This is a genomic window from Pseudomonas sp. 1L-E-NC-VB-C3, assembly GCF_057291535.1.
Genome location: NZ_JBXAWD010000024.1, coordinates 1 through 49,172, shown reverse-complemented (window position 1 = coordinate 49,172; position 49,172 = coordinate 1). Strand labels below are relative to the sequence as shown.

Sequence of the window (49,172 nt, the reverse complement as noted above, 5' to 3'; positions counted from 1 at the left end):
TATTGCAGAGGTTCACCGACTTGAACGATTTGTATTGAATCCATAATCAACTCGGTCTTTCAGGTCGATGTATCCCGCAAGACAACTCGGTCGGCTCCCTCTCCCGCCGGGAGAGGGCTGGGGTGAGGGTGTGCTTTTATTCGTGATGCGGCTCGCTAACGAATGTCAGCGAACTGAACAACCCACGACTGTCCACATCCACACTGTCCTTCACCGGCACTTCAACCTGCGCCGCAATCACATTCAACCCTTCATTACGCACCAGCACCTGCGCACGCCCTTCCTTGTCGGTCTCGGTGCTCAGGGTGTTGGGCGCGCTGCGATAGTCGCCAATCAACTTCACCCCTGCCGCCGGTTTGCCATCGAGCAGCACCCGCACCGGTAACGATTTGCCCGGCCCGACCGTCAGCGGATCGACCTCCGGCAGGATCAGCAGTTTGATCTGGTCCAGTTTCGGCAATTTCGCCCCCGGCTGATAGATCGCCAGGCTGTACTTGAACGTCTGCGTAGCCTCGGTGGCGCCGGGCACTTTGCTGCGTCCTTCGTTGATCCACTTCTTGTCCGCCGTCTGCGACCACATGCCATTATTCAGCGCCACGGCCATCACCGCCGGCGGCTTCAATGGTTTCAAACGGGCATGATCGGCCAGGCGCTCGACGCTGACCGGGATCATTTTGCCGCTTGCGTCATAAGCCCAGGCACCGCTGACTTTTTGTGCCTTGAAGGCGTTGTCTTCGGCGCCGTGACCGTAGACCACCTCGATGTTGCCGCGTCGTTCCTCTGTCCACAGGCCGTGGGCCGACACTTGGCCGGTGAATAGCGCAGCGATGAGCAGAAGGGATTTGCCGTAGTGCATGGTGACGTCCTTTTACAGGTTGAGTGTCAGGCTTACGGTGAAATTGCGCGGCTCGCCGGGGTTGACCCAGTAGTTGCTGTAGGAGCGCTCGTAGTATTTTTCGTCGAAGATGTTGTTCAGATTCAGGCCGACCGTGACGGTGTCGCTGGCCTTGTAATGTGCGAGCAAATCCACGGTCTGGTAGGCCGGCAATTCGAAGTCGCTGCCGGATTCGCCCGAGCGATCGCCGACGTAGGTGAACGCTGCGCCGACGTCTGAACCGCGCAGACGGCCATCCTGAAATGCATACACACCCAGCAGACTGCCGCTGCGTTTGGCCACGCCGAGGATGCGGCTGCCTGTGGCAATGGTCGCGTCGCCCTTGGTCACCTCGGCGTCGATGTAGGCGAAGGCGCCGATGACCCGTATCGCGTCGGTCACCTGGCCGCTCACTTGCCAATCGAAACCCTGACTGCGCGCCTTGCCCATCGCGCGGCTGGTGTCAGTGCCCGGATCAAGGGCGAGGACGTTTTCCTTGTCGATGTGGAAGAGGGCGAGGGTGCTGCTCACCCGCTCATCGAAGAGTTCGTTTTTGATCCCCACTTCGTAACCGACACCTTCTTCCGGGTCGAAGGATTTGCCCGATGCATCCAGGCCGTTGTTCGGTTTGAACGAAGTCGAGGCGTTGGCGAACAGGCCGGTATTAGGCGTGAGCTGATAGAGCAGGCCGGCGCGTTGAGTCAGCGCGTCGTGGCGTTGCTGACTTTTGGCGTTGCGGCTGTGATCGTCGATGCGCTGATCGAAGTGCTCGAAGCGCGCGCCGACCATGCCGCGCAGCTTGTCGGTGAAGATGATCTGGTCCTGCAGATTCAGCGCATGACTTTCAACGTGTTCGAAGAAGTCGGTGCCCGAGCGTGCGCCGTTGGGTTTCGGCTGGCCGTAGACCGGCTTATAGATGTCGATGGCGTAGGGGCCGCCAGCAATGGTGGTGACGCGTTCGTCCTTGCGGTAATTCTCGTACTCGGTGCCGATCAGCAATTCATGCTGCCACGGCCCGAGGTCGAACAGACCGCGCAGTTCCAGTTGGGTGATGCTGTCGTGCCAATTCGTATCGCGTTCGCGCAAGCGGCGGTTGACCGTATGGCCGTCGGCGTTCAGCGCCCTCTGTTCCGAGGCGTCGCCCCAGAGCTTGCCTTCCTTGTAGTGGCTGGCCAGACGCAGTTTCCAGCTGTCGTTCAGATGGTGTTCAAGAGTGGCCTGGAGCAGGTTGTTGTGGTTGTCGATGTTGCCGTCGTTGGGCTCGCCCAAGAACGTCGAGCGCGATACGCCGCTCCATTTGTTGTTCGGCGCCACAACGCCACGATCGAACGTCGAGTTGTGACGGACGATTTCGCTCTCCACCAGCAGCGATGTGTCCGGGCTCAACTGCCAACTGATCGAGGGCGCAACGAATACCCTCTGGCTGTCGACGTGGTCGCGAAAGCTGTTGTTGTCTTCTACGGCGAGATTGATGCGCGAGAGCACATCGCCCTGATCATCGAGGGGCGTGTTGACGTCCAGCGCGGTGCGATAGCGGTCCCAACTGCCAGCGCTGGTTTGCAGAGTGGTGAACGCTTCCGGCTGCGGTTTCTTGGTGACGATGTTCACCGTACCGCCGGGATCGCCCCGGCCGTACAGGCTGGCGGCCGGGCCTTTGAGCACTTCGATGCGCTCGATGTTGGCCGCATCTGGCGTGCTCGGGTAGCCGCGATTGGCGCTGAAACCGTCCTTGTAGAACTCGGACGTGGTGAAGCCGCGCACGCTGTATTCGTACAGGGTCAGGCCGCCGAAGTTGTTCTGCTTCGATACGCCGCCAGCAAAATCCAGCGCACGTTCGACGCTGCTGCTGCCCAGATCCGAGAGCACGCTGGCCGGGACCACGCTGATGGCTTGTGGGATATCGCGTATCGCCGTGTCGGTTTTGGTCGCACTGGCCGAGCGAGTCGCGCGATAACCGCTGACCGGGCCGGTGGGTGATTCGTAGTCGGAGGTGACGCTGATGGCTTCCAGCTCAACGGGCTGCGGCTCATCGGCGAAGGCGGGATCGCAGAGCAAACCCAGAGTCAGGCCCAACAGTGAGGCCTTTTTGCGAGACGACATGTTATGTTGTTCCAATTGCGAGAATTGAAACAATATAACATGCCCGTTGAGAATGTCTGTTATTCGCGCCGTTGGCGCGAAAACATTTTTACTCTTCTTTTTCTTTCACCGGTGCCGGTGGTGGACGCAGGCCGATTTCAGCCGTCAGCTTCAGCTCCTTGCCGTTACGCATCACTTGAATCGTCACCTTGTCGGTCGGCTTGATCCGCGCCACCTGGTTCATCGAGCGGCGGCCATCGCCGGCCGGTTCGCCGTCGATACTCAGGATCACATCGCCCAGTTGCAGGCCGGCTTTCTGCGCCGGGCCGTCACGGAAGATCCCCGCGACGACAATCCCCGGACGCCCGGACAAGCCAAACGACTCCGCCAGTTCCTGAGTCAGCGGTTGCACTTCGATGCCCAGCCAGCCACGAATCACTTGGCCGTGCTCGATGATCGACTTCATCACTTCCATCGCCAGTTTCACCGGGATGGCAAATCCGATGCCTTGCGAGCCGCCGGACTTGGAAAAGATCGCCGTGTTGATGCCGGTGAGGTTGCCGTTGGCGTCGACCAGCGCACCGCCGGAGTTGCCCGGGTTGATCGCCGCATCGGTCTGGATGAAGTCTTCGTAGTTGTTCAGGCCCAACTGATTGCGGCCGGTGGCGCTGATGATGCCCATGGTTACGGTCTGACCGACGCCGAACGGGTTGCCGATAGCGAGCGCGACGTCACCGATGCGAATGCTGTCGGAGCGGCCGACGGTGATTGCCGGGAGGTTTTTCAGGTCGATCTTCAGGACAGCCAGGTCAGTCTCAGGATCGCTGCCAATCACCCGTGCGAGTGTTTCGCGACCGTCCTTCAATGCCACGACAATCTGGTCGGCGCCGCTGGTGACGTGGTTGTTGGTGAGGATGTAGCCTTCCGGGCTCATGATTACCCCGGAACCGAGGCTCGATTCCATGCGCTTCTGTTTCGGCGAATTGTCACCGAAGAAGCGGCGGAACTGCGGATCCTCGAACAAGGGATGCGCCGGTTTGTTGATGACCTTGGTGGTGTACAGGTTGACCACCGACGGCGCGGCGATGCCCACCGCATCCGCATAGGACACCGGTCCCTGTTGCACGATCGTGGTCTGTGGCGCCTGTTGCAGATTGACGTCGAGGCTCGGCAGCCCGACCCACTCGGGGTAACGCTGAATAATCAACAGAGCGATAAGCACACCGGCCAACAGCGGCCAGCCAAAAAAACGCAGCGCCTTGAGCATTAAGCACGTTCCTGGAAAGGTTGCAGGCGAGGTCAGACCGCCCATAATGTCGCGCATTATACGAGGCCGCGCGCGCCTCTGAACGGGATATTTAGGAGTCTTTCATGGCCGTTGCCCTCAGCACCCTCGTCGAAGAAGCCGACCGTTACCTGGGCAGTGCGAAAATTGCCGATTATTGCCCCAACGGATTACAGGTCGAAGGCCGCCCGCAGGTGATGCGCATCGTCAGTGGCGTCACCGCCAGCCAGGCGTTGCTCGATGCCGCCGTCGAGGCCGAGGCCGACCTGATCCTGGTCCACCACGGGTATTTCTGGAAAGGCGAAAACCCCTGCGTCACCGGCATGAAACAGCGCCGCTTGAAAACCTTGCTCAAGCACGACATCAGTCTGCTCGCTTATCACCTGCCGCTGGATCTGCACCCGGACGTTGGCAACAACGTGCAACTGGCGCGTCAGCTCGACATCACTGTTGAAGGGCCGTTGGACCCGAGCAACCCGAAAGTCGTCGGGCTGGTCGGTTCGCTGAATGAGCCGATGACCGCACGGGATTTCGCGCGCAAGGTGCAAGAAGTCATGGGCCGCGAGCCGCTGCTGATCGAAGGCAGCGGCATGATCCGCCGCGTCGGTTGGTGCACCGGCGGCGGCCAGGGTTATATCGATCAGGGCGTGGCGGCGGGGGTCGATCTGTTCATCAGTGGCGAGGCCTCCGAGCAGACTTTCCACAGTGCGCGGGAAAACGACATCAGCTTCATCGCCGCCGGCCATCACGCCACCGAACGCTATGGCGTGCAGGCGTTGGGCGAGTATCTGGCGAAGCGCTTTGCCCTTGAGCACATCTTTATCGATTGCCCCAACCCGATCTGAGCTCACCGCAAACTCCTGTGGCAGCGAGCCTGCTCGCGAAGGCGTCAGACCTTCAATACAAAGGTGCCTGACACTCCGCCTTCGCGAGCAGGCTCGCTCCCACGTTCGGCCCTGACGGCCGAACTGGTGGGCATATTCATATACCCTTTCGATCTAGTTGGCGTCCTGATTAGAAGAGGTCGCTGTGCTAGGATTCCTCGCTCGAACACGGCCCGCTGGCCGTTCATAAGAAAGCTTTCGTGAGTAGCCATGGTCGACAAACTGACGCATCTGAAACAGCTGGAGGCGGAAAGCATCCACATCATCCGCGAGGTGGCCGCCGAGTTCGATAACCCGGTGATGCTGTACTCCATCGGTAAAGACTCCGCCGTGATGCTGCACCTGGCACGCAAGGCGTTCTTCCCGGGCAAACTGCCGTTTCCGGTGATGCACGTCGACACCCGCTGGAAATTCCAGGAAATGTACAAGTTCCGCGACAAGATGGTCGAAGACTTGGGCCTGGACCTGATTACCCACATCAACCCCGATGGCGTGGCGCAGAACATCAACCCGTTCACCCACGGCAGTGCCAAGCACACCGACATCATGAAAACCGAAGGCCTGAAACAGGCACTCGACAAGCATGGTTTCGACGCAGCGTTCGGCGGCGCCCGTCGCGATGAAGAGAAATCCCGCGCCAAAGAGCGCGTGTACTCGTTCCGCGACAGCAAACACCGCTGGGACCCGAAAAACCAGCGTCCCGAGCTGTGGAACGTCTACAACGGCAAGGTCAACAAGGGCGAATCCATCCGTGTGTTCCCGTTGTCGAACTGGACCGAACTGGATATCTGGCAGTACATCTACCTCGAAGGCATCCCGATCGTGCCGCTGTACTTTGCCGCCGAACGCGAAGTGATCGAGAAGAACGGCACGCTGATCATGATCGACGACGAGCGCATCCTCGAGCACCTGTCCGATGAAGACAAAGCGCGCATCGTGAAAAAGAAAGTGCGGTTCCGCACCCTTGGCTGCTACCCGTTGACGGGCGCGGTGGAGTCCGAGGCCGAAAGCCTGACGGACATCATTCAGGAAATGCTCCTGACGCGAACTTCCGAGCGCCAGGGCCGGGTCATCGACCACGATGGCGCAGGCTCGATGGAAGACAAAAAACGTCAAGGCTATTTCTAAGGGGCTGTCATGTCGCATGTTTCTGATTTGATCAGCGAGGACATCCTCGCCTACCTGGGCCAGCACGAACGTAAAGAGCTGCTGCGCTTTTTGACCTGCGGTAACGTCGATGACGGCAAGAGCACCCTGATCGGGCGCCTGCTGCACGACTCGAAGATGATCTACGAAGATCACCTCGAAGCGATCACCCGCGATTCGAAGAAAGTCGGCACCACCGGTGACGACATCGACCTGGCATTGCTGGTCGACGGTCTGCAGGCCGAGCGTGAGCAGGGCATCACCATTGATGTCGCTTACCGCTATTTCTCCACCGCCAAGCGCAAATTCATCATTGCCGACACCCCCGGCCATGAGCAGTACACCCGCAACATGGCCACCGGTGCGTCCACCTGTGACCTGGCGATCATTCTGGTCGACGCCCGTTACGGCGTGCAGACCCAGACCCGTCGCCACAGCTTCATCGCTTCGTTGCTGGGCATCAAACACATCGTCGTTGCCATCAACAAGATGGACTTGAAGGACTTCGACGAAGGCGTGTTCGAGTCGATCAAGGCCGACTACCTGAAGTTCGCCGAAGGCTTGAAGATGAAGCCGACCAGCATGCACTTCGTGCCGATGTCTGCCCTTAAAGGCGACAACGTGGTGAACAAGTCCGAGCGCTCGCCGTGGTACACCGGCCAGTCGCTGATGGAAATTCTCGAGACAGTGGAAGTGGCGGGCGATCGCAACTTCACCGATCTGCGTTTCCCGGTGCAGTACGTCAACCGTCCGAACCTGAATTTCCGTGGTTTCGCCGGCACCCTGGCCAGCGGCATCGTGCACAAGGGCGACGAAGTCGTGGTGCTGCCGTCGGGCAAGAGCAGCCGGGTGAAATCCATCGTCACCTTCGAAGGTGAACTGGAGCACGCAGGTCCAGGTCAGGCGGTAACCCTGACCATGGAAGACGAAATCGACATCTCCCGTGGCGACCTGTTGGTGCATGCCGACAACGTGCCACCGGTCACCGACAGCTTCGAAGCGATGCTGGTGTGGATGGCTGAAGAGCCGATGCTGCCGGGCAAGAAATACGACATCAAACGCGCCACCAGTTACGTGCCGGGCTCCATCGCCAGCATCGTCAACAAGGTCGACGTGAACACATTGGAAGAAGGCCCGGCGAGCGCGTTGCAGCTCAACGAAATCGGCAAGGTGAAGATCGCGCTCGACGCGCCGATCGCCCTCGACGGTTACGAAAGCAACCGCACCACCGGCGCGTTCATCGTCATCGATCGCCTGACCAACGGCACCGTTGGCGCCGGCATGATCGTCGCTCAGCCAGTGGCCCATGGCACCGCCACCCACCACGGCAAACTGGCCCACGTGGCGACCGAAGAACGTGCCCAGCGCTTCGGCCAGCAACCGGCCACCGTGCTGTTCAGCGGCCTGTCCGGCGCGGGTAAAAGCACCCTGGCGTATGCGGTCGAACGCAAGCTGTTCGACATGGGCCGCGCGGTGTTTGTACTCGATGGCCAGAACCTGCGTCATGACTTGAACAAAGGTCTGCCACAGGATCGCGCCGGGCGTACCGAGAACTGGCGTCGTGCCGCGCACGTGGCGCGTCAGTTCAACGAAGCGGGCCTGCTGACATTGGCCGCGTTCGTCGCGCCAAGTGCCGAAGGTCGCGAGCAGGCCAAGGAACTGATCGGCAAGGATCGCTTGCTGACGGTCTACGTGCAGGCCTCGCCGACCGTGTGCGCCGAGCGTGATCCGCAAGGGCTGTACGCTGCTGGCGGCGACAATATCCCGGGCGAATCCTTCCCGTACGACGTGCCGCTCAATGCCGATCTGGTGATCGACACGCAGTCCCTGAGTCTGGAAGAAAGCGTCAAGCAAGTGCTGGAGCTGTTGCGTCAGCGTGGCGCGATATAAGCGTTAGGCACTAATGAAAAGCCCGCCGATGAGTGATCATCGGCGGGCTTTTTTAGTGTCGGGTGATCGTTCCCACGCTCCGCGTGGGAATGCCTCATTGGACGCTCCGCGTCCGCTTCGGCAGGGACGCGGAGCGTCCTGGGCTGCATTCCCACGCGGAGCGTGGGAACGATCAACTGTGGGAGCGAGCCTGCTCGCGAAAGCTTTATCTCATTCAACATCTTTGCAAGCTGATCCACCGCTTTCGCGAGCAGGCTCGCTCCCACAGGGGGTTATTGGTGATGTGGATATTCGCGGTGCATCTGCTCCAGCAACGCATCCTTGTCCAGCCACAGCTGATTGATCCAGCCCTGAAACTGCAATCGATACTCGCCGTCCTGGTCGTAGTTCTTGCCGATGAAGGCCGGCGGGATTTTGATTTCTTCAAAATGCACCACCACATCGCGCACATTGCCGCAGAGCAAATCCCAGAACCCTGGACGCCCCGCTGGATAATGAATCGTCACGTTGACGATCGACTCCAGCTGTTCGCCCATCGCATCCAGCACAAAGGCGATCCCGCCGGCCTTGGGCTTGAGCAGGTACTTGAACGGTGACTGCTGCTGCGCATGCTTGCCTTCGGTGAAGCGTGTGCCTTCGACGAAGTTGAAAATCCCCACCGGGTTATGGCGGAATTTCGCGCAGGTCTTGCGCGTGGTTTCCAGGTCCTTGCCTTTCTTCTCCGGGTGTTTTTCCAGGTACGCCTTGGAGTAGCGCTTCATGAACGGAAAGCCCAGCGCCCACCAGGCCAGACCAATCACCGGCACCCAGATCAGCTCCTGCTTGAGGAAAAACTTCAGCGGTTGGATCTTGCGGTTGAGCACGTATTGCAGCACCAGAATATCCACCCAGCTCTGGTGGTTGCTGGTGATCAGGTACGAGTGCTGATAGTCGAGACCTTGCAGGCCGCTGACGTGCCAGCGGGTGCGCCGTACCAGATTCATCCAGCCCTTGTTGTTGCTGATCCACGCCTCGTGGGTGTGGCTCATCAGCCAACCGGCAATGCGCTGGGTAAAGGCAAACGGCAGGGCCTTGACCAGCGCCACACAGAACAGGAACGAGCACAGCAGAATCGTGTTGAGCGCCAACAGCAGCGAGGCGATCACGCCGCGCACGGGGGCGGGTAGAAAATCCAGCATTTACACATCCATAGGTCGGTTGGCGGCTTGAATCGCGGTGAGCGCGATGGTGTAGACGATGTCATCGACTTGCGCGCCGCGCGGCAGGTCGTTCACCGGTTTACGCAGGCCTTGCAGCATCGGCCCGAGGCTGACGCAATCGGCGCTGCGTTGTACGGCTTTGTGCGTGGTGTTGCCGGTGTTCAGATCGGGGAACACAAACACCGTGGCGCGCCCGGCGACCTGACTGTTCGGCGCCAGTTGCCGCGCGACGTCGGCGTTGGCGGCGGCGTCGTACTGCAACGGGCCGTCGATCAGCAGCGAATTCTGTTGCTCATGAGCCAGCAGAGTCGCCTCGCGGACTTTCTCGACTTCTTCACCACGAGCCGATTCACCGCTGGAGTAGCTGATCATCGCCACCCGTGGAGTGATACCGAATGCGGCTGCCGAGTCGGCGCTTTGCAGGGCGATCTCGGCCAGTTCTGCGGCGCTCGGGTGCGGGTTCATCACGCAGTCGCCGTAGACCAGCACTTCTTCGGGGAACAGCATGAAGAATACCGACGACACCAGCGTGCAGCCCGGTGCGGTCTTGATCAGTTGCAGGGCGGGGCGGATGGTGTTGGCGGTGGTGTTGATCACACCCGAAACCAGGCCGTCGACCTCATCCAGCGCAAGCATCATGGTGCCGATCACCACGGTGTCTTCCAGTTGTTGCTCGGCCATCGGTGCGTTGAGGCTTTTGCTCTTGCGCAGGGCGACCATCGGCTCGACGTAACGCTCGCGGATGTGGTCCGGGTCAAGGATTTCCAGACCCGGCGGCAGCACGATACCTTGCGCGCGGGCGACCGCTTCGACGTCTTCGGGCTTGGCCAACAGCACGCAGCGGGCGATCCCGCGTTCCTGACAGATCGCCGCCGCTTGCACGGTGAACGGCTCGCTGCCTTCGGGCAAGACGATGCGCTTGTTCGCCGCTTGCGCGCGCTGGATCAATTGATAGCGGAACACTGCCGGCGACAGGCGCATCTCCCGAGGCGTACCGCAGCGCTGATGCAGCCAGTTGGCGTCGAGGTGGCTGGCGACGAAATCGGTGATGATCTCCGCGCGCTCGCGGTCATCGATCGGGATTTCCTTGTTCAGGCCATTGAGCAGATTGGCGGTGTCGTACGAGCCGGTGCTCACCGACAACACCGGCAGACCGGCCTGCAACGCGCCCCGGCACAGATCCATGATGCGCGGGTCGGGCAGGGTGTCGCTGGTCAGCAGCAGGCCGGCCAGCGGCACGCCGTTGATCGCTGCGAGGCTGACGGCGAGGATGATGTCGTCGCGATCGCCCGGCGTCACCACCAGCACGCCGGGCTTGAGCAGCTCGACGGTGTTGCGCATGGTTCGTGCGCAAATGATGATTTTGCTCATGCGCCGGGTTTCGTAGTCGCCCGCGTTGAGCACTTGCGCGCCCATCAGGTCGGCGACGTCGCGGGTGCGTGGCGCATTGAGTTCCGGCTGAAACGGGATGCAGCCGAGCAAGCGGAAATCACCGCTGCGCAGCAACGGCGAATGCTCCTTCAGACGCGTGGCGAAGGCGTCCATGCTCTCGTCGGTCTTGACCTTGTTGAGGATCACCCCGAGGACTTTCGGATCTTTCGGGCCACCGAACAATTGAGCCTGAAGCTCGACACGGCCAGAAAGCTCGGCGAGCACTTCGTTTTCCGGCGCCGAGACCAGAATCACCTCGGCATCCAGACTTTTGGCCAGGTGCAGATTGACCCGTGCGGCGTAACTGGCGCTGCGGGTCGGCACCATACCTTCGACCACCAGCACGTCTTTGCCGACCGCCGCTTGCTGATACAGGGCGATGATTTCTTCGAGCAGTTCGTCGAGCTGACCGTCGCCGAGCATGCGTTCAACGTGCGCAAGACCCAACGGTTGTGGCGGTTTCAGGCCATGGGTGCGCGCCACCAGTTCGGTGGAACGTTCAGGGCCGGTGTCGCCCGGATGTGGCTGGGCGATCGGTTTGAAGAAGCCGACTTTCAGCCCGGCGCGTTCAAGCGTGCGCACCAGCCCGAGGCTGATGGAGGTCAGACCCACGCCAAAATCGGTGGGGGCGATAAAAAAAGTTTGCATGGGAATTCTCTATGCAAGGGTGTCAGCCTATGTCTGGCCGACTACCGAAATTCAGTCGCCAAGGTTATCGCTAACCGAGCCTTGTGCACACCAACCGCAGGCAAAGGGATGACCTGTTTTTTCAATACGTTGCGCCGGATCCAGGACCCAGGCGCGGGTTTGCCACGGCGGCTGGTGGCGCAGGTGCTGGGTGTGGCCACAGGAAAGCTCGACCACCCAATGGCCTTCTTCGTCCTGATGGAAGCCGGTGATGGTCGAAACCCGTTTGTCCGGGTTGTGGTCGCTTTCACGCGATTGCTTCGCTAAACTTGGCCTTTCTATATTCTTATGCAAAAGGTCTCGCCCCATGCTGATCGCCGCCAATAAGGCTGTCTCCATCGACTATACCCTGACCAACGACGCTGGTGAGGTCATCGACAGCTCCGCCGGCGGCGCTCCGCTGGTTTATCTGCAAGGTGCAGGCAACATCATCCCGGGCCTGGAAAAAGCCCTGGAAGGCAAAGCTGTCGGCGACGAGCTGGAAGTGGCCGTTGAGCCGGAAGATGCTTACGGCGAATACGCCGCCGAGCTGGTCAGCACCCTGAGCCGCAGCATGTTCGAAGGCGTTGACGAGCTGGAAGTCGGCATGCAGTTCCACGCTTCGGCGCCGGACGGCCAGATGCAGATCGTCACCATTCGTGACCTGGACGGCGACGACGTCACCGTTGATGGCAACCACCCTCTGGCCGGTCAGCGCCTGAACTTCAAGGTTAAGATCGTTGATATCCGTGACGCCAGCCAGGAAGAAATCGCTCATGGTCACGTCCATGGCGAAGGTGGCCATCACCACTGATTTTCTGCGCTAAGCTTCGAGTACTGGAGAGGCGCCTGTGGGCGCCTTTTTAGTCCGCGGCTGTCCTTGGTGGCCTCGCCAAGTGGCTGTTTCGAGTAGAACACGAGAATCCTGGAGTTCGGCATGAGTGCTTTTCACGACCTTAAGTTGACCGGCCTGGATGGTCAGGAGCTACCGCTGGCGCCGTTCAAGGGCCAAGTCGTGCTGGTGGTCAACGTGGCCTCCAAATGCGGCTTGACCCCCCAGTACGCGGCACTGGAAAACCTCTACCAGCAATACAAGGCCAAAGGCTTCACTGTGCTGGGCCTGCCGTGCAACCAGTTTGCCGGTCAAGAGCCAGGCTCGGAAAAGGAAATCCAGGAATTCTGCAGCCTCAACTATGGCGTGACGTTCCCGTTGGCGAGCAAACTCGAAGTCAACGGCCACGAACGGCATCAGTTGTATCGCCTGCTGGCGGGCGAGGGCGCCGAGTTTCCCGGCGACATCACCTGGAATTTCGAGAAGTTTCTGCTCGGCAAGGACGGCCGGGTGCTGGCGCGGTTTTCGCCGCGCACGGCGCCGGATGATCCGACGATCGTGCATGCGATTGAAAAAGCGCTGAGCTGAAAAGTAGCATCAAAAGATCGCAGCCTTCGGCAGCTCCTACAGGGAGAACACCAATCTCGTGTAGGAGCTGCCGAAGGCTGCGATCTTTTGCTTTTCAATCTTTTGATCCTTAATCACCAAAATCAATAATGCTGTTCAGAGCTCTCGACTCTCAATATTATCGGCGTCATATCGATTCATGCCTGTCGCCAATGTTTTCGTGGAGCCTCTCGATGCCCGTTAAAGCCCTGTTCAAACCGTTCCACCTCGGCGCCCTCGAACTGCCGACCCGCGTCGTCATGGCGCCAATGACCCGCTCGTTCTCCCCGGGCGGCGTGCCGAATTCCAAAGTCATCGAGTACTACCGTCGTCGTGCGGCCGCTGGGGTTGGCTTGATCATCACCGAAGGCACCACGGTCGGCCACATCGCGTCCAATGGCTATCCAAACGTGCCGCAATTTTTCGGTGACGCGCCGCTGGCCGGCTGGAAAAAAGTTGTCGACGCCGTGCACGCCGAGGGCGGCAAGATCGTTCCGCAACTGTGGCATGTCGGCAGCGTACGTCGCCTTGGCACCGAGCCGGACGCCAGCGTGCCGGGCTACGGTCCGTCGGAAAAACTCAAGGACGGTCAGGTCGTGGTTCACGGCATGACCAAACAGGACATCCAGGACGTGATCGCCGCGTTTGCCCAGGCGGCCAAAGATGCGCAAAGCATCGGTATGGACGGTGTGGAAATCCATGGCGCCCACGGTTATCTGATCGACCAGTTCTTCTGGGAAGGCAGCAATCAGCGCAGCGACGAATACGGTGGCAGCCTGGCCAACCGTTCGCGTTTTGCCATCGAATTGATTCAAGCAGTGCGCGCAGCTGTCGGTGAGGGTTTCCCGATCATCTTCCGCTTCTCGCAGTGGAAGCAGCAGGATTACACCGCGCGTCTGGTACAAACCCCCGAAGCGCTGGGCGAATTTCTCAAGCCGCTGTCCGACGCTGGCGTGGACATTTTCCACTGCTCGACCCGACGCTTCTGGGAGCCGGAGTTCGACGGCTCGGATCTGAACCTCGCTGGCTGGACCCGCAAGCTGACCGGCAAACCGACCATCACCGTGGGCAGCGTCGGCCTGGACGGCGAGTTCCTGCAGTTCATGGTCAACACCGACAAGGTCGCGCAACCGGCCAGCCTGGAAAATCTGCTGGAGCGTCTGAACAAAGAAGAGTTCGACCTGGTAGCAGTGGGCCGCGCGCTGCTGGTCGATCCGGACTGGGCGCAGAAAGTACGTGAAGGACGTGAGCAGGATATTCTGCCGTTCAGTCGTGAGGCGTTGATGACCCTGGTTTAAGCGGCGCCAGTTCGACCTTTTCGCGAGCAGGCTCGCTCCCACCCTCTACTGCATTTCATATGAAGGAATGCGGTGCCCATGTGGGAGCGAGCCTGCTCGCGAACGCTGTTTCTATGTCGACGCAAATCTATGGTTGTGTCTGAGCCCCAGGCACCACCAACTCCCCCACACAAGCCCCCCGCAAATACCCCTCGAATTGCTCGATAATCGCCGCCCAGCCTTGGCGACTGCCATGCTGCCGCGCATTCAGCCGCACACAACGCAACCGTTCATCTTCCTCCAGCAACCACGCCGCCGCTTCGCAAAACGCCTGCTCATCGCCGGGCATTGCCGAAACGCCGTTGTAGCCATGGCGAATATGCTGCGCCGCCGCTGCCTGGTCATAGGCAACAACGCCGAGTCCCGAAGCCAGGGCTTCCAGCACCACATTGCCGAAGGTCTCGGTCAGGCTGGGAAATACAAACAGATCTCCTGAGGCGTAGTGCGCCGCCAGGGCTTCTCCCCGCTGCGCGCCGCAGAAGATCGCTTCCGGCAATTCTTTTTCCAGCGCCGAACGCTGCGGGCCGTCACCGACCACGATCAGCTTCAGATGGCGCTGTGGATAAGTCTCACACAGGGTTTCAAAGCAGCGTTTGAGCAGGCCCAGATTTTTCTCCGGGGCGAGCCTTCCTACGTGGATGACCGCGATATCCGTGTCAGAGAGCCCCCATTGCTCACGCAACGCGCTCTGACGTTTGCTCGGATGAAACAACTGGCTGTCCACACCCCGCGACAACAACGCCAGCCGCTCGAAATGCCGCCGCTCCAACTCCAGGCGCTGACTGGCGCTCGGCACTAAAGTCATTGCCGAACGATTGTGAAACCAGCGCAGGTAGTGGGTAAGCATCCGCGTCAGCAGACCGAGGCCGTACTGGCTGGTGTATTGCTGGAAGTTGGTGTGAAAGCCGCTCACCACCGCAATCCCCAGGCGCCGTGCGGCACGCAGTGCCGACAATCCCAGCGGGCCTTCCGTGGCGATGTACAGCACATCGGGGCGCTGGCGTTTCCAGCGCCGCAGCAGTTTATGCATCGACGACTGGCCCCATTGCAGCCCCGGATAGCCCGGCAGCGGCCATCCGCGACACAGCAACAGTGCATCGTCTTCGCTGCGTTGTGGATCACCGGCCTGGCGCGGGCGCACCAGCTCCACCTGATGCCCTCGTGCGCGCAAACCCTCGCACAAGCGGCCAAGGGTATTGGCCACGCCGTTGATTTCCGGTGGGAAGGTTTCGCTGATGAGGGTGATATGTAGAGCTGTCGTCATGACCTCAGTGTCGGCTGAGGCCATGTCGAGCTTGTTACGATCGGATGATGGATTTGTGACGCGGTCAGTGCTGTATCACCAGGTTTTCGGCGCCACGTTCGCGCACCCAGAACAATGTCGCTCCGGCCACCGCCGCTGGCATCATCAGGATGTTCACCACGGGAATCAGCAACACCAGATAAACGATCCCGCCAAAACTCATGCTCTGCCAGCGCTTCTGCCGCAGCCAGGCGAGCATCTCGTTCCAGCCGAGTTTGTGGTTATCCGCCGGGTAGTCGATGTACTGGATGGCCATCATCCACACACCGAACAGCAGCCATAACGGCGCGGCGACGATATTTACCACCGGGATAAACGAAAGAATAAACAGACCTATCGCACGCGGCAGGAAGTAGCCGAGCTTGCGCATTTCCCGGGCGAGGGTGCGTGGGACCATCGCGATCAGTTCGCCCCAACTGAACGCCGGGAAATCATCGGTACCGCGCACCACCACTTCGACTTTTTCCGCAAGGAAGCCGTTGAACGGTGCGGCAATGATGTTGGCGAGCATGGTGAAGGTGAAAAACACCATCAAGGCCACCAGGACCACGAACAATGGCCAGAGGATATAGCTGAGGAAACTCAGCCATTCAGGCAACGAGGGCATCAGCGTGTCGACCCACAGGCTGAACTGGTGGCCGGCCAGATAGATCAATCCGACGAACAGCACCAGGTTGATAGCCAGCGGCAACAACACGAACAGGCGCAGGCCAGGGCTCAGGACCAGTTTGAGGCCTTCGCGCAGGTATTGCGGGCCTGACAGAACAGGGGCGGGCATAAGGTGCTCCGAAGCAAGGGAAATCGCGCCGACGTTACCGACTTTGCCCCAGCGGCGAAAGCGCGGCAGAGCAATCGACATTCACTGTAACAAAGAGGTCTATCTCGTCACCGTCTCGGCATAGAGACCACCTATGAGCTGGATTGTTAAACCGTATTTCCTTAATCTTGCCCCCCTCGATACGCTGCACCCAACTTTTTACAGGACTGTCGAGTTCAAGCCTTCCCCAAGGTGTCCACGGTCCTTTTTTATTCCGCCGGCCGTCCGGCGTCCGCGCCAGATTTTTTCATGGCCGGCCAACAGGAGCAGATTCATGTCTGAAGTCCGTCATTCGCGAGTGATCATTCTCGGTTCCGGCCCCGCCGGTTACAGCGCTGCGGTCTACGCGGCCCGCGCCAACCTCAAGCCACTGCTGATTACCGGCATGCAGGCCGGCGGTCAACTGACCACCACCACCGAAGTCGACAACTGGCCGGGTGATGTTCATGGCCTGACCGGTCCGGTGTTGATGGAGCGCATGCGCGAGCACGCCGAGCGTTTCGAGACCGAGATCGTTTTCGATCACATCAACGCCGTGGACTTCGCTGCCAAGCCGTACACCCTGACCGGCGACAGCGCCGTCTATACCTGCGATGCGCTGATCATCGCCACGGGTGCCAGCGCCCGTTACCTGGGCCTGCCGTCGGAAGAAGCGTTCATGGGCAAAGGCGTGTCGGCCTGCGCGACCTGCGACGGTTTCTTCTACCGCAACAAGCCGGTCGCCGTGGTTGGCGGTGGCAACACCGCTGTCGAAGAAGCGCTGTACCTGGCCAACATCGCCAGCACCGTGACCCTGATCCACCGTCGCGAAACCTTCCGCGCCGAGAAGATCCTGATCGACAAGCTCAACGCTCGTGTGGCTGAAGGCAAGATCATTCTCAAGTTGAACGCCAACCTGGACGAAGTCCTCGGCGACAACATGGGCGTGACCGGTGCGCGCCTGCGCAACAATGATGGGAGCTTCGACGAGATCAAAGTCGACGGCGTGTTCATCGCCATCGGCCACACCCCGAACACTTCGCTGTTCGAAGGCCAGTTGACGCTGAAAGACGGTTACCTGGTTGTGCAGGGCGGCCGTGAAGGCAATGCGACTGCCACCAGCGTCGAAGGCATCTTCGCTGCCGGTGACGTGGCTGACCACGTTTACCGTCAGGCCATCACCTCGGCCGGCGCCGGTTGCATGGCGGCACTGGACACCGAGCGTTACCTGGACGGCTTGCAGAACGCCACGTTCTAAGACCGCAGGGCATAAAAAAAACCGGCCAGATTGGCCGGTTTTTTTGTGCCCGAGATTCGCAGTCGCCACGCATCCAGTGTGGGAGCGAGCCTGCTCGCGAAGCGGTGTATCAGTCGACATCTTCGATGAATGTCAGTCCGTCTTCGCGAGCAGGCTCGCTCCCACAGGGGGCATGTGTGGCTGTTGGGATCAGCGGCGGTTCAGGGGTTGGGCGCTGAATTTCACCCCGGCCAGGCCGTGCTTGATCAACGCGCGGATATTGCCGTGATCGCTGCCCTCGGGCGTCGCCAGGACCGAACGGTAATGCTCGCCGAACGCCAGCAGCGCTTCTTCATCGTTCAAGCCTTCCAGCAGTGCCAGACCCAGGGTCTTGCACGAGCCTTCGTTCTGCCCGGCAGCGTTTTCCACGCCGCCGTTGTTGAATGCTTGCGGCTGGTAGTCGTAACCGGCGGCGATGAACGCCAGGGTGTCGGCGAAAGCATGCTCGCCACTCTTGAGGCTGGCGCGCAGGGTGTTCAGATCAGTCATTGGGTTTTCCTTTGGCAAACGCTGCTTGCTGCTCGGCGCTGGCTTCTTGCTGGTATTGGGCTTTCCACTCGGCGTAGGGCATGCCGTACACCACTTCGCGGGCGTCATCGAGGCTGACCTCGATCTGACGTTGGTCGGCTTCGGCCTTGTACCATTTCGACAGGCAGTTGCGGCAGAACCCGGCGAGGTTCATCAGGTCGATGTTCTGCACGTCCTTGCGGCTGTCGAGGTGGGCGACCAGTCGGCGAAAGGCGGCGGCTTCGAGTTCCAGGCGTTGTTGATCAGTCATGGGGGGTCTCTTCGAGACAGCTTCAAGCGGCAAGCTTCAAGCTGCAAGATGGGTGTCTGTGAGCAAAGTTTACAGCTTGCGGCTTGAGGCTTGAAGCTAGCGGCTCGCTGCGAGCGTAATCGATACCGATTCGGCGAAGCGCAGCGCGTGCGGTTTGTCGACTTCGACTTCGGCGTACAGCACCGATGCATTGGTCATCACCAGGTCGAGCAATTCCTGGGTCAGGCGTTCGAGCAGCGCGAAGCGGTTGCCTTCGACGTGGGCGATGATTGCCTTGGTGATGGTGCGGTAATTCAGCGCGTGGTCGATGTCGTTGTCACGCACCGCTTCCTGAGCTGCGTACAGAATGGTCAGGTTGATCAGCACATCCTGCTTGTTGAGGATTTCGTCCTCGTTGATGCCGATAAAGGTGCGCAGGCGCAGATCCTTGACCCGGATGCGCGCCATCCCCGGTTGAAGTTGTGGCATTGATTTGCTCCGTCCAGTCTATTGCAGGCGTTCAGGTGGATCTTACTCGACTCGCGGCCGAAGCGGGACGGCCTATTTGACGTGCCGGCCGCCGTTGACGGTCAGGGTCGTGCCAGTGACATAGGGATTGTCGAGCAGATAGCGCAGGCTCTGGTAGATCACCTCGCAGCCGGGCTCGATACCCAACGCGGACTTGGCCAGCGCCTTGCTGCGGTAGACGGCGTCATCGTCGGGGTTGAACAATAGCAGCGCCGGAGCGATGCCGTTGACCTTGATGGCGGGCGCAAAGCGCGCGGCAAACGACAGGGTCAGACTGTCGAGCCCGGCCTTGCTGGCGCAATAGCCGATGTGCTTGCTGCTGCCTTTGCGGGTGACATCGTCGCTGATGTGGATGATGTCGGCAGGCGTCGAGCGCTGCAGCAACTCGGCGCAGTGCAGGTTGATCAGGTAAGGCGCGAGCATGTGAATGTTGAACATGCGATTGAAGGCTTGTGCTTCGCTGCCCTGGGTTTCCGCCAGCCATTCGGAGGCGTTGTGCACGACGGCGCGCAAGCTGTCGGTGTGGGCTTTCAGCGCATCGATGAAGGCAAGAATCCCGGCCTCACTGGAAAAATCCGCGAACAGCGCTGTCGCGCCAAGATCGCGAAGGGCCTGTACGCCCGGTCGCTCGGTGCGGTAAGTGAAAATCAGCGGGTGGCCATCCTCGATCAAGCGCTGCGCGCAGTGCAAACCGACACGCTGGCCGGCGCCGGTGATGAGGATCGGGGCTGCGGAATCTGGCATGGGCGGCTCGCATCGCGGTTGAAGCGAAAACTATAACAGGCTCGCCGCCCGCTGCGGATCAGCGATTCTGCGCCGACGGTGCGCCAGCCAATGGCCTCGTCGGCGTGCTGTTCAACCAGTTCGCCAGCAGACGCGTCGACAACGGGATGAAGAAATACACCATCAGCGGCGTCAGGCACGCCGTGCCGATCAAGATGCGCGGCAACAGGCTCAGCTCAGCGAGCAGCGGGCCGAGGGCAAAGTTGAATATCAGCGACACCGGAAAAAACGCCAGCCAGATCGCCACGGCCTGTTTCCAGCGCGGCGGGCGTTGGCCGGCAGCACCAAACCAGCCTTCAATGCCGCTGACCCGGTGCTCTTTGGGATGTTCGAAAAGATCGCTGCCACGATTCAGCCAGGCGGTACGCGACGCCGAGTATTCCCACGCGTGCAGGGTCTGCTCATCGACAAATCGGAAGATAATCTGGAATTCGTTGTCACCGGGCGGTGGCGCAAGGACGCCGGAGCCGAGGTAGCCGGGGAAGTCGGTGGCCAGTTGCTCGCCTTCGCGCAACCATGCAATGAGATCGTGATAGCGGCCATCAGCGACGCGACGCGCTACCATCAACGTAACGGGGGAAGTAGACATTTTGTATCTCCGTATTTCGAGTGCGTCGTTCCGGGTAAGAACTTCGCCTGACGCAGGCCGGGGTAGAGGCCTGCGCTTTACGACAAGCAAGGATTATTCCTGAATTTGCCGATTAAACCAGCCACTTTCGTCGCAGATCACTACTTGAAGGTTTCCAGTCCATCATGTTTAAAATGGGATCCAATGAACCGACATGGAAGTTGACCGCCAGATGCCTGTAAACACGGACACTCGCCCGGCTTCAACAGTACTCGGCACGATCGAGCGCGAAGAGCTGTTTCCCATCCGCGAAGTGGCGCGCCTGACCGGCGTCAACCCGGTGACCCTGCGTGCCTGGGAGCGCCGTTATGGACTCATCCAGCCGACGCGCACCGAAAGCGGGCATCGTTTGTATTCAATGAACGATATCGAGCGCGTGCGCAGCATTGTCGACTGGATCGATCGCGGCGTGGCCGTGAGCAAAGTCGGCAAGATCCTGGCGAAGACAGAGCCTCTGAAGGTGCTGGCAAACTTTATCCCCGATGACCATGTGCAGGCTGATTACAAGCAATGGCAGGAGCAGGTTCAGCAGGCGGTCAGTGCGTTCGACGATCAGCAGCTGGATCGCGTCTACGGGCAGATTTTCTCGTCGTACGCGCTGCCGGTGGTGTTCGAAGCCATTCTGATGCCGTTGTGGCGTCAACTGCTGCAGCGCCAGGACGCTTTCGGGCAAACCAGCGAATGGTTGTTTCTCGACGGATTTCTCAGGGTGCGTGTACTGCAGCGCATTGTCATGTTGCGGGGTGCGCAACCGCGCCGGGTGATTGTCAGCGCGCTCGCGGGGCAGTGCAGAGAGCTTGAGTTGCTGGTCGCGGCGTTGTTTCTCAGCGGCAACGACTCTGGCGTGCGGGTGCTGACCACGGGCCAGCCGTTCGATGAACTGACGCTGGTCTGCGAAAAGGTCAAGCCTGACGCACTTGTGTTGTTTTCCAATCATGCCCCCGGTCCAGAGCTGCCCCGGCGCCTGAATCGTCTGGCACTGAGCCTCGATTGCCAATTGATGTTGGCCGGCGATGCCTCGGAACTGGCCGAAGACAGTCTGGCCGGTTCATCCGTTGCATGTCTGGGGAATGAGGGCGCAACGATGCGTCAACGCATGAAGCAATTCATGGCAGGCAAGCTGGATACCTGAGACTCAGGCGTGCAGGGCGGGGTGGGTCAGGCGATGCTGTTGAAGGATGAACTGGCGCAGGCGCTCGGTTTCGTCGGCATCGGTCTGGCTCAGTTCGTAAGCGAAGAAACCTTGCTCGGTTTCACGCTCGAAATGGCCGCGCAACGAGATGCGCTCATAACCGGAAGGGCTGAACCACAGGGCGAAATGTTTCGGTGGTTTGGTCTTGTTGCGCACTTCCAGCAACACACCTTTGTGCGACACCTCGTGCACCCACAGCGTGCCGGGCTGGCCTTTGGCGTTTTCCAATGCCACCGGCTCTTCCAATACCAGGCGCCACGGCCGCACCATCGGGCCGTCTTCATAGATGCTCGGCACCCCGAGACGCAGATGCAGCGCGTGGAACTCGTCTTCCACCAGATGCAGCGGGAAAGTCATCTGCTGATTTTCGAAGTTTGCCTGGATCGTCACTTGCTCGTGAGCAGCCAGACGTGTCAGCAGGTCACGGATCTGCGAACCACCATTAACCAGCAGACTCGACGTTGCATCCCGCACGTTCAGTTGCGGGTTGTGCTGCATTGTCTGGATGAAATCCAGCTCGTCCTGGGTGAGGAGGGCGTCGCGCTGCATGGCTAACTCGAAGTGAATAGTTACAAAGTCATTGGTGATTGTAGTTAATGACCGTCAGTTCGCGGTTTTGTTTGCGCCGTTCGTCGCTTTGAGTGCCGCCAGCTCGCTTTGCAGCGCCGCCACTTGAGCTTCCAGCTGTGCAACCCGCTGCTGCGCCTTGACCTGAACCGTCACATCCTTCTGCACGCCGATGAAATAAGTCTGCCCGTCCTCGGCATTCTTTACCGTCGACAATGACAATTCGTTCCAGAACGGCGTGCCATCCTTGCGATAGTTGCGCAGGATTTCCCGGCAGGAACCGCCTTCACGCAATGTCTCGCGAATCAGTTGCAGACTTGGTTGATCACGGTCTCCAGCCTGCAAAAAACGACAGTCCTGGTAGAGGATTTCCTCACTGCTATAACCGGTCATGCGCTCGAAGGCAGGGTTGACGTAAATAAGGATGTTGTCCTGCTCGCCTTCCTTTTCAGCGACCACGATTCCGTCATTCGACGCATTGATCACCATTTGCAGCAGGCTGGCGTTGATCATCCGAGAATCCCTTCCGTTATGTCAGTGGCAGGCATTCTAGAAGAAAGCCGCGGACTGTCTATAGGCCATCCGCTTGCATTGAGAGCCAATCGCAACTTCGCGGCATGGGCTGTTACTATCGCGGCTCTTTTTTTTCAGTTCCAGGATCAGATTGATGAAAGTCGCCATCCTCTCAGGTTCGGTCTACGGCACCGCCGAAGAAGTCGCCCGCCACGCTCAGGACCTGCTGAAAGCCGCCGGCTTTGAAACCTTCTACAACTCGCGGGCCGCGCTGGCCGATATTCAGGCGTTCGCTCCTGAGGCTCTTTTGGCCGTCACTTCGACCACTGGCATGGGCGAGCTGCCGGACAACCTGCAACCGTTGTATTCGATGCTGCGCGATCAGTTGCCTGCTTCGTTGCGGGGCCTGCCCGGCGCGGTGATTGCCCTCGGTGATGCCAGCTATGGCGACACCTTCTGCGGCGGTGGCGAGCAGATGCGCGAACTGTTTGCCGAACTGGGCGTAAACGAGGTTCAGGAAATGCTGCGCATCGACGCCAGCGAAAGCGTCACGCCGGAAACCGATGCCGAGCCGTGGCTGGCGCAGTTGATTGAAGCGCTCAAGGGCTGATCGCGGGCAATAATCGCTGCACCTTCTAAGCGTTGTTGCATTGCAACGGATCCAGGCTGTTTGCCCGGCTGACTCGTTCAGTCATCAAGCTGGCTGCCAATGCAACTACGCGATGCCCTGCGCCTGACTAGACTGCTGACACGAGCAGAACAAGAAGAACGCAGAGGTGCATACAGTGAGCGTAGCCCCCGTCCAATCGTCGCCGAACGTCAAAGATCAGGTCAGCGCTGCCGAGTGGCAGACCCGCGTCGATCTTGCCGCCTGTTATCGCTTGGTCGCGCTGCACGGCTGGGACGATCTGATCTTCACGCATATCTCGGCCAAGGTGCCCGGCACCGAAGATTTCCTGATCAATCCGTTTGGCCTGATGTTCCACGAGATCACCGCTTCGAGCCTGGTGAAAGTCGATCAGGCCGGCAACAAACTCATGGACAGCCCGTACGAAATCAACCCCGCCGGTTACACCATTCACAGCGCCGTCCACGAAGTGCGCCACGATGTGGTTTGCGTGCTGCATACGCACACTGCGTCAGGCGTTGCGGTGTCGGCGCAAAGGCAGGGGGTGCTGCCGATCAGTCAACAGTCACTGTTTGTGTTGTCGAGCCTGGCCTATCACGCCTACGAGGGCGTGGCCCTGAATCATGAAGAAAAGGCGCGCCTGCAAGCCGACCTCGGCGACAACAATTTCCTCATGCTGCACAACCACGGTCTGCTCACCTGTGGTGGCACCATTGCCGATACGTTTCTGATGATGTTCACCTTCCAGCGAGCCTGCGACATTCAGGTCATGGCGCAGACGGGAGGTGCCGAACTGATCGCCATCGAACCGCAGATTCTCGCCGGCGCCAAGGCAATGATTGCCGGCGTCACCAAGAGCGCGCAGGGCATGGGCGGCGCGCTGGCGTGGCCGGCGCTGTTGCGCAAACTCGATCTTCAAGACCTGGGGTATAAATTCTAATGCCGCTCGCCGAGATTCCTCTGAGTGTCTGGCGCAAGCGCAGCCGGACATTCGTTTTTCATGGCCAGTCGATCCGCTACTGGACAGTCGGGCAGGGTGAACCGTTGCTGTTGATTCATGGTTTTCCCACCGCCAGTTGGGATTGGCATTACCTGTGGCAGCCACTGGCGCAGCGTTATCAGGTGATCGCTTGCGACATGCTCGGTTTCGGCGATTCGGCAAAACCGCGCAATCACACCTACAGCCTGCTGGAACAGGCCGATCTGCAACAGGCACTGCTCGCCCATCTGCAGGTTGAACAAGCGGTGCATATTCTCGCTCACGACTACGGCGACAGCGTCGCTCAGGAACTGCTCGCGCGGCATTACGAAAAACGCATCGAAGTGGCCAGTTGCGTGTTCCTTAATGGCGGTCTGTTTCCGGAAACCCATCGTCCGCTGCTGATGCAGAAACTGCTGCTCAGCCCGATTGGCTGGCTGCTTGGCCGCGCCTTCAGCCGTGAGGCGCTGGTCAAAGGTTTCCGGCAGATCTTCGGCCCGCAGACCCAGCCATCTGAAAGCGAACTGGATGATTACTGGAGCCTGGTCGACAGCAACCATGGCCCGCGCATCCTGCACAAATTGATCACTTACATTCCTGAGCGCCGGGTGCAGCGCGAGCGCTGGGTGGCGGCCATGCAGCGTGGTGATATCCCTTTACGAGTCATTGACGGTGCAGTCGATCCGATCTCCGGCGTGCACATGGTCGAGCGTTATCGCGAATTGATCCCTGATGCAGACACCGTGCTGTTGCCAGGCATCGGCCACTATCCGCAAACCGAGGCGCCGGCGCTGGTGCTCAAGCACTATCTGGCGTTTCGCGATCGTCTGGTATTGCCACCACGCAAAGTGGCGTACTCCTGATTCTCGCCGAGAGCACAGGCTCTCGGCGACCGGACGCTCGATCATCCCTCAGCCTTATCGCGCACCATTCAGCCGCAGCCGGGTTCGTTGTGACCCAAAGCGACGTGCCTGACACTCAGGTTCATTACCTCTTGGCCTGCTGGAGTTGCCGCGATGAATGAACCTGTGCGTTTCGAAGATAAAGTCGTGATTGTCACCGGCGCCGGTGGCGGCCTCGGGCGTGCCCATGCGCTGCTGTTCGCCAGACAGGGCGCGAGAGTGCTGGTCAACGATCTCGGTGGCTCGACGCAGGGCGAGGGCGCCAACGCTTCGGCTGCCGACCGCGTAGTGGCGGAAATCCGCGAGGCCGGCGGTATTGCCGAAGCCAACCACGACTCGGTGACTGACGGCGACAAACTGGTACAGAACGCCCTCGATGCCTTCGGCCGCGTCGACGTCGTGGTGAACAACGCCGGGATCCTGCGCGACAAGTCATTTCACAAGATGGACGACGCCGACTGGGATCTGGTCTATCGCGTCCACGTTGAAGGCGCCTACAAAGTCACCCGTGCTGCCTGGCCGCATCTGCGCGAGCAAAACTACGGTCGCGTGATTTTCACTGCGTCGACTTCTGGCATTTACGGCAATTTCGGTCAGTCCAACTACGGCATGGCCAAACTCGGGCTGTACGGGTTGACCCGAACGCTGGCGATCGAAGGGCGCAAGAACAACATTCTGGTCAACGCCATCGCCCCGACCGGCGGCACGCGCATGACCGAGGGCCTGATCCCGCCGCAAGTATTCGAGCAACTGAAGCCGGAACTGGTCAGCCCGCTGGTGGTGTATCTGGCCAGCGAGCAATGCCAGGAAACGTCCGGCCTGTTCGAGGTCGGCGGCGGCTGGATGGGCAAGGTGCGCTGGGAACGCAGCCTCGGTGCCGGCTTCGATCCGCGCGAAGGGTTCTCGCCAGAGGATGTGGCGGCGCACTGGCAGCAGATTTGTGATTTCGAAGGCGCGGCGCATCCGAAGGACAATATTGAAGCGTTGAAGGAAATGATGGCGAATTTGCAGAAGTATTCGATTTGAAGTTAACGGAGCCACCAACCCTCGCGGCGGGTGGCTCCAGTTTTCAAATGTATCTTTTTTCTGTCATGAACTTGGGCGGCTTCCAGTTAGGTCCTTTGATAGCTAGGCCCTTTTCTCCCTCAAGCAAAATTCCCGCAGCGAAGAGCCGAGAGTACGATGCTTCCAGGGTCCCATACTCGTTGATCAGGTCTCGATTGTGGCGTCTGATCATCATGTCCAGATGTGGCGTTGCCTGAAGTAACGCGAACACAGTGACTATGTCATTTCATCTCCAGTCTCGTCTGGGTTGAAACCACGCCCGCTGTGCTTTCCCTTTTCGGTTGCCCCCTCATAAGGACTGCTGAACACCACATAAAGCGGCTCTATCCCCGAATCAGCTGGAAAAACGATGATGAATCGATCCCAGCGTTCGACCAGGATCGGGTTCAGATCCAGCCGCCCTTCAATCGGAACAACGGAAGCGCCGGAATAGGCGGGCGAATCGGTATCCGCTATTGGCAAGGCGGTCGATTGGTCTCCCGGCGAGATAGCCGGAGTCCAGGTCAGCAAGTCGGTGGGCGAGTTCGATAGCGCGACCTGGTATACGTCGTTGAGCAAATCGTATGCGGCATTAAGGACCATCACACTTGAGCGAATATGGAAGTCATCACTCGTAGCGACGAACACTTGCGTGCCAGCCCCGAGTCGCCTGACCCCTAGCCCGACCTGCATCTCCAAAGTGCCCTGCCGGTCTGCGATTTCACGCAGCGTCTCGGCCGGCTCGGACGACAACTCGGCCAGTGGAACGCTCATGGCGAAGCGTTCGCCGTTGCCCAGAGGTGACGGCATCAACAGCGCTGCGAATCCCATCAGTACCGGACTGCCGAACAGCGCCGTGCCCGTCGCTGTCAGGGTCGCTTTTGCCGTACGTAACGCATTGAGTATTCCCGCCGAGGTGGCCGGGCTGAGCGGGACGGCTGTCGAAGCGAAAGAAACGGCCGGGCCGTTGCGGGCCACTGCTCCATAAGCCGGAAAGACATGCTTGCGTTCCTCCTGTAACCGAGCCTGTTCTGCCGCATTGGCCAGCGCCGCTGCTTCAGCTTTGGCTCGTGCCTCGGCCTGGGCGATTTTCAACGCAGCCAGCCGCTCTTTCTCCCGAGCTTCAGCCTCAGCATTCAGGCGCGCGGTCTCAGCCGCCAGTCGAGCCTGTTCGGCATCCCGACGCTGTTTCTCCGCCAACGCGGCCAGACGCGCCTGTTCGCGTACGCGGATTTCTTCCTGCTCCCGGCGCACCGCTTCGGCAATGTCACGCTGGCGCGGATCCCGTTCTAACGGTGGAGGCTTTGGCATATTCATATCCTTTTGAATGTGCGTTTTCACTCGCTCGAAATTGCGCACGGGTGGCGATGCCATCCGTGTCACCAGCGAATGGTTGAGGTGTTTCAAGTTACATCAGAGTGGCGGTAATCAAATCCGAGAAGCCCGTCAGTAACAGGGCGTTATGTCGAAAGGGTTTTCGCGGGTTTTCATCGATGCAGAGGGAATTCGTCCGAGCTTCGAAGAAATGTCTGACGCGCTGATCGGAAGCTTGCCGAACCGCTAACCAGCCTTTTTAAACGCCCATAAAAAAGGCCGCTGCAAACGCAGCGGCCAAGGTAAGACGTTGGATCAAGGAGCTACAAATCAACGTCAGTGAACACCGGGGCGGTAAACCGAAAACATCGATTTATCCAGAATCTGTAGCCAGTCGCTCGCGATTCAGCGTGGCGAGCTTGGCGCTTTGCGGCGTGTGCCGAGGAAAGCGCGCTCAGAATAAGGTCTCAAGCCTGTAGGAAAAATACCGATTCCAGACATGCACTGTTACGGGGCGCGCAACAGTGGGGTGCCCATGGATGGCGCTGATGATGCGCCATCCAGCCAGCCCATGAACCGCTCAAGGCCCCGCCGTGCAAGGCCATTCATCCTTTCGAGCGACAACGCAAATACCTCCTTGGTGCGCTTATCGACCGCAGCGCCCGGCAGTAGGGTGGGGCCTTCTGTCACTCACCGGGGAAGACGCATGACAAAAACAACAATGCGCGCCATCTTCACACCGCAGGCGCTGGCCGCTGCGGTGGCTTTGGGTTGCTGCGCCCAGGCGCACGCGGTCGCCTTCAATATCGGCGAAATCGAAGGCACCTTCGACTCGTCACTTTCGGTCGGCGCGAGCTGGGGGCTGCGCGATGCAGACAGTTCGCTGGTTGGCACGGTCAATGGCGGCAGCGGACAATCGTCCACCGGTGATGACGGGCGCCTGAATTTCAAGAAGGGCGAAACCTTCTCGAAGATCTTCAAGGGTATCCACGACCTCGAACTGAAGTACGGCGATACCGGCGTGTTCGTGCGGGGCAAATACTGGTACGACTTCGAACTCAAGGACGAAGACCGCGAGTTCAAACAGATCAGCGACAGCGGCCGCAAGGAAGGCGCCAAGTCTTCCGGCGCGCAGATCCTCGATGCTTTCGTCTATCACAACTACGCCATCGCCGATTTGCCCGGCACCGTGCGGGCCGGCAAGCAGGTGGTGAGCTGGGGCGAAAGTACCTTCATCGGCAACTCGATCAACAGCATCAACCCGGTCGACGTCTCGGCATTCCGCCGTCCCGGTGCCGAGATCAAGGAAGGCCTGATTCCGGTGAACATGCTGTTCGGTTCGCAGAGCCTGACCGACAAACTTTCGGTCGAAGGCTTCTACCAATTGGAGTGGGACCAAACCGTTCTCGACAACTGCGGCACGTTCTTTGGCGTCGACGTGGCGGCTGACGGTTGCAACAACGGCTACACCGTCGGCAGCCCAGCGGTGGCGCCACTGGTGCCGCTGACCACTGCGTTCGGCCAAGGCATCCAAGTCACCCGCGAGGGCGTGGTGATCCCCCGTGGCGGTGATCGCGATGCGCGCGATTCCGGGCAGTGGGGCACGGCGCTGCGCTGGCTCGGCGAAGACACCGAGTACGGCCTCTACTTCATGAACTACCACAGCCGTACGCCGACGGTCGGCACCACCACGGCGGGGCTGTCGACACTGGCGGCGTTGCCAGGCATGGTCGGCATTGCCAACGGCCTCGCGCCTGGCAGCGGTGCGGGGCTGGCGCAAAGCGTGATGCTCGGGCGCGGTCAGTATTACCTCGAATATCCGGAAGACATTCGTCTGTACGGCGCCAGTTTCTCCACCACGCTGCCCACCGGCATCGCGTGGACCGGCGAGATCAGCTACCGGCCGAACGCGCCGGTGCAGGTCAACACCAACGACCTGACCCTGGCGCTGGTCAATCCGATTGCCGGCGGCACCGCATCGCCACTCGCCACTTCGCCGGGTGCCGACAACAAAGGCTACCGGCGCAAGGAAGTCACGCAAATCCAGAGCACCCTCACACACTTCTTCGATCAGGTGCTCGGCGCCGAACGCTTGACTGTGGTCGGCGAAGCAGCGGTGGTGCATGTCGGTGGTCTGGAGTCACGCAGTGAGCTGCGTTATGGCCGTGATTCGGTCTACGGCCAGTATGGTTTCGGCGGCGATACCGACGGCTTCGTCACCTCGACTTCGTGGGGCTATCGCGCCCGGGCGATTCTCGATTACGCCAACGTCATCGGCGGGATCAACCTCAAGCCCAACCTGTCGTGGTCCCATGACGTCGCCGGTTACGGCCCCAACGGTCTGTTCAACGAAGGTGCGAAAGCCATCAGCTTCGGCGTCGATGCCGACTACCGCAACACCTACACCGCGAGCCTGAGTTACACCGACTTTTTCGGTGGCGACTACAACGTCCTCGAAGACCGTGACTTCGTGGCCCTGAGCTTCGGCGTGAACTTCTGATCTGCCCGAGAAGGATGACTGCAATGCGCAAAACGATTCTGCAATGTGGCGTGCTGGCCTTGAGTCTGCTGGCCGCCAACGTGATGGCGGCGGTGTCGCCGGATGAAGCGAACAAGCTCGGCACCAGCCTGACCCCGCTCGGCGCCGAGAAGGCCGGCAATGCGGACGGTTCGATTCCGGCCTGGACCGGCGGCATCCCGAAAAACGCCGGTGCGGTGGACAGCAAGGGCTTCCTCGCCGACCCGTTTGCCAACGAAAAACCGCTGTTCACCATCACCGCCGCGAACGTCGAGCAGTACAAAAGCAAGCTCTCCGATGGCCAGGTGGCGATGTTCAAACGCTACCCGGAAACCTACAAGATCCCGGTTTACCCGACCCACCGCACCGTGGGGGCGCCGGCGGAAATCTATGAGTCGGCCAAGCGCAGCGCGCTGAACGTCAACGCAATCAACGATGGCAACGGCCTGGCCAATTTCACCGGCAACCGCTACTACGCCTTCCCGATTCCGAAAAACGGCGTCGAAGTGCTGTGGAACCACATCACCCGCTACCACGGCGGCAATCTGCGGCGGATCATCACTCAGGTCACACCGCAGACCAACGGCAGTTACACGCCGATCCGCTTCGAAGAAGAGATCGCCGTGCCGCAACTGATGAAAGACATCGACCCGGAAAAAGCCGCCAACGTGCTGACCTTCTTCAAGCAATCGGTGACCGCCCCGGCGCGGCTGGCCGGTAACGTGCTGCTGGTGCACGAAACTCTCGATCAGGTGAAGGAACCGCGTCTGGCGTGGATCTACAACGCCGGTCAGCGCCGGGTCCGGCGCGCACCGCAAGTGGCCTATGACGGCCCGGGTACAGCGGCCGATGGCCTGAGGACTTCCGACAACTTCGACATGTTCTCCGGTGCTCCGGATCGCTATGACTGGAAACTGGTCGGCAAGAAGGAAATGTACATTCCCTACAACAGCTACAAGCTCGACTCGCCGAAGCTCAAGTACGACGACATCGTCAAGGCCGGGCACATCAATCAGGACCTGACCCGTTACGAACTGCACCGCGTCTGGGAAGTGATCGGCACGGTGAAACCGAACGAGCGGCACATCTACGCCAAGCGCCACATGTACATCGACGAGGACAGCTGGCAAGTGGCGCTGGCCGATCACTACGACGGTCGCGGGCAACTGTGGCGCGTTGCCGAAGGTCACGCGCAGTACTACTACGATCATCAGGCTCAGGCTTACACGCTGGAAGCGCTCTACGACATCATTGCCGGCCGCTACATTGCGTTGGGCATGAAGAACGAAGAGAAGCACAGCTTCGAATTCGGTTTTGAAGCCAAGGCTGCCGATTACACACCTTCGGCCCTGCGCGCCGAGGGCGTGCGCTAACGGCTCTGCTGTACCGCTGGACAAAAGGCGACCGCACGGTCGCCTTTTTTATGGCCATCAATCAGCGTGCTGAATACTCGTCAACAAGGGCGCGGGAGAGGGCTAGGGTGAGCGCACAACGATAAGAAGGCTCACCCGATGACCGCCATGACCCCGTGCCTGGATCGACCCGGATTTTTGCCCAGGCTTTCTTCGCATCATCAACCTCGCAGCCGTTTGAGCGCACCTTTGCTGACATCGAACGCACGGGTCAGGCTGTTGTGCGCGCCCGCAGGCAGCGGCAAAACCGCACTGCTCACCGAATGTCTCCTTCAGGTGCGCGCGGAGTGCGAGGCAATCTGGCTGCCGCTGGCGGGAGCGGCGCTCAGCACCGAAGAATTCTGCCTGCGTCTGACGCGGGCGCTCGGGCTGGTCGAAGGCCTTGACGATACGCAACTGATGGCGGAGCTGGCCCATTGGTCGAGGCCGACGTCGCTGTTTATCGACGATTACAGTCGGCTGCCGGATCCGGCTGTGGATGCTCTGCTGGATCGCTTGCTGGCGGTCAGCAGCCCGGCGCTCACCTGGTGGATCAGCACTCGCCGCCGGCCGCAGTGCAACTGGCCGCGCCTGTTGCTCGATGACGAACTCTACGAATTCGAGAGTGCCAGCCTGGCGCTGACTCACGATGAAGTTGTATCGGTGTTGCACCATTTGCCGCCTGACCAGGCGGACCGCGTCGCCACCCGTATCATCCAGCGTACTGGCGGTTGGTGCGCGGGGTCGCGCATGGCGCTCCTGCAGAAATGCGACTGGTCGCAAAACCTGCAACCGCAGCAGCGTGTCGACACTCTGCTCGATTATCTGCAGCATGAACTGTTCAGCAACCTGACGCCGGAGCAGGACGAGGCATGGCGTGTGCTGGCTCACCTGCCACGGTTCAACGCGCCGTTATGCGAGCATTTGTTCGGCCCTGGCGAAGGCGCTCAGCTGCTGCGTGATCTGCAAGTGCTGGGCTGCTTCATCGAGCCTTGGCAAGCGTCCGCTGACTGGCTCCAGGTGTTCCGCCCGCTGTCGCGAATCATCCAGGAGTCGCACTGGCCGTGTGCGCGTTCCTGGCACCGGCGCGCCTGTCAGTGGTTCAGCGCGACGCAGGATTGGCGAGCGGCGTTCGAGCAAGCGTTGTTGGCCGAGGAATACGAAACTGCCGTCAGCCTGTTGCAGCATTTCGGCTTCGAAGACTTGTTCGAAGACCAGACCGTCGTCCTGCTGTTGCGTTTGCACGAGCAGCAAAGCCAGCAGCTGACCCTGATGACACCACAGCTGATCGTGCTGGTCACGGGCGCCTTATTGTTTGCCGGCCGGTTCGAACAGGCCGGGCAATGCCTGGCTCATCTCGGCCGCTTCATGCCGCAGCCGACAGCGCAACTGGAGCAGCAACTGCTGGCCCGCTGGCAGGCGCAACAGGGATGGCTGTTTCACCTGCAAGGGCAAATGGAGCCGGCACGCGCCTGCTTTCAGGAGGCTTTGTCTGCACTGGCTGACGGTGCCTGGCAGGCGCGTTTGATGTGCCTGTCGGGACTGACCCAGCAGGCGTTACTGTGCGGCGAGCTGGATCAGGCCCATGCCCTCAACCGCGAGGCGCTGTGCCTGGCGCGGGCTCATGGCTCCTTGCTGTTCGAAGGCTTGCTTGAGCTTGACCATGCGCAATGGCTCGAGCAGCGGGGCGCGCCTTTGCGTGCCGAAAGCCTGCTGGTGGAGATCGAGCACTTGCTGCGCCAGCGCGCCACACTGCCCGTGCCGCTGCTCGGCCGGATTGCCCTGCGGCGTGGACGACTGGCGCTGTGCATGGGCCTTGAAGCGCAGGCTGCGCAGTTGTTCAGCGAAGGCCTTGAAGATTGCCTGCGCAGTGCAGACAAACGAGTCTTGTATGGCTATTTGGGGCAGGCTCAACTGGCCGGCAATCGCGGCGATTATGCCTGCGCTTTCGAGCGCCTGCGCGAGGCCGAAAGGGTCATGCAGCAGCGGCAGATTCCCGATACGGTCTATCGCGGTGTTGTGTTGCAGGTGAGCAGCCAGTTCTGGTTGCAGCAGGGCCGACCGCATCTTGCGCAAGAAGCGTTGAGCCGACTGTTACGGCATTACCGGGGACCTTCGGCGTTGCAGGCGCCACCCGCGACGTTCGAACTGATTATTCGCATCGAATACCTGCTGGCCTGCGCGAATGCGCAATCGGACCCGGACGAAAGCGCTCTGCCAACCATTGAGCGATTGTTGAAGCGCGCTCAGGCCAAAGGCATGTTGGCGGCGGAAACGGAATTGTTGCTGGCCTTCGCCCAGTTGGCCGAAGCGCACGGTGACACGGTGGCGGCGCAGCAAGCGTTCCAGCGAGCCGCAACGCTGGCGCAGCGTTGCCGATTGCAGCAAGCCGTGCGCGAGTGGGAATTACGCCGAGGTAGCCTCGGCACTGGGTCTGGCAAGGAGGTTTCTGCCTGGCCACGGGATAACGATGAACAGGCGCCTGGCCTCAGTCGGCGCGAACGCGAAGTGCTGATGTTGATTGCTCAAGGGGCTTCTAATCAGCAAGTTGCCGAGCAACTGTTTATTTCATTACATACAGTAAAAACCCATGCGAGGAGGATTAACGGTAAGTTGGGTGTAGAACGCAGAACTCAGGCTGTGGCGAAAGCCAAGTTGATGGGGATACTGGTTTAGTTTTGTAAATTTCAGTAGCACAACATGGTGTTCGTTGTTGGGTGGCATGTTTTGTAATTTGTTCGAGCTTCATGTCGGCTGAAAAAGAAACTACCTTGCAATTATCGGCGGTGGCTGCACTTGCAGCTCTGGATAATCAAGTAAGGAAAGTTTGTGGCCAAGTTATATAAAAGTTTGATGCGTGGTTCTTTCGGTGAGCAGGTTACCTGGCCGGAAGAGTGGGAAAAGGCAACACAGGCTAAAACAGATCTGTTCAAGATCATCGACGCCATGCCGAGCGTGCTGGATATTCTGCGCAGCATGCTTGAGGGTGAATTGAAGCGTCTGGGCAAAACAGTTGATATCGACAAGGTCTATATCAATACGGATCCTGCTTTCCCTGCCGATGAAAATCGGCCATCAGGCACTCTTTGGGAGGTAACGGTTCATTGTCTGAATAATCATATAAGTCCTGCCTATATTATGGGTGGCGATGGGGTTTTTGTTCTGCCGGATACGTTCAGTGAGCAATTCAAAGTCAAGGTGCTCAATACCATTGTTGTTGAAGATCTGATCGCTGCTGTAACTGCCGGACTGGAAAAAACATTGCGAGCCGAGATCGCAAAGTTCTGGGCTGCGCCAGCGAAACCCGTCCATGCCGACAATGCACCGCTGTCGAACAAACAGGCTTTCATCAAGGCCTATGCCGTGGTCACCGGTGCAGAGCTGTCGCTGTCGGTCATGGCCAACAATTTCGATGCCCGATTGGGCGAGCGATTCGCTCATCTGCTGGAAGCAGATGCCGGTCGCGCAGCGTTTGAAGTCAACCTGCAACCGGCACAGGATTATCTTTTGGTGCGCCAGCCCTGTTTCGTTCTGGACAACGCCGAGCGTGCGGTCGCAGAGATGCAACTGGTCAACGAGTCGACTTCCTATCTGCTGCACACGCCGGAAAACGGCTTTGAGTTCTTTGAAAAAAATACCGATTTGCACAGCAAACTTCAGCAGAGACTTTCCCTGCGTAGCGAGCAGATCAGTTATCCGAAAGCCACGCAAAATCCTCATGCGTTTTGTGCAGAGGCTCACCTCAAAGGTCAGCTTGAAAGCGTGGCAACCTTGATCAGTGGCCGGGCACAACTGGAAAAACCGCTGACCTCCATGCTTCAGGAGAATCAACGCCTGCATGTGCTGCGTTACGGCATCGACACCCGCTTTTATCTGCTTTGGGCAGCACTGAAGCGCACCGACTGGCCGCTTTGGCTGCATGCCGCTGGTAGCGATGTTCAACAACGTTATAGCGAGCTTGAAGAATCCAAAGACCAGTATGAGGCTGCATATTCGAGCGCGTTCGATACGTGTTTTTCTTTCAAGGACTATGTGGTGCGCACGTTCGCCGCATGGGCGCAGAGGGCCTTTGACGAACGTCTGGATCCAGAAGCGATCAGTGTCCATAGCTCGTACACTTTGCAGATTGCCGGACGGACCATCGAACAGGAAGAAACCCGGACGCTGACGGAGTTTCTTGTTTTCGGTCTGCACGACAATGGTTACAAAGCGACTCTGACCATCATCGGCGCTCCCGACGGAAGTCGGCTGACGGCAGTAGCGCTCGAGCAGTGGCTGGAAAATCGTAACCTGCGCCTGGAGTTTACCGGCAGTCTTGCATACTCGCCGTCGGTTGCTTGGCAGGAGGCCTATCGCAACTATCTCTTCAGCCAGATGGAGTTTGCAGTTTTTGTAGCTCGCCAGTCCGGGAAGCTGGATTCCACCGATGCGAACATCCTCGCGCGAGCCATGGCCAACGACCCTGCGGTGACTATTCAGGGCTTGAAAATCAGGCTGCAAGTCCCAGCATTGAAAGATGTTCTGATGATTTCGGCCAAAGAATACGCACCGTCGCTGATGTTGGTCAAAACAGCTGACGGGCAATTCGAACTGCAGAAATTTTCCGATATCTACGCGGCGAACCGCTGGCTGGAGTCGGCATTGTCGGCGGATCGTGAATACGCCGCATTGATGATTCATCCCGACTACCTGCACGAGGCGGGTGAGTTGCTTGGCAGCGCTGGTACTCAACTGAGCTACCGCTACACGCTTGATAGCCGGCCGGTCGATCTTTATCTGAACGCCAAGGCACCTTTGGCGGACTACGTAAATGTCGCCTACCGAGCCGAAGTTGCGCTGCACAAGGCCATTGCACCGGCAGCTTATCGGGCGCTTGGCATTGAGGGGCGCAAGCGCTATTCGCGTCTGACAACCGAACTCAAGGCGCTGTCCACGGTTGATGCACGAGACAATGGTTTTCCGACATTCGAGCAGTTCACCTATGACGCGGTGAAAGCCCAGATAGAAGACCTATTGCGTTCGCGCGGCAGCAACATTTCGGTCAATCCCGACCAGATCATTATTCAGACCGAAGAGTTTCGTAAGAGCGTTACCGACGTCTTGCTTGAGGGACTCGCTTTCGAAGCGGATCATCCGGCCTATGAAACCAAGTACAGCCCCAAATATTACTTGGTGAATGGACATCCCCTCGTTGAAAAACTGGATATCCGGGATTTGTCTTCGCTATCGAAAACCTTCCGCCCTGGTGACCGATACAGCGCGATGCTGGAAGAGCAATATCTGAACAAGGCTCATCCTGATTACGCTTTCAAGCGCGCGGTATACGCCCGGAAAATCCGCTGTGAGATGTATCGCAATGCGTTTGCCGATTTCACCAACGGCAGATTATCGACAGAGTCTTTCTCTGCTGTCCAAGGGGTCATCGATAACCTGAAAGAGAGTGGCGGTTATCAGTCGGTAGGGACCAGCACCGCCGAAGGTGATATCGGGCTGTACAAATTCAATATTGGCGCGCTGGGTCTGACGACTCCTGGGGACCGCGCGGTTGGCGGCGTTTATATTTTTCGACTGAAGTTGTCGTCAGGTTTCTTCGACTTGCTCTATACGCCTGACGCACCGGATCAAGTCAACTTCCGACCGATCGCTGAGTTCATTCCTTCGATTCGTTTTCGAAAAGGCCCATTCAGGAGCTATTACAGCGAGCGGATACTGCTGGTTGACCAGAAAGTGACCAATGACTACTTCGATAATCTGGTCGCAACGGTTGATACCCGACCGGTCATTCGCACACAGCAGCGTTCGTTACTGCCCGATCTGTTCACTTTCCATGACGAGCGAGTGCGCCGTGTATTGAGTGACATCGACGAACGTACCACCAGTCTCAACGAAATAATCGCCAGTGTGGTTTATGAAAATCTGTTGAAGGCCGCAAACATTGTCAGCCTGCTGGTGCCACCCGTAGGCACTGTGGTGGTGGCTGTGCAGGTGATGAAAAGCATCTACGACGCGTCGCAGTCGCACCGACGCGGTGATTATTCCGCCGCGCTGGGGCATGTGCAGGATGTATTGAGCGGACTGCTGACATTGGGTCAGGCTGCAGCGGCGGGGGCGCCGGCTAAAGAACTTACCCGTGCGCAACGCTCGTTTCTGAGTCTGTTTGAAGACGCCCGCACGGTCGCGGAGCTGGTTACGTATTACACCGGCCATGAAGACCCCGCCGATGAACTGATCGGGTTCTTCAAGTCACTGATGCAAGAGGCTGAGTCTGCATTAAGCAAGACGACGGTTCGCTGAGCCGTTTCGAGCGCTCATAGTCTGATTTATCTTTCGTAACCCATGCGCCAACTCACGGCCCGGGTCGCAGCCAACAACCGCTGCGCCGCCGGGCCGTTTTCGTCGGCGTGGAACAGTGAGGTCGGGCCGACGATGGTCAGCACCGCAGCGATCTGCCCGACCGCGTTGAACACTGGCGCAGAAAGCGCATCCACACCCGGCATCAACAAACCATGCACGTGATGCAGACCGCGTTCGCGGATCTGTTCACACAGCGCTGCATAGGCCTTTTCGTCCTTGAGGGGATGCTTTTCGACAGCGATCTCCTGCTCGCGCAATTCATCGGTTTCCCGGTGCGGCAGGTAAGCGCTGAACACCAGCCCGGTGGACGAGCTGAGCAGTGGCAGCACCGAACCCAACTGCGTCACCACCGTCACCGCGCGCACCGCCGGTTCAATGTGCACGACGGTTGCGCCCTGATTGCCCCACACCGCGAGAAAGCAGGTTTCGTTGAGTTCATCGCGCAGCTCGGACAGCGGCAGGGCGGCAACTTTCAGCACGTCCATGCTGTTGAGCGCGGCCAGGCCCACGCGCAGTGCTTCGCGACCGAGGCCGTAATGGTTGGTGGCGGTGTTCTGTTCGGCAAATCCGGAGGCTATCAACGCCTGCAGATAGCGATGCACCTTGCTTGCCGGCATCTGCACATGTTCGGCCAGACGCGACAGCGAAGTCGACGGTGACAACTCGGCCAAAGCCTTGAGGATGTCGGTGCCGACTTCGGCGGAGCGGACTTTCTGTTTGCCGTTGCTGTCGCTGGTTTTTTCCATGGGGCTGGCGGTTCCGGTTCGAATGGGCGTCTTTATAGCTTGACGCTGGATAGCGAGCAAATTACGTTATGCGTAATCAGATTACGATAATAACAACCCCGGCGTGCCGAGAACTCTGAGCCAGAGCGATGGGCCACTGCCGACTCCCTGTTCAGGAGGCTCCATGAACCCCGATTCAACCGCGCAGGACCTGGTTTACCAGTCCGGCTTCGGCAACGAATTCAGCACTGAAGCGTTGCCCGGCGCGCTGCCCGTTGGCCAGAACTCTCCGCAGAAAGCCCCGTACGGCCTGTATACCGAGCTGTTCTCCGGCACCGCGTTCACCATGCCGCGCAGCGAAGCGCGGCGTACCTGGATGTACCGGATTCAGCCGTCGGCCAACCACCCGGCGTTCGTCAAACTGGAACGGCAACTGGCCGGCGGACCGTTGGGTGAAGTAACCCCCAATCGTCTGCGCTGGAATCCACTGGAGCTGCCGACCGAACCGACGGATTTCATCGATGGCCTGGTCAGCATGGCGGCCAACGCCGGTGCCGAGAAACCGTCTGGCATCAGCATTTATAACTACGCCGCCAATCGTTCGATGGAGCGGGTGTTCTTCAACGCCGATGGGGAAATGCTGCTGGTGCCGCAACTCGGTCGCCTGCGTATCGCCACCGAACTGGGCGTACTCGAAGTGGCGCCGCTGGAAATCGTCGTTCTGCCGCGTGGCCTGAAATTTCGCGTCGAACTGCTCGATCCACAGGCACGCGGCTACCTCGCCGAGAACCACGGCGCGCCGCTGCGCCTGCCGGATCTGGGGCCGATCGGCAGCAACGGTCTGGCCAATCCACGGGATTTCCTCACCCCGGTCGCTGCCTACGAAAACCTGCAGCAACCGACTACTCTGGTACAGAAATTCCTTGGCCAGTTGTGGGCGACCGAACTCAATCACTCACCGCTCAATGTGGTCGCCTGGCACGGCAACAACGTGCCGTACAAATACGACCTGCGCCGTTTCAACACCATCGGCACGGTGAGTTTCGATCATCCCGATCCTTCGATCTTCACCGTATTGACCTCGCCGACCAGCGTGCACGGTCTGGCCAACCTCGATTTCGTGATCTTCCCGCCGCGCTGGATGGTCGCCGAAAAGACCTTCCGGCCACCGTGGTTCCACCGCAACCTGATGAACGAATTCATGGGCCTGATCCAGGGCGAATACGACGCCAAGGCCGAAGGCTTCGTGCCCGGTGGCGCTTCGCTGCACAGCTGCATGAGCGCCCACGGCCCGGACGGCGAAACCTGCACCAGGGCGATCAACGCCGAGCTTGCACCTGCAAAAATCGATAACACCATGGCCTTCATGTTCGAGACCAGCCAAGTGCTTCGTCCAAGTCGTTTCGCCCTCGAATGCCCACAGTTGCAACCCAGTTACGACGCTTGCTGGGCGACGCTGCCCGCCACGTTCGACCCGACCCGGAGATAACCCATGACACAGAATTCCATCCCCCGCAGTTGGGTCGCTTCGGCCAACGGTCACAGCGATTTCCCCTTGCAGAATCTGCCGCTGGGCGTGTTCAGCCTCAAGGGTTCTGCGCCGCGCGCTGGCGTGGCGATCGGCGAGCACATCTTCGATTTGCAGGTGGCGCTTGAGGCCGGTCTGTTCGACGGTGTCGCACGCAGTGCGGTGGAAGCCATGCACGGCGGGCAGTTGAACGCGTTCTTTGAACTTGGCCGTGAGGCGCGGGTTGCCCTGCGCGAACGCCTGATCGAACTGTTCAGTGAAGGCAGCACGCTGCGCGGCAACATCGAAGCGCAAGGCGCGAAACTCTTGCCGCTGGCTGCCGATTGCCAGATGCACCTGCCGGCGCGAATCAGCGATTACACCGACTTCTACGTCGGCATCGAGCACGCGCAGAACGTCGGCAAACTGTTCCGTCCGGATAACCCGCTGCTGCCGAACTACAAGCACGTGCCGATCGGTTACCACGGTCGCGCTTCCACGGTGCGAGCGTCCGGCACCGACGTGCGCCGGCCGAAAGGCCAGACGCTGCCGGCCGGCCAGACCGAACCGGTATTCGGTCCATGCGCGCGTCTGGATTACGAACTGGAACTGGGTATCTGGATCGGCCAGGGCAATGAGATGGGCGAGCCGATTGCCATCGGTGACGCTGCCGAGCACATCGCCGGTTTCTGCCTGCTCAACGACTGGTCGGCGCGGGATATCCAGGCTTGGGAATACCAGCCACTCGGCCCATTCCTGTCGAAGAGTTTCATCACCAGCGTCTCGCCGTGGGTGGTGACGGCTGAAGCACTGGAACCATTCCGCACGGCGCAACCGGCCCGCCCTGAAGGTGATCCGCAGCCGCTGCCGTATCTGCTCGACAAGCGCGATCAGGATGGCGGCGCCTTCGACATCGAGCTGGAAGTGCTGTTGCGTACCGAAACCATGCGCGAGCAGAACCTGCCCGCCCATCGCCTGACCCTGAGCAACACCCGCTACATGTACTGGACCGTCGCGCAAATGGTTGCGCATCACAGCGTCAACGGTTGCCAGTTGCAGGCCGGCGATCTGTTCGGTTCGGGCACTTTGTCCGGGCCGGAAAACGGTCAGTTCGGCAGCCTGCTGGAGATCACTGAGGGCGGTAAGAAACCGATCGAACTGGCTTCTGGCGAAGTGCGCAAATTCCTTGAGGACGGTGACGAAATCATCCTGCGTGCCCGCTGCGCCCGCGACGGTTTTGCCTCGATCGGCTTCGGCGAATGTCGCGGCACCGTGATCGCTGCGCGCTGACAGGAGCGGCTTATGGATCTCTATGGCTATTACCGTTCCACTTCATCGTACCGGGTGCGGATTGCGCTGGCGTTGAAGGGCCTCGATTACCAGGCGTTGCCGGTCAACCTGATCGCACCGTCGGGCGGTGAACATCGGCAACCGGCGTATCTGGCGCTCAATCCGCAGGGCCGGGTGCCGACCTTGCGCACCGATGATGGTGCGCTGCTGATTCAATCGCCGGCGATCATCGAGTATCTGGAAGAGCGTTATCCACAGGTGCCGTTGCTGCCGGATGATCTGCTGGCGCGCGCGCAGGTGCGCGGTGTCGCGGCGGTGATCGGCTGCGACGTGCACCCACTGCACAACGTCAGCGTGCTCAATCGCCTGCGCCAGACGGGGCAGAATGAAACGCAGGTGGTGGAGTGGATCAGCCATTGGATCAGCCAAGGGCTGGCAACGGTGGAGCAGTTGATCGGCGACAGCGGTTTCTGTTTTGGCGAATGGCCGTGCGTGGCAGATGTGTATCTGATTCCGCAGTTGTATGCGGCAGAACGGTTCAACGTCAGCCTGGAGGCGTATCCGAAAATTTGCCGTGTGGCTGCGTTGGCGGCTGAACATCCGGCGTTTATCAAGGCGCATCCTGCCAATCAACCAGACACCCCGTAATTCCTGTGGGAGCGAGCCTGCTCGCGAAGACGGAGTGTCAGTGGCCTTTCATTCAGCTGACACACCGCTTTCGCGAGCAGGCTCGCTCCCACACAGGTTTGTGTGGGCCTCAAGGATGGTGGCAGCCTGCGGAAGGTAGTTAATGCACGACGGAGTTGGGCGGCAGATGGCCGAGGCGTTCGGTCAGGCGCAGGCGCTGGATCGGGTCTTCGCTGAGCAATAATGCATGCTCCAGATCGAAGCGTTCAGCGTTCGGGCAATCCAGCCGTTGATACAGACTGGCCCGGGCCATGTAATCGGAGGCCTTCGCATCGCCCAGTTCGAGCACTCGTTCTGCGTCGATCAGCGCGGCGATGTGATCGTCGTGGGTCAGGTGCAATTGGCGCAGGTTGCGTGACAGACGTTGCAGCATCTGCACCGGCGTTGCGCTCAGCAAATGTTCGGCGCTGAGCTGCATGTTCGGCCCGTATTGGCGTTGCAACAGTTCTCGGCAGTCATTGGGATACAGTCGCCGCCCGCCGCAAGGATCGAGCAAGTGGTCGGCGCCGGGTACCCGCAGCAGAAAATGTCCGGGGAAGTTGACCCCGACCAGAGGAATCTCCAACCCACGCGCCAATTCCAGTGCGATCAACGCCAATGCCAACGGCTGACCGCGTTGGGTGTGCAACACGCGATGCAGCAGCGCCGCCTGCGGGCGCAGCGGCAGGAAATCATCCTGCGCGAAACCGAGATCGACCATGCGTCGCAACAGCGGTTGCGCCAGTTCGCTGACCGGCAGCATCGGCAGCCCATAGCTGACGCGTAGTTGCAGATCCTTGAAGGTGCGCAACCATGCCTCGGGCTCGAGGGTTTTGTCGTGCTCGGCACTTATCCACAGCGCAGCTTCCAGCAGGGCCGGCGGTGAACGATGCAGGCATTCGAAAAAGCGTCGGCGCGCACTCATCAAAATCTCCCTCCAATGCCTCGTTTTAGCCCCGTCCGGGTTGTTCGTCCAGTGCCGGGCTCACTGAGCGCGAGTTATAGCGGCGCAGCATTGTCCGCTCGGCGGCTCATGCCGGTGTGCGCCAGCAATTTTCAGGGGCAAGCCTATACTGGCGTTCTACAAGAAGTGATTCGGGAGCCTGTCGATGTTCGCTCTCATGCAAAGCACTCGCCTGGAATCGCTGCACCTGAGCGTGGACCCGGCCACCGGGTTGAAGGCGGTCATTGCCATTCATAACAGCCATCTGGGGCCAGCCCTGGGTGGGTGCCGTTACCTTGCCTATCCCAACGACGAATCTGCGGTCGAGGACGCCATTCGCCTGGCGCAAAACATGAGCTACAAAGCGGCGCTCGCCGGCCTCGCGCAAGGTGGCGGGGTGGCGGTGATCGTGCGCCCGGCCCATGTCGAGAATCGCGCCGCGTTGTTCGAGGCTTTCGGACGTTGCATCGAGCAACTCGACGGCCGCTATATCACCGCCATCGACAGCGGTACGTCAGTGGCGGACATGGACTGCATTGCCCAGCAGACCCGCCACGTTACCAGCACCACTTCGGCAGGCGACCCGGCGCCGCATGCGGCCATGGGCGTGTTCGCCGGCATACGCGCCACGGCGATGGCGCGCCTGGGCAGCGACAACCTCGAAGGTCTGCGCGTTGCCATCCAGGGGCTTGGCAATGTCGGTTTTGCGCTGGCCGAGCAACTGCACGCGGCAGGCGCCGAGTTGCTCGTCAGTGACATCGACCACGGCAAGGTGCAACTGGCGATGGAGCAGCTCAATGCTCACCCGATCGCCAACGACGCGTTGCTCAGCACGCCGTGCGACATTCTCGCGCCGTGCGGGTTGGGCGGGGTGCTTAATAGTCACAGCGTTTCACAGCTGCGCTGCTCGGCGGTGGCCGGTTCGGCGAACAATCAACTTTCCCATCTGGATGTGGCGGATCAACTGGAACGACGCGGGATTCTTTACGCGCCGGATTATGTGATAAATGCCGGCGGGCTGATTTACGTATCGCTTAAACATCGCGGTGAGGAGTTGCCGACGATTACGGCGCATCTGTCGAAAATCAGTTCGCGGCTGACCGAAGTCTTCGCCCATGCTCAGGCGGAAAAACGTTCGCCGGCGCGGGTGGCGGATGAGTTGGCCGAAAAGGTTTTGTATCGCTGAAAGCAAAAGATCGCAGCCTTCGGCAGCTCCTACATTCCGAGTGCAGGAGCTGCCGAAGGCTGCGATCTTTCTAATTACTTCGGCGCTTTCGCTGCTTTGGCTGGCTTCGCCGGCGCCTCATCAGGTTCTGCCGCTTCAGCTTTTTCGACAGGCTCGGCCGGCGCATTGATCAGCTCCGACAGCGCATCGGGCTGGCTCTTGAACGCCCGGGCGAACACATCACGATTCTTCGCCATGTAGATCCCGGCTTCTTCCACTTGCTGTTCGGTCAGGGACGGAACGGCTTTTTGCAGCACATCGGCCAGATATTCGGCCAGTTCGAGCATTTTGTCATGACGATCAGCTTCGGCTTTATCCATGAACAAGCGCTCCAGATCTCGGCTGCTGCGGTATACCACTTCGACGGCCATTCACCACCTCACATGCCTTCACATTAAGTTGTCTTGACGACTACTGTATCCATATACAGCGAAAAGGATAAGCGAATCCCTGCGCCATGGGTAGTGGCTTTTCAATGTAGACCGGATTTGGGTTTTGTCAGTGGTAGGTGTGGCTGCTATTCGCGAGCAGGCTCGCTCCCACGGGGATTGTGCAAAGCCGCGAGCCTGCGACCAAACGCCACGGCGCGGGATTTGCGGCGGATCGCCATGATGCGTGGCCCTGAACCTGCATGAAAACCGTTGCTACAAGGCGCGCGCGCAAAACCGTCACGTGCGATACGCATCATCCGCCCGAAACGGGCTAAGGAAACTCATCGTGAAAATAAATTGGGCCGAGAAACTGCGGCGTAACGTGCATCAACTGGCCGAGTCCCTAGGCAACCTGTTCGTCGAAACCTTTCACTATCTGGCGCTGTTCGCCATCGGTGCGGTGACAGCGTGGGCGGCGGTGATGGAGTTTCTCGGGATGCTCGAAGTCGGGCACATCAAGATCGATGACATTCTGTTGCTGTTCATCTATCTGGAACTGGGCGCGATGGTCGGGATTTATTTCAAGACCAACCACATGCCGGTGCGCTTCCTGATCTACGTGGCGATCACTGCACTGACGCGCCTGCTGATCTCCAACGTCTCGCACCACAACCCGCCGGACATGGGCATTATCTACCTGTGCGGCGGCATTCTGCTGCTGGCGTTTGCGATCCTGGTGGTGCGTTACGCTTCGTCGCAATTCCCCTCAGTGAAGATCGAGAACCCGCAGCGCAAGCTCGGCACGGGCTCCAGCGAACATCCTGAAGTGGAGAAGGGCGAGCTTTAAAGGCCCGCCGCCTGGCCCGGCTGGCCCTTGACGCGTGGCGGTGGCGGGGTCAGCCCGGCGCCGCTGGTCATGGCTTCGAGAATCGACATGGCGCTGTGGCCCTGTTCGATGGCGATGCCGAACTGGATGCTTTGCACCAGCCTCTTCAAACGCTCGGGATCGTTGCGCTGTTCGGCGCTGATCATGCGCTTGGCCACGATGCGCCCCGCGTTGGACAGCGTCAGCATGATGCTGCCGTCCAGGCCCTGAATGCTCAGATTGATCTGATAGTCCGGCGCGAAAGCATCGGTAATGATCTGAAATGGGTTGTCCATGATGCGTCACCGCCTGATTGAACGTGCAGTTGTTGACCGGCCATGATCTGATTTGGTTCGCAACACCAGACCACTGGCATCTCGTTCGCTGAGGTTTGCAATGTCCGTTTGCCTCAAGGGTGATGTAGCAAGGCGCATGCCGGAAAAATTGTCGAACAATAAACACGGCGAAAAAAACGGCGAGCCTCGGGGCTCGCCGTTTTTTGTGGCGCGTTTTCAGGGCAGGAATGAGCGGATGATCGCTGACAGTGCAGTCAGGCCGATCAGCACTCCACCCAGTTCACCGCCAGCCCGCCCCGCGAGGTTTCCTTGTACTTGTCGTGCATGTCGGCGCCGGTGTCGCGCATGGTGCGGATCACCCGGTCGAGGGAAATGAAGTGATTGCCGTCGCCGCGCAGGGCCATTTGCGTGGCGTTGATCGCCTTCACCGCCGCGATGGCATTGCGCTCGATGCACGGCACTTGCACCAGGCCACCGACCGGATCGCAGGTCAGGCCGAGGTTGTGTTCCAGGCCGATTTCGGCAGCGTTCTCCAGTTGCTCCGGTGTCGCGCCGAGGACGTCGGCGAGGCCGGCGGCGGCCATTGCGCAAGCTGAACCGACTTCGCCCTGACAGCCGACCTCGGCACCGGAGATGGAGGCGTTTTTCTTGCACAAAATGCCCACGGCGGCTGCACCGAGAAAGAACGCGACGACGTCATCGTCAGACGCGTCCGGATTGAATTTCATGTAGTAGTGCAGAACGGCCGGAATGATGCCGGCGGCGCCATTGGTCGGCGCGGTGACCATGCGCCCACCGGCCGCGTTTTCTTCGTTGACGGCAAGGGCGAACAGGTTGACCCATTCCATTGCCGACAGGGTCGAACTGATCACATTCGGTTTGCCGATTTCCAGCAGGCTGCGATGCAGTTTCGCCGCGCGGCGCGGTACTTTCAGACCGCCGGGCAGGATGCCTTCGTGGCGCAAACCTTGTTCGACGCACTCGCGCATCACTGACCAGATGTGCAGCAGGCCTTGGCGAATCTCGGCATCGCTGCGCCAGGCGCGTTCGTTGGCCATCATCAGTTCGGACACGCGCAGATTGTGCTTTTTGCACAAAGCGAGCAGTTCGGCGGCGCTGGAAAAATCGTAGGGCAACACCACGTCGCTGGCTGGCGCCACGCCAGACTCGGCTTCAGCCGCTTCGACGATGAAACCGCCGCCCACCGAGTAATAGGTTTGCGTGAGCAGCTCGGCGCTTTCGCCAAATGCGCTCAGCGACATGGCGTTGGGGTGGTAGGGCAAGCTGTCGTCGAGCAGCAGCAGATCGCTCTGCCAGTCAAACGCAATCGAGCGTTGACCGGCGAGGGACAGTTGTCCGGTTTCGCGCAGTTGCTGGATGCGTGGATCGATGGTCGAAGGATCGATGCTGTCCGGCCACTCGCCCATCAGGCCCATGACCGTCGCGCGATCGGTGGCATGGCCAACGCCGGTCGCAGACAGTGAGCCGTACAGACGAATTTCCACACGTCGCACGTCATTGAGCAGATGCTGGTCGATCAGGGCCTGGGCAAACGTCGCCGCTGCACGCATCGGACCGACGGTATGGGAACTGGACGGGCCGATGCCCACCTTGAATAGATCGAAAACACTGATAGCCATGCTAAACCCTTACAAGCAATGGAGTAGGAATCGCTGCCATTTTTTGTCGGACAAGCGCAATGTCGGCGATACTGCCTGCCTCGGTTCGAGGTGACCAACGAAACCTCCTAAGATAGCCTTTAGCAGGACTAAACAATGAGTCGTCAATTGCATGCCCAGACCTACGTCTGGCTGCAGGTATTTGCCTGTGCCGCGCGGCACCTGTCGTTCACCCGTTGTGCCGAAGAGCTGCACATCACCCCGGGCGCGGTCAGCCAGCAGATCCGCCAATTGGAAGAGCGCCTGGGTTTTCGCCTGTTTCATCGGCGAGCGCGGGGCGTTGAGTTGAGCGCGCAGGGGCAGCGGCTGGCGATTACTGTCAATGAAGCCTATGGCAGCATCGATGCGGAGCTGCGCCGGCTGGACGCGGGGATGATCAGCGGAACTCTGCGGTTGCGGTCGATCCCGTCGTTTCTCGGCAAGTGGCTGACTCCGCGCCTGCCGCGCTTGCAGCAACGCTTTCCGGACATCCAGTTGCGCCTGGTGGCCGAGGACAGCAGCGTGCCGTTGCACGAAGGCGATTTCGATCTGGCCATCGACCTCAACGATGGCAGTTACCCCGGATTGTTATCCACAGCCTTGCTCGACGAGCAGATTTTCCCGGTGTGCGCGCCGAGCCTGTTACGTGGGCGACCGCCGTTGCACGGGCCGGCGGATCTGGTGCATTTCCCGTTGCTGCACGACATCACCGCCTGGCGTGGCAGTTACGAATACGCGGAATGGGAGTTCTATTTGAATGCGATCGGCTTCGAAGGCGCCGATGTGCGGCGCGGCCACACGTTCAATCGCAATCACTTGACCATCGAAGCGGCGATTGCCGGTATGGGCGTGGCGATTGCCCGGCGCACGTTGCTCAATGATGAGCTGGAGCGCGGCACTTTGATTGTGCCGTTCGGGTTGTCGGTGCCCAACCATAAACGCTACGTGCTGCTATATGCGCCGGGGGCGTTGAGCCATCCGGGCGTGCGCGCTGTGCATGACTGGCTGGTGGAGGAGGCGGGGATTTTTCGCAGCCTGCACCCGCTGAATGAGCAACAGATGTGAGCAGATTTTTCTGCGGAGCGGGTCGACCCAACTCCCGACATTAACAGCGCCTCGCTCGGTTGTCCGGCTTTTCTTGCGAATGAATATTTTTCTTTTTTCAGGGGTTGAAATGTTCGTCGCTCGGGCCGATTGTTGTAACCAGGAGGTCAGGAAATTCACTTCAAGGCCTCCAGCGAGCTAGCTGAAATAAGGGATGAACTATGCAAATCCAAGTCAACAGTGATAACCATATTCAAAGCAGTAAGCGACTGGAGGAGTGGGTACGTACAACTATTGAGAGCACGCTCGACCGTTATGAAGAAGACCTGACCCGTGTCGAAGTCCATCTGAGCGACGAGAACGGCGAGAAACCAGGTCCCCATGACTTGCGCTGCCAACTGGAAGCGCGGCCAAAAGGCCACCAACCGATTTCCGTGACCCATAAAGCCGATTCGCTGGAACAGGCGATCGACGGTGCTGCCGAGAAACTCGAGCACAAACTGGATCATCTGTTCGGCAAACTGCGAGGTAAACCACGCGCCGCTGTAGTGCCATTTACCGGCAAAGCCAACGACAAGCTGTTGGCGGAAGAATTTGACGAGAACGAACAGGCAGCGATCAACAGTTGATGCGCTGATTTCACAAGTAACCAAAGGAGAACGGGCCTGCTGATGCAGGCCCGTTTTTTGTTTGTGGTGTTGGTGATTGCTCGCAGGGTTTAAGACCGTAGCCCCTCACCCCAGCCCTCTCCCGAGGGAGAGGGAGCCGATCCCGGTTGTTTTCAAGTCCAGCGTTCGGCTCGATATTGCAGGCGAGCGTAAATCGTAAATACACCTCGGTCAGTCCCTCACCCTCTGGG

43 protein-coding genes and 1 pseudogene are annotated in these 49,172 nt (G+C 59.6%); 23 read left to right on the top strand and 21 right to left on the bottom strand.

Annotation, left to right across the window (positions count from 1 at the left end; all coding sequences use genetic code 11):
* Positions 1–136: 136 nt before the first annotated feature.
* The 3 genes from AC0Z5Z_RS26100 to algW form a co-directional block, all read right to left on the bottom strand.
* Positions 137–856 carry a DUF4198 domain-containing protein gene (locus tag AC0Z5Z_RS26100; RefSeq protein ID WP_485611836.1) on the bottom strand — a complete coding sequence of 240 codons (720 nt, stop codon included), beginning with the start codon at positions 854–856 and terminating at the stop codon, positions 137–139.
* A 12-nt stretch (positions 857–868) separates the two neighbouring features.
* A complete protein-coding gene (locus AC0Z5Z_RS26095; protein WP_485611835.1) occupies positions 869–2,974 on the bottom strand; it encodes a TonB-dependent siderophore receptor in 2,106 nt (701 codons plus the stop codon).
* 88 nt (positions 2,975–3,062) lie between these two features.
* On the bottom strand, positions 3,063–4,220 hold the full coding sequence (algW, locus tag AC0Z5Z_RS26090) for a Do family serine endopeptidase AlgW (protein WP_016770590.1): 1,158 nt from the start codon (positions 4,218–4,220) through the stop codon (positions 3,063–3,065).
* Between the two features lie 104 nt (positions 4,221–4,324).
* Between algW and AC0Z5Z_RS26085 the strand changes: the two genes are divergently transcribed.
* From AC0Z5Z_RS26085 to cysN, 3 genes are all read left to right on the top strand, one after another.
* Positions 4,325–5,083 (top strand): Nif3-like dinuclear metal center hexameric protein, encoded by a 759-nt coding sequence (locus tag AC0Z5Z_RS26085; protein ID WP_024011629.1) that lies wholly within the window; start codon positions 4,325–4,327, stop codon positions 5,081–5,083.
* A 249-nt stretch (positions 5,084–5,332) separates the two neighbouring features.
* Positions 5,333–6,250, top strand: coding sequence for a sulfate adenylyltransferase subunit CysD (gene cysD / locus AC0Z5Z_RS26080; protein WP_016771664.1), 918 nt, complete (start codon positions 5,333–5,335; stop codon positions 6,248–6,250).
* Between the two features lie 9 nt (positions 6,251–6,259).
* Entirely contained in the window at positions 6,260–8,158 is a 1,899-nt protein-coding gene (cysN, locus tag AC0Z5Z_RS26075) for a sulfate adenylyltransferase subunit CysN (protein WP_073473760.1), read from the top strand.
* Positions 8,159–8,430: 272 nt separating this feature from the next.
* On the opposite strand, the gene AC0Z5Z_RS26070 is transcribed toward cysN, so the two are convergent.
* Genes AC0Z5Z_RS26070 through AC0Z5Z_RS26060 form a run of 3 tightly spaced genes read right to left on the bottom strand, consistent with a single transcriptional unit; the run spans position 8,431 to position 11,814 of the window.
* Positions 8,431–9,336 carry an acyltransferase gene (locus AC0Z5Z_RS26070; RefSeq protein WP_485611834.1) on the bottom strand — a complete coding sequence of 302 codons (906 nt, stop codon included), beginning with the start codon at positions 9,334–9,336 and terminating at the stop codon, positions 8,431–8,433.
* Positions 9,337–11,436, bottom strand: coding sequence for a phosphate acetyltransferase (pta, locus tag AC0Z5Z_RS26065; RefSeq protein ID WP_024011632.1), 2,100 nt, complete (start codon positions 11,434–11,436; stop codon positions 9,337–9,339). It abuts the gene before it with no gap.
* 51 nt (positions 11,437–11,487) lie between these two features.
* Positions 11,488–11,814 (bottom strand): DUF3565 domain-containing protein, encoded by a 327-nt coding sequence (locus tag AC0Z5Z_RS26060; RefSeq protein WP_485611833.1) that lies wholly within the window; start codon positions 11,812–11,814, stop codon positions 11,488–11,490.
* On the opposite strand from AC0Z5Z_RS26060, the gene AC0Z5Z_RS26055 reads away from it, so the two are divergent.
* The 3 genes from AC0Z5Z_RS26055 to AC0Z5Z_RS26045 all read left to right on the top strand — a co-directional run bounded on the left by AC0Z5Z_RS26055 (position 11,783) and on the right by AC0Z5Z_RS26045 (position 14,190).
* Positions 11,783–12,268 carry an FKBP-type peptidyl-prolyl cis-trans isomerase gene (locus AC0Z5Z_RS26055; RefSeq protein WP_056782966.1) on the top strand — a complete coding sequence of 162 codons (486 nt, stop codon included), beginning with the start codon at positions 11,783–11,785 and terminating at the stop codon, positions 12,266–12,268. The two genes, AC0Z5Z_RS26060 and AC0Z5Z_RS26055, sit on opposite strands and share 32 nt — an antisense overlap.
* A gap of 123 nt (positions 12,269–12,391) precedes the next feature.
* The gene (locus AC0Z5Z_RS26050; protein WP_236169716.1) at positions 12,392–12,874 is read left to right on the top strand and encodes a glutathione peroxidase; all 483 of its coding nucleotides are present in this window, start codon (positions 12,392–12,394) and stop codon (positions 12,872–12,874) included.
* Between the two features lie 212 nt (positions 12,875–13,086).
* Positions 13,087–14,190: an NADH:flavin oxidoreductase gene (locus AC0Z5Z_RS26045; RefSeq protein ID WP_252877459.1), complete on the top strand. Its 1,104-nt coding sequence runs from the start codon at positions 13,087–13,089 to the stop codon at positions 14,188–14,190.
* 127 nt (positions 14,191–14,317) lie between these two features.
* Here AC0Z5Z_RS26045 and AC0Z5Z_RS26040 read toward each other — a convergent pair whose 3' ends face one another.
* Both AC0Z5Z_RS26040 and cysZ read right to left on the bottom strand, forming a co-directional pair.
* On the bottom strand, positions 14,318–15,517 hold the full coding sequence (locus AC0Z5Z_RS26040) for a glycosyltransferase family 4 protein (protein WP_423520778.1): 1,200 nt from the start codon (positions 15,515–15,517) through the stop codon (positions 14,318–14,320).
* A 40-nt stretch (positions 15,518–15,557) separates the two neighbouring features.
* Entirely contained in the window at positions 15,558–16,310 is a 753-nt protein-coding gene (cysZ, locus tag AC0Z5Z_RS26035; RefSeq protein ID WP_056786736.1) for a sulfate transporter CysZ, read from the bottom strand.
* 313 nt (positions 16,311–16,623) lie between these two features.
* Here cysZ and trxB point away from each other — a divergent pair, with 313 nt between their 5' ends.
* Positions 16,624–17,586 (top strand): thioredoxin-disulfide reductase, encoded by a 963-nt coding sequence (gene trxB / locus AC0Z5Z_RS26030; protein ID WP_016771656.1) that lies wholly within the window; start codon positions 16,624–16,626, stop codon positions 17,584–17,586.
* 189 nt (positions 17,587–17,775) lie between these two features.
* On the opposite strand, the gene AC0Z5Z_RS26025 is transcribed toward trxB, so the two are convergent.
* From AC0Z5Z_RS26025 to AC0Z5Z_RS26005, 5 genes are all read right to left on the bottom strand, one after another.
* Positions 17,776–18,114, bottom strand: coding sequence for a HopJ type III effector protein (locus tag AC0Z5Z_RS26025; RefSeq protein WP_150742797.1), 339 nt, complete (start codon positions 18,112–18,114; stop codon positions 17,776–17,778).
* Entirely contained in the window at positions 18,107–18,403 is a 297-nt protein-coding gene (locus AC0Z5Z_RS26020) for a DUF1244 domain-containing protein (protein WP_056782977.1), read from the bottom strand. The genes AC0Z5Z_RS26025 and AC0Z5Z_RS26020 overlap by 8 nt, the downstream gene beginning before the upstream one ends.
* A 96-nt stretch (positions 18,404–18,499) precedes the next feature.
* Complete coding sequence (gene folX, locus AC0Z5Z_RS26015; RefSeq protein ID WP_016771653.1) at positions 18,500–18,871, bottom strand: dihydroneopterin triphosphate 2'-epimerase; 372 nt, start codon at positions 18,869–18,871, stop codon at positions 18,500–18,502.
* A 72-nt stretch (positions 18,872–18,943) separates the two neighbouring features.
* Positions 18,944–19,654, bottom strand: a complete 711-nt coding sequence (folM, locus tag AC0Z5Z_RS26010) for a dihydromonapterin reductase (RefSeq protein ID WP_256809543.1) — start codon at positions 19,652–19,654, stop codon at positions 18,944–18,946.
* 58 nt (positions 19,655–19,712) lie between these two features.
* Positions 19,713–20,282 carry a putative antibiotic biosynthesis monooxygenase gene (locus tag AC0Z5Z_RS26005; protein WP_041477999.1) on the bottom strand — a complete coding sequence of 190 codons (570 nt, stop codon included), beginning with the start codon at positions 20,280–20,282 and terminating at the stop codon, positions 19,713–19,715.
* A 211-nt stretch (positions 20,283–20,493) separates the two neighbouring features.
* Here AC0Z5Z_RS26005 and AC0Z5Z_RS26000 point away from each other — a divergent pair, with 211 nt between their 5' ends.
* Positions 20,494–21,453, top strand: coding sequence for a MerR family transcriptional regulator (locus tag AC0Z5Z_RS26000; RefSeq protein ID WP_252878154.1), 960 nt, complete (start codon positions 20,494–20,496; stop codon positions 21,451–21,453).
* A 3-nt stretch (positions 21,454–21,456) separates the two neighbouring features.
* Here the strand turns inward: AC0Z5Z_RS26000 and AC0Z5Z_RS25995 are convergent, their stop codons facing one another.
* Both AC0Z5Z_RS25995 and AC0Z5Z_RS25990 read right to left on the bottom strand, forming a co-directional pair.
* Entirely contained in the window at positions 21,457–22,062 is a 606-nt protein-coding gene (locus AC0Z5Z_RS25995) for a hypothetical protein (RefSeq protein WP_024011639.1), read from the bottom strand.
* A gap of 54 nt (positions 22,063–22,116) precedes the next feature.
* Entirely contained in the window at positions 22,117–22,593 is a 477-nt protein-coding gene (locus AC0Z5Z_RS25990; RefSeq protein ID WP_252883192.1) for a PAS domain-containing protein, read from the bottom strand.
* Positions 22,594–22,747: 154 nt separating this feature from the next.
* On the opposite strand from AC0Z5Z_RS25990, the gene AC0Z5Z_RS25985 reads away from it, so the two are divergent.
* From AC0Z5Z_RS25985 to AC0Z5Z_RS25970, 4 genes are all read left to right on the top strand, one after another.
* Positions 22,748–23,203 (top strand): flavodoxin, encoded by a 456-nt coding sequence (locus tag AC0Z5Z_RS25985; RefSeq protein WP_236169713.1) that lies wholly within the window; start codon positions 22,748–22,750, stop codon positions 23,201–23,203.
* Between the two features lie 175 nt (positions 23,204–23,378).
* The gene (locus tag AC0Z5Z_RS25980) at positions 23,379–24,161 is read left to right on the top strand and encodes a class II aldolase/adducin family protein (RefSeq protein WP_485611832.1); all 783 of its coding nucleotides are present in this window, start codon (positions 23,379–23,381) and stop codon (positions 24,159–24,161) included.
* Positions 24,161–25,063 carry an alpha/beta fold hydrolase gene (locus tag AC0Z5Z_RS25975; RefSeq protein ID WP_485611831.1) on the top strand — a complete coding sequence of 301 codons (903 nt, stop codon included), beginning with the start codon at positions 24,161–24,163 and terminating at the stop codon, positions 25,061–25,063. The genes AC0Z5Z_RS25980 and AC0Z5Z_RS25975 overlap by 1 nt, the downstream gene beginning before the upstream one ends.
* Before the next feature lie 153 nt (positions 25,064–25,216).
* Positions 25,217–26,128 (top strand): SDR family oxidoreductase, encoded by a 912-nt coding sequence (locus AC0Z5Z_RS25970; RefSeq protein ID WP_122610812.1) that lies wholly within the window; start codon positions 25,217–25,219, stop codon positions 26,126–26,128.
* A gap of 255 nt (positions 26,129–26,383) precedes the next feature.
* Here AC0Z5Z_RS25970 and AC0Z5Z_RS25965 read toward each other — a convergent pair whose 3' ends face one another.
* Positions 26,384–27,520 carry an S-type pyocin domain-containing protein gene (locus AC0Z5Z_RS25965; RefSeq protein ID WP_485611830.1) on the bottom strand — a complete coding sequence of 379 codons (1,137 nt, stop codon included), beginning with the start codon at positions 27,518–27,520 and terminating at the stop codon, positions 26,384–26,386.
* 646 nt (positions 27,521–28,166) lie between these two features.
* Here AC0Z5Z_RS25965 and AC0Z5Z_RS25960 point away from each other — a divergent pair.
* The 4 genes from AC0Z5Z_RS25960 (at position 28,167) to AC0Z5Z_RS25945 (ending at position 37,663) form a co-directional block, all read left to right on the top strand.
* Positions 28,167–29,960, top strand: coding sequence for a DUF1302 domain-containing protein (locus AC0Z5Z_RS25960; protein ID WP_485611829.1), 1,794 nt, complete (start codon positions 28,167–28,169; stop codon positions 29,958–29,960).
* A 23-nt stretch (positions 29,961–29,983) separates the two neighbouring features.
* Positions 29,984–31,351: a DUF1329 domain-containing protein gene (locus AC0Z5Z_RS25955; protein WP_039759308.1), complete on the top strand. Its 1,368-nt coding sequence runs from the start codon at positions 29,984–29,986 to the stop codon at positions 31,349–31,351.
* A 138-nt stretch (positions 31,352–31,489) separates the two neighbouring features.
* On the top strand, positions 31,490–34,045 hold the full coding sequence (locus AC0Z5Z_RS25950; RefSeq protein ID WP_485611828.1) for a LuxR C-terminal-related transcriptional regulator: 2,556 nt from the start codon (positions 31,490–31,492) through the stop codon (positions 34,043–34,045).
* 153 nt (positions 34,046–34,198) lie between these two features.
* Positions 34,199–37,663: a dermonecrotic toxin domain-containing protein gene (locus AC0Z5Z_RS25945; RefSeq protein WP_485611827.1), complete on the top strand. Its 3,465-nt coding sequence runs from the start codon at positions 34,199–34,201 to the stop codon at positions 37,661–37,663.
* 26 nt (positions 37,664–37,689) lie between these two features.
* Here AC0Z5Z_RS25945 and AC0Z5Z_RS25940 read toward each other — a convergent pair whose 3' ends face one another.
* Positions 37,690–38,469 carry an IclR family transcriptional regulator gene (locus AC0Z5Z_RS25940; protein ID WP_056782991.1) on the bottom strand — a complete coding sequence of 260 codons (780 nt, stop codon included), beginning with the start codon at positions 38,467–38,469 and terminating at the stop codon, positions 37,690–37,692.
* A gap of 163 nt (positions 38,470–38,632) precedes the next feature.
* Here AC0Z5Z_RS25940 and hmgA point away from each other — a divergent pair, with 163 nt between their 5' ends.
* From hmgA to maiA, 3 genes are read left to right on the top strand one after another with little or no spacing between them, the layout of a single operon-like run.
* Positions 38,633–39,937, top strand: a complete 1,305-nt coding sequence (gene hmgA, locus AC0Z5Z_RS25935) for a homogentisate 1,2-dioxygenase (RefSeq protein ID WP_150636140.1) — start codon at positions 38,633–38,635, stop codon at positions 39,935–39,937.
* Between the two features lie 3 nt (positions 39,938–39,940).
* Entirely contained in the window at positions 39,941–41,245 is a 1,305-nt protein-coding gene (gene fahA / locus AC0Z5Z_RS25930) for a fumarylacetoacetase (RefSeq protein ID WP_056782995.1), read from the top strand.
* Positions 41,246–41,257: 12 nt separating this feature from the next.
* Positions 41,258–41,893 carry a maleylacetoacetate isomerase gene (maiA, locus tag AC0Z5Z_RS25925; protein WP_485611826.1) on the top strand — a complete coding sequence of 212 codons (636 nt, stop codon included), beginning with the start codon at positions 41,258–41,260 and terminating at the stop codon, positions 41,891–41,893.
* 139 nt (positions 41,894–42,032) lie between these two features.
* Here the strand turns inward: maiA and AC0Z5Z_RS25920 are convergent, their stop codons facing one another.
* A complete protein-coding gene (locus AC0Z5Z_RS25920; RefSeq protein WP_485611825.1) occupies positions 42,033–42,836 on the bottom strand; it encodes a SirB1 family protein in 804 nt (267 codons plus the stop codon).
* A gap of 184 nt (positions 42,837–43,020) precedes the next feature.
* On the opposite strand from AC0Z5Z_RS25920, the gene AC0Z5Z_RS25915 reads away from it, so the two are divergent.
* Positions 43,021–44,040, top strand: coding sequence for a Glu/Leu/Phe/Val dehydrogenase family protein (locus tag AC0Z5Z_RS25915; protein WP_041479665.1), 1,020 nt, complete (start codon positions 43,021–43,023; stop codon positions 44,038–44,040).
* A gap of 155 nt (positions 44,041–44,195) precedes the next feature.
* On the opposite strand, the pseudogene AC0Z5Z_RS25910 reads toward AC0Z5Z_RS25915, so the two are convergent.
* A pseudogene (locus AC0Z5Z_RS25910) lies at positions 44,196–44,450 on the bottom strand (YebG family protein); the annotation flags it as partial.
* Positions 44,451–44,796: 346 nt separating this feature from the next.
* On the opposite strand from AC0Z5Z_RS25910, the gene AC0Z5Z_RS25905 reads away from it, so the two are divergent.
* The gene (locus tag AC0Z5Z_RS25905; RefSeq protein WP_039759287.1) at positions 44,797–45,297 is read left to right on the top strand and encodes a phosphate-starvation-inducible protein PsiE; all 501 of its coding nucleotides are present in this window, start codon (positions 44,797–44,799) and stop codon (positions 45,295–45,297) included.
* On the opposite strand, the gene AC0Z5Z_RS25900 is transcribed toward AC0Z5Z_RS25905, so the two are convergent.
* A complete protein-coding gene (locus tag AC0Z5Z_RS25900) occupies positions 45,294–45,611 on the bottom strand; it encodes a DUF3509 domain-containing protein (protein ID WP_016771632.1) in 318 nt (105 codons plus the stop codon). The two genes, AC0Z5Z_RS25905 and AC0Z5Z_RS25900, sit on opposite strands and share 4 nt — an antisense overlap.
* 263 nt (positions 45,612–45,874) lie before the next feature.
* Entirely contained in the window at positions 45,875–47,251 is a 1,377-nt protein-coding gene (locus AC0Z5Z_RS25895; RefSeq protein WP_236169704.1) for an L-serine ammonia-lyase, read from the bottom strand.
* Between the two features lie 135 nt (positions 47,252–47,386).
* On the opposite strand from AC0Z5Z_RS25895, the gene AC0Z5Z_RS25890 reads away from it, so the two are divergent.
* The gene (locus AC0Z5Z_RS25890) at positions 47,387–48,334 is read left to right on the top strand and encodes a LysR substrate-binding domain-containing protein (RefSeq protein WP_016771630.1); all 948 of its coding nucleotides are present in this window, start codon (positions 47,387–47,389) and stop codon (positions 48,332–48,334) included.
* 200 nt (positions 48,335–48,534) lie between these two features.
* Entirely contained in the window at positions 48,535–48,942 is a 408-nt protein-coding gene (locus AC0Z5Z_RS25885) for an HPF/RaiA family ribosome-associated protein (protein ID WP_016771629.1), read from the top strand.
* Positions 48,943–49,172: the final 230 nt, after the last annotated feature.

What these genes read in the sequence shown, in the direction of transcription:
- AC0Z5Z_RS26100 (WP_485611836.1), bottom strand. Translation starts at nt 856, where the DNA reads ATGCACTACGGCAAATCCCTTCTGCTCATCGCTGCGCTATTCACCGGC.
- AC0Z5Z_RS26095 (WP_485611835.1), bottom strand. Translation starts at nt 2,974, where the DNA reads ATGTCGTCTCGCAAAAAGGCCTCACTGTTGGGCCTGACTCTGGGTTTG.
- algW (WP_016770590.1), bottom strand. Translation starts at nt 4,220, where the DNA reads ATGCTCAAGGCGCTGCGTTTTTTTGGCTGGCCGCTGTTGGCCGGTGTG.
- AC0Z5Z_RS26085 (WP_024011629.1), top strand. Translation starts at nt 4,325, where the DNA reads ATGGCCGTTGCCCTCAGCACCCTCGTCGAAGAAGCCGACCGTTACCTG.
- cysD (WP_016771664.1), top strand. Translation starts at nt 5,333, where the DNA reads ATGGTCGACAAACTGACGCATCTGAAACAGCTGGAGGCGGAAAGCATC.
- cysN (WP_073473760.1), top strand. Translation starts at nt 6,260, where the DNA reads ATGTCGCATGTTTCTGATTTGATCAGCGAGGACATCCTCGCCTACCTG.
- AC0Z5Z_RS26070 (WP_485611834.1), bottom strand. Translation starts at nt 9,336, where the DNA reads ATGCTGGATTTTCTACCCGCCCCCGTGCGCGGCGTGATCGCCTCGCTG.
- pta (WP_024011632.1), bottom strand. Translation starts at nt 11,436, where the DNA reads ATGCAAACTTTTTTTATCGCCCCCACCGATTTTGGCGTGGGTCTGACC.
- AC0Z5Z_RS26055 (WP_056782966.1), top strand. Translation starts at nt 11,783, where the DNA reads ATGCTGATCGCCGCCAATAAGGCTGTCTCCATCGACTATACCCTGACC.
- AC0Z5Z_RS26060 (WP_485611833.1), bottom strand. Translation starts at nt 11,814, where the DNA reads ATGGAGACAGCCTTATTGGCGGCGATCAGCATGGGGCGAGACCTTTTG.
- AC0Z5Z_RS26050 (WP_236169716.1), top strand. Translation starts at nt 12,392, where the DNA reads ATGAGTGCTTTTCACGACCTTAAGTTGACCGGCCTGGATGGTCAGGAG.
- AC0Z5Z_RS26045 (WP_252877459.1), top strand. Translation starts at nt 13,087, where the DNA reads ATGCCCGTTAAAGCCCTGTTCAAACCGTTCCACCTCGGCGCCCTCGAA.
- AC0Z5Z_RS26040 (WP_423520778.1), bottom strand. Translation starts at nt 15,517, where the DNA reads ATGGCCTCAGCCGACACTGAGGTCATGACGACAGCTCTACATATCACC.
- cysZ (WP_056786736.1), bottom strand. Translation starts at nt 16,310, where the DNA reads ATGCCCGCCCCTGTTCTGTCAGGCCCGCAATACCTGCGCGAAGGCCTC.
- trxB (WP_016771656.1), top strand. Translation starts at nt 16,624, where the DNA reads ATGTCTGAAGTCCGTCATTCGCGAGTGATCATTCTCGGTTCCGGCCCC.
- AC0Z5Z_RS26025 (WP_150742797.1), bottom strand. Translation starts at nt 18,114, where the DNA reads ATGACTGATCTGAACACCCTGCGCGCCAGCCTCAAGAGTGGCGAGCAT.
- AC0Z5Z_RS26020 (WP_056782977.1), bottom strand. Translation starts at nt 18,403, where the DNA reads ATGACTGATCAACAACGCCTGGAACTCGAAGCCGCCGCCTTTCGCCGA.
- folX (WP_016771653.1), bottom strand. Translation starts at nt 18,871, where the DNA reads ATGCCACAACTTCAACCGGGGATGGCGCGCATCCGGGTCAAGGATCTG.
- folM (WP_256809543.1), bottom strand. Translation starts at nt 19,654, where the DNA reads ATGCCAGATTCCGCAGCCCCGATCCTCATCACCGGCGCCGGCCAGCGT.
- AC0Z5Z_RS26005 (WP_041477999.1), bottom strand. Translation starts at nt 20,282, where the DNA reads ATGTCTACTTCCCCCGTTACGTTGATGGTAGCGCGTCGCGTCGCTGAT.
- AC0Z5Z_RS26000 (WP_252878154.1), top strand. Translation starts at nt 20,494, where the DNA reads ATGCCTGTAAACACGGACACTCGCCCGGCTTCAACAGTACTCGGCACG.
- AC0Z5Z_RS25995 (WP_024011639.1), bottom strand. Translation starts at nt 22,062, where the DNA reads ATGCAGCGCGACGCCCTCCTCACCCAGGACGAGCTGGATTTCATCCAG.
- AC0Z5Z_RS25990 (WP_252883192.1), bottom strand. Translation starts at nt 22,593, where the DNA reads ATGATCAACGCCAGCCTGCTGCAAATGGTGATCAATGCGTCGAATGAC.
- AC0Z5Z_RS25985 (WP_236169713.1), top strand. Translation starts at nt 22,748, where the DNA reads ATGAAAGTCGCCATCCTCTCAGGTTCGGTCTACGGCACCGCCGAAGAA.
- AC0Z5Z_RS25975 (WP_485611831.1), top strand. Translation starts at nt 24,161, where the DNA reads ATGCCGCTCGCCGAGATTCCTCTGAGTGTCTGGCGCAAGCGCAGCCGG.
- AC0Z5Z_RS25970 (WP_122610812.1), top strand. Translation starts at nt 25,217, where the DNA reads ATGAATGAACCTGTGCGTTTCGAAGATAAAGTCGTGATTGTCACCGGC.
- AC0Z5Z_RS25965 (WP_485611830.1), bottom strand. Translation starts at nt 27,520, where the DNA reads ATGGCATCGCCACCCGTGCGCAATTTCGAGCGAGTGAAAACGCACATT.
- AC0Z5Z_RS25960 (WP_485611829.1), top strand. Translation starts at nt 28,167, where the DNA reads ATGACAAAAACAACAATGCGCGCCATCTTCACACCGCAGGCGCTGGCC.
- AC0Z5Z_RS25955 (WP_039759308.1), top strand. Translation starts at nt 29,984, where the DNA reads ATGCGCAAAACGATTCTGCAATGTGGCGTGCTGGCCTTGAGTCTGCTG.
- AC0Z5Z_RS25950 (WP_485611828.1), top strand. Translation starts at nt 31,490, where the DNA reads ATGACCGCCATGACCCCGTGCCTGGATCGACCCGGATTTTTGCCCAGG.
- AC0Z5Z_RS25940 (WP_056782991.1), bottom strand. Translation starts at nt 38,469, where the DNA reads ATGGAAAAAACCAGCGACAGCAACGGCAAACAGAAAGTCCGCTCCGCC.
- hmgA (WP_150636140.1), top strand. Translation starts at nt 38,633, where the DNA reads ATGAACCCCGATTCAACCGCGCAGGACCTGGTTTACCAGTCCGGCTTC.
- fahA (WP_056782995.1), top strand. Translation starts at nt 39,941, where the DNA reads ATGACACAGAATTCCATCCCCCGCAGTTGGGTCGCTTCGGCCAACGGT.
- maiA (WP_485611826.1), top strand. Translation starts at nt 41,258, where the DNA reads ATGGATCTCTATGGCTATTACCGTTCCACTTCATCGTACCGGGTGCGG.
- AC0Z5Z_RS25920 (WP_485611825.1), bottom strand. Translation starts at nt 42,836, where the DNA reads ATGAGTGCGCGCCGACGCTTTTTCGAATGCCTGCATCGTTCACCGCCG.
- AC0Z5Z_RS25915 (WP_041479665.1), top strand. Translation starts at nt 43,021, where the DNA reads ATGTTCGCTCTCATGCAAAGCACTCGCCTGGAATCGCTGCACCTGAGC.
- AC0Z5Z_RS25900 (WP_016771632.1), bottom strand. Translation starts at nt 45,611, where the DNA reads ATGGACAACCCATTTCAGATCATTACCGATGCTTTCGCGCCGGACTAT.
- AC0Z5Z_RS25895 (WP_236169704.1), bottom strand. Translation starts at nt 47,251, where the DNA reads ATGGCTATCAGTGTTTTCGATCTATTCAAGGTGGGCATCGGCCCGTCC.
- AC0Z5Z_RS25890 (WP_016771630.1), top strand. Translation starts at nt 47,387, where the DNA reads ATGAGTCGTCAATTGCATGCCCAGACCTACGTCTGGCTGCAGGTATTT.
- AC0Z5Z_RS25885 (WP_016771629.1), top strand. Translation starts at nt 48,535, where the DNA reads ATGCAAATCCAAGTCAACAGTGATAACCATATTCAAAGCAGTAAGCGA.